The following is a 57,671-nucleotide window of genomic DNA, read 5'->3' on the forward strand; positions in this document are numbered from 1 at the left end:
AAAAAACGGGGTAAAACCCATTTTTACCCCCGTGGATCGGCTACAACAAGAACATCTATAAATTTAGTACCTTTCATTATTCTTCTAACAATAGAACCCCTTATTATTTCATCAATTCTTCTTCTCACAGACTGTCCTACTACAATTTGAGTAATTGCATTTTCTTCAGCAAATTTTATTATAGCCTTAGCAGGGTCATTTGATTTGACCATGTAAAACTTTGCTTCTAATTTGTTGCACAGCATTGTGATTTCATCTAATTTTTGAGTTTTTTATGGTCTCTTAAGTCATCATCATTGTAAACATGCAAAACAAAGAGGTCTGCTTTAAGCATTTTAGCTAACCTATAACCTCTTCGTATCAGATACTCTGCATTAAATCTCAAATTTACACAAACCAATATCTTTTCTTGTGCTCCTTTTAATCCTATAACGTTTTTTCTATTTTTATATTCCAAAAGCCTATCGTCAACCTCATTTGCTACTTCCCTCAATGTAAGTTCCCTTAACCGGAAAGATTGCCAATTCTAAAAAAATTGTTAAGAGCAGTTTCAATCTTATCGGGACTATAAATCTTTCCATTTTTAAGCCTCTCTATCAAAGTCTCCGGCGAAACATCAACTACTTCTACTTCATCACATATTTCTAAAAGTTTATCAGGAATAGTTTCCCTCACCTTTACATTAGTCATGCGGTTTATATAATCATTAAGACTTTCAAAATGTTGTATGTTGACAGCAGTCATCACACTTATGCCGTTATCTATAAGCTCCAAAACATCTTGATATCTCTTTTCATTTTTGAACCAGGAGCATTTGTATGGGCTAATTCGTCTACCACCACAACCTGGGGTTTTCTCTTTAAAATAGCCTCCAAATCCATTTCCTTAAGAATTGCACCTTTGTAATTTATTTCCTTTAGCGGAATAATTTCAAGGTCCCCTATCTGCTCCTCAGTGTCTTTTCTCCCATAGGTTTCTACAAAGCCTATTACCACATCTATACCTCTTGCCTTCATTTCATTGGCATCTTGCAACATGTGATAGGTCTTGCCGACACCAGGAGCAGCACCAAGATAAATCTTCAACCTTCCCTTATTAGCTCTTTCTATTTCTCTCAAAAAATAATCAGGGGACTTCTTCGCCATCATAAAGCCTCACTTTTTATTTTTCTTAATTTCTTCTAATAAGCTTAAATTTAATTTAAGCACATTTACCCGTGGTTCTCCAAAAAGGCCTAAAAATCTGCCTTCAATATTTTCATCCACAAGTTTTTTTACAACTTTTTCTGGCAAATTGTTTGCTTTAGCTACTCTTTCAACTTGTAAATATGCGGCTTGCGGAGAAATATGAGGATCTAATCCTGATGCAGAAGAAGTAACTATATCTGCAGGTATGTCACTTCTTTTTACTCCAGGGTTTTTCTTTAAAAACTCCTCAATATTTCTTTCCACTTCTTCTTTAAATTTAGGATTAGATAAAGCGTAATTAGTACCACCTGAAGACTCTGCATTGTAATCCACTGCGGAAGGTCTTCCCATAAACCACTTAGAATCAGTGAATTTTTGTCCAATGAGCTCGGATCCTACTGCCTTACCATCTACTTTAATTATACTACCTTTTGCCTGATAAGGAAATATTAAATTTGCAATTGCTGTCATAATAAATGGATATATAAGCCCTAGCAATATCATCAAGACAAGTGTAAATTTAATTGCTTTCTTAACTTCACTCATAGCAAATCCTCCAAATTAAAAGATAGAAGATATTATTAAGTCAATAAGTTTTATCCCCACAAAAGGAGCAATCAATCCTCCCAGTCCGTAAATCAGTAAATTCCTCGCCAATAACGCATTAGCACTCATTGGCCTATATTTTACTCCTCTCATAGCAATAGGAATCAAAATAGGTATTATAATGGCGTTAAATATTAAAGCTGATAATATTGCATTAGTCGGTGAGGAGAGTTTCATTATATCCAGTACCTTTATTGATGGCAAAGTATCAGACATAATGGCAGGAAGTATCGCAAAGTATTTAGCAACGTCATTGGCAATACTAAAAGTAGTCAACGCTCCTCTCGTCATGAGAAGCTGCTTACCAATTGCTACTACTTCAATAATCTTTGTAGGGTCAGAATCAAGGTCCACCATGTTTGCAGCTTCTTTAGCAGCCATTGTACCGCTATTCATTGCAAGTCCTACATCTGCTTGGGCAAGTGCTGGTGCATCATTTGTTCCATCTCCTGTCATGGCAACAAGCCTTCCTGCCGCCTGTTCTCTTTTAATCACATTTATCTTATCCTCTGGTTTACTTTCTGCAATGAATTCGTCAACACCAGCCTCTTCTGCTATTGTTTTTGCAGTTAAAGGATTATCCCCCGTTACCATGATAGTTTTAATTCCCATCGCTCTAAGCTGTTTAAAACGCTCTTTCATACCAGGTTTTATAGTATCCTTTAAATATATTACTCCTAATACTTCTTTGTCTTTCACTACTACAAGAGGAGTCCCACCTAATAAAGATATCTTCTCAACTTCTTTATCTAAATCTTCCGGAATTTCTCCTCCTTGTTCTTTTATATATTCTTTCACCTTATCATAAGACCCTTTTCGCACAATAGTCCCATCTTTTAAATTTAGTCCGCTCATCCTTGTTTCTGCAGTAAATTCTATAACTACCGCTCCATCTAAAATATCTTCCGGTACCTTTACGCCCATTTTCTTAGCTAAGTCTACTATTGACCTTCCTTCGGGAGTTAAATCTTTTAAAGAGGATACAAGGGCATAATATGTAACTTCTTCTTTTTTATGGCCGCCAACTGGTATAAAATCAGCTGCTAATCTATTTCCAAAAGTGATTGTGCCTGTTTTATCTAAAAGCATTGTGTCGATATCTCCTGCAGCTTCTACTGCTTTTCCAGACATAGCAATTACATTAAAGCGTGTAACTCTATCCATACCTGCAATGCCTATCGCAGAAAGAAGGCCTCCAATTGTAGTTGGTATTAAGCAAACTAACAAAGCAATCAATGTAGTAGCACTTATTCTTACATGGACAAATTTAGCCATTGGGTATAGGGTCATAACAACAATTATAAAAATTATTGTCAAACTCACTAAAACAGTAGTCAAAGCAATTTCATTAGGAGATTTCTGCCTTTTGGCTCCTTCTACCATTTTTATCATTCTGTCTAAAAAAGATTCCCCTTCGTCAACAGTAACTTGGACTTTAATGCTATCGCTTATTACCTTTGTCCCACCAGTAACCGAGCTAAAATCACCACCAGCTTCTTTTATAACTGGTGCAGATTCACCTGTTATTGCAGACTCATCAATTGCAGCAAGTCCTTCTATTATTTCTCCATCAGCCGGAATTATATCTCCTGCCTCACAAAGCACTATATCCCCTTTTTTAAGCTCAGAGGACTTAACCATTTTTATGCTTCCATCACTTTTAATGAGTTTTGCCATAGTCTCTTTTTTTGTCTTTTTAAGGGTATCTGCTTGAGCTTTCCCTCTTCCTTCTGCCAGTGCTTCTGCAAAATTAGCAAAAAGCACTGTTACAAACAATATAAAAGTGATTAAAGCGTTATATCCCACTTCGTCGTAAGTACTTCCAAAATAAGTAGGAAATATTGTAGCCAACAATGTAATAAACATACCTACTTCTACCACAAACATCACAGGGTTTTTATACATTTTAAGAGGATTAAGTTTCACAAAAGAGTTTTTGATTGCGCCTACTACAATCTCTTTACTCATCGTTTTTATTTCTCTTTTTCTCTTCATAAGGCGTTACCTCCATTACGTCATGCTCAAAAACTCAGAAATAGGTCCTAATATTATCGCTGGGAAGAAAGTAAGAGCTCCTACAATTACAACAATCGCTATAAAAATTGCTCCAAACAAAGCATTGTCTGTTCTAAAAGTACCTGGTGATGGCGGTGCAGGAATTTTCTCCGCCATAGAACCTGCAACAGCTAACATAAGAATAATGGTTATATATCTTCCAAAGAACATAACTAAACCTGTCATTATATTCATAAACACAGTGTTTCCTATAAATCCTGCAAATTCAGAACCATTATTTGCCGCCGCAGAAGAAAACTCATACAAAACTTGTGTAAGTCCATGGTACAGTGGATTCGTTACAGAAGAAGCTCCCACTTTTAGCATCACTGTCAAAGCAGATGAAAAAAGTATCAAAAAGGGTGAACCAATATTGCAAGGGCTATAAGTTTTATCTCTTTAGTTTCAATTTTTCTTCCTAAATATTCTGGAGTTCTTCCTACCATAAGCCCTGTCAAAAATACCGTCAATATTGTATACATTATTATATTCTGAAGTCCTGCTCCATCTCCTCCAAAAATGGTATTTAACATCATGAGGATAAGCGGCACTGCTCCTCCTAAAGGTGTATAAGAATCGTGCATGCTGTCAACAGAACCTGTTGTAAAAGCAGTAGTCACAGTCGCAAATAGTGGAGATTGTGAGACTCCAAAGCGAACTTCTTTTCCTTCATAATTTCCATAAGGCGTACCATCAATATGTAATTTCGAATAAGCCACTCCTTGATGACTTTCCGCATAAACTGCTCCAACAGCCAAAAGAATAAAAATCACAAACAAGGAAATGTATAATACCAAAGCGTGTTTTTTATTGTTTGTCATTAACCCATAAGTGTAAATTAAAGATGCAGGTAAAAGCATCATAAGAAGCATTTCAATCATATTGGTAAGCCAAGTAGGATTTTCTAAGGGGTGAGAAGAATTCGCCTCAAAAAATCCACCGCCATTTGTTCCTAAGTGTTTAATTGACTCTAATACAGCTACGGGACCTGTTATAATAGTTTGCTTACCACCTTCTAATGTATCCACAACTACTTTCCCAGCAAAAGTTTGAGGAACTCCTTGCCATACTAATATAAGAGTGACAATTGCAGAGATAGGAAGCAGAAGCCTTACTACTACTCTTACAAAATCTGCATAAAAATTTCCCAATCCATCTGTTTTTCTGCTAAGTCCTCTCATTATAGCTGCTGCAGTCGCTAACCCTGAAGCCGCAGAAGTAAACATCAAAAATACTATTACGATCATTTGGCTTAAAAAAGTTACGCCATTTTCCCCAGCATAGTGTTGAAGGTTTGTATTTGTCGTAAAGCTTATTGCCGTGTTAAAAGCAAGAGAAGACTCCATGTTTTTAACTCCAGTAGGATTTAAAGGCAAAAATCCTTGTATTCGCAATATAATATACCCAATTATCATCATTACCGTATTAACAAGCAAAAAGGACAATGCATATTTTTTCCAGCTCATTTCTTCTTCTGCATTGATCCCTGAAAGTTTATATATAAAATTTTCTACAGGTAAAAAAACTTTGTCCAATTTCATCGGTTTATACTCAAATATTTTGTACATATAAGTCCCAACTGGTTTAGTTAAAAGAACTATAACCAATATCATAGTAAAAAGTTCTATATTCGAATACATGCACTTTCCTCCCTTAGAATTCTTCCGGATGTATTAAAGCATAAAACAAATAAAGGAGTAAAAGAAAAAAAACCACATACAATAAGGCCACCTTTAATACACCCCTACTTCATAAGAATTAGCTTCTACCAAATCACAACACCATTTAACTATTCCTTTTACAACATAGTACAATGTTACAAATCCTAATAGAATTATAAAATCCATATTCTCCTTCACCTCTAATTATTATTATCGATTTTTTATAAAAATATTAAATTTAAACATAAAAAGCCCGCACTCTTTCTTTATGAGGCGGACTACATGACAACACTTTTACATATTGCCATGTCTTCCATCATTTTTGTTAATTTATTTACTATTCATTGTACCATATATATTATATTATTCAACTCAATAAACATCAAAAAGGCTTTTATGCCTTTAAATCCTTTTTTGCGCAAAAAAATAGGATGTAAAGCGTTACAACTATTGTATACTATGTAATCTATCACTTTACATCACTTTCCAATTGTTTTTATAAAAGCGTATTTTATTTTTGTATAATACTTTTAATTTCTTTTTCATACATTGAAAATAACTCTTCAGCTCTCTCTTTTGTAGGAGCTTCTATATAAATATTACAAGCAGGTAATTCATAATCCGGTACTACTAACACCCATGAATCTTCTTTATTAAACTTTAAACCATCTAAAAATTCTGCTCCTTCATCAGCCTTTTCAAAAAGCATTCTTATTATTTTCCCTTTATCTCTCCAATCGCATTTTATACTTTTGGATATTCTATATCTTAAAGGAAAACTATCTTTTATAGAGGAAAGTTTTTGAGAGGTATGTTGTAAGTATTCTAAAAGGTCTAGTAAAAAACTAAAGCCGTCAAAATCTAAATTAATCTGTAGGTCTTTTTCCATACCTTCCTTCGACACTATTGTTTTCATTCTATCTTTATGAGAAATTTTGCTGCTTACAGTCTCAATTGCAAATTCCTTCGCAAATTCTGTCAAATATTTGGAACTATCAAAAGGAAGTACAAATTTTTTAACCCCTTGCTCTTTAGCAATTAACATTCTTATAAACTCAAGTTCATCTTCATCAAATTCTCTTCCCTTTTCGTCGTAGAGTTTAACTTTTTCTCCATTTTTATAAAAAAGTATCCCTACATCATAACACTCCTCTGCTATAAAAAACTCATTTTTACCTATGGCTTCTAATAGCAGTTTTGTTTTTTCATTGTAAGGTTTAATTTTAAAACTTTTATATGCAGTCCTTTTTTAAAAAGAAAGTTAAGATAATCGTTGTTTATATCAATTTCTCTTATAGGTTTTAAATTTTTCCCATCAACTCGTTCAATATCATATACTCTCAATTTGTTCTCTATTTTCTTTTCTAAGTTTCTATCGATATCACACCCTTCTTTATCGAGAAACAAAATCCTTAAATTTCCTTCTTCTTCCTCTACATAGATTCCTCCTCCACACTTATTTTTCTTAATTCCATATCTTAAAGTGGGTAAAAGAGTATTATTGACTTTTAAGACCTCACAACCACCAGATACAAGCCCAAAACTTATTAAATCGCTTATAAATTGAGATACAATATCCCCATCGTGTCCTACCAACACACTGCTATTCACTATATTTCCAAAAACTTCTCCAATTTCAACTGCAATTTGAGGAGTAATATCCTCATTAAAAACTCCTTTAATCCCCCTATACCCAAAAGTCAAAGGCTTCCTTCCATTCCCCCACACTACATCTTTTGTGATCACAGAGCCCTCATCTATTATTTTATAGGGCCATATTTTTACCTCTGGCTTTATTTCAGCAAAGGATTTTATTTTACAACTCTCCCCTATAACACTGTTTTCAAAAATTCGGACATTATTGCCGATTCTCACTCTATTGCAAACTACACAACCCCTTAATTCACAATTTTTATCTACAATTATTTCATCCCACAATACAGCATTTTTTAAACTGCTCCCTTTCTTTATATAGTTATTTTTACCAATTATTACGTTAGGTCCTACAACAGCGTTAGCTTCAATTATTGCATTGTCTCCTATAATCACAGGAGGGATGATTTTAGCTTCAGGAGAAATTGTAACATTTTTACCTATTACCTTTCCCTTTTTAAGTAACTTATCCTTATATCCTAAATCTACTCTTCCTTCTAAAATATCAAAATGACTAGTGATGTATTGATTGGTATTTCCTATATCACACCAATATCCTCCTGTAATATAACCGTACATTGGAATATCATTTTTCAACAACATAGGAAATAAATCTTTACTAAAATCAAAAGGCTTATCTTGAGGTATAAACTCCAATATTTCTGGTTCTATTATGTATATACCCGTATTTACTGTATCGCTAAACACTTCTCCCCAAGAAGGTTTCTCTAAAAATTTTTTTATTTTGCCTTCCTCATCCACAATCACAACACCATATTCCAACGGCACATCTACTCTTGTCAAAATAAGAGTAACTTTTGCCCCTTTCTTTCTGTGAAACTCATAAGCTTCTTTTATATTAACATCAGTAATTACATCTCCGCTCATAACAATAAAAGTATCATTTAGAAAGTCTCTAGCATTTTTGACACTGCCTGCCGTCCCTAACGGCTTATCCTCTATATAAAACTTTATTTCATCCCCATATTCTTCTTCTAAATATTTTTTAATCTTTTGAGGCAAGTAAAAAAGCGTAACAGCTAAATCTTTGATTCCATATTTGTGTAAGTGTTCCACTATGTGCTTTATCGCAGGTTTATTTGCAACAGGTACCATAGGCTTAGGTATATCGGCTGTTAAAGGTCTTAGTCTACTTCCTTCTCCACCCGCCATGATTATCCCTTTCATCCAACCACCTCTAAAAAATATTATTAACCTCTAATTCTTAGTGTTTTTTATTTAATGAAAAATTATTCATTTTAAGACATTGGCAACATAAAATTGAAATAGGAAAGGACTTTGCGGGGGAGTAAAAATGATAATCTCTTTAATATATTTCGCGGCAGGAATAGGAGTATTTATTTGGGGAATTTTTACTTTAACAAGGGGATTAAAGGTCTTCTCACAACAAAAAATTTCTCAAATTATTAACAATTTTGCAAGCAATTTATTAAAATCAATAATAATAGGTTTTTTTATAACCTTAATTATTCAAAGCAGTAGCATGGTAACTGTAATCGCAGTAACAATGGCAGGAGCAGAGCTTTTAACTCTTAAAAGCGCAGCAGGTATAATTATAGGTTCTAATATTGGAACTACTATTGCCGTGCAGCTTTACGCATTTAATCTGTTTAAAATAGCCCCTTATTTAGTTTTTATAGGTTCTGTACTACATTTCCAAAATTGCAATACTAAATTAAAATTTGTAGGAAATGTATTTTTAGGATTTGGATTAGTATTTTATGGTCTTAAGATAATGGAACTGGCTACAATGCCTCTTAAAAAAATTCTAACTTCGAGCTTATTAGTGCTAATCTTTCAAATCCTTTCTGGGGAATTCTTGCTGGAATAATCACAGCATTAATCCTTCAATCAAGTAATGTAGGTATAGCAACACTACAAGTTTTGGTCTCCTCTCAACTAATAACCTTGCCTCAAGCATTGCCAATAATATATGGTTTAAATATTGGAACTTGCTCAGAGGCTATCATACTGAGCTTTGCCTCTAACAAAGAAGGGAAAAAAATAGCTCTCTTTAACATTTTTCTTAATATAGGGGGCACTATACTCTTTTTGCCTTTTACAAATTTTTTTGCAGAGTTTTTGAAACTCATCTCCCCCCACAATCCTTTAAGACAGGTGGCAAACGCCCACACATTTTTTAATCTTTTTTCTGCACTTTTGATAATTCCTTTTCTTAAGCAACTTTTTGTTTTAATAGATAAATTAGTAAATAAATAAAAAATTCAATTAATAGGAATCCTAATATTAAAGTTTATTTTCAAGGTGGTAACAATGAACAAAAGATTAGAAGTTAGCGATTTATTGTTTTTAATGATAACTTTTGAGATTGGAACATCAGTACTCTTTTGTTTGGGAATTAAAGCAAAACAAGATTGTTGGCTTTCTATTTTAATTGCAATGCTTATTTCTCTGCCAATTACACTTATGTACGTCTCCTCTTTTGAAAAATCGCAAAAAAATCTTCCACAGTTACTTGAGTTTGTTTATGGGAAATATATAGGTAAAACTTTATCTCTAATTTATGCTCTGTACTTTTTATACATTGCTTCAAGAAACGTAAGAGACTATGTAGAACTCAGTGTAAATACAATATATTCTCGAACACCTACATATATTTTTTCTTCTTTTATGCTTATATTAGTAATGTATTACCTCCTATTTGATATATGTGTACTTGCCCGCGTTGCTAAAATTTTGCTCCCTCTTATTTTAGCTATTATGGCTTTTCAAACAACTATGATAATGATGGGAGATAATTTTAGTTTTTCAAGGCTTTTACCAATTTTAGAAAATGGAATTGTTCCCGTAATCAAAGCAGCAATTCCTCTAATTGTGACTTTTCCATTTGGTGAACTTATTGCTTTTACTACAGTTTTTGATAAAGTAAAACAAAAGGAAAAGATAAAAAAGATAATGCTGATAACCACTGTTTTTACTGGTCTACTATTGTCCTTTAACAATATCATTATAATTTCTTCTTTAGGAGCAGATGAAGCTTCAAGAGAAAATTTCCCATTGTATCAAGTTATAAGATTAATAAATTTAGGAAATTTAAAAAACCTAGACACTTTGTATGTATTTATAATGATTATAGGGGTATTTTTTAAGATTAGCGTATTTACTTATGCGGGACTTACCATGATAAAAAATGCGTTGGAATTAAAAAGTTATAAATACCTGCTTTTCCCTGTTTTGTCGATGATTTTTGCTGCTTCTTTTATAATTGCCGACAGTTATCAAACCCACATACTTATAGGTCTTAAATTTACTCCTTTTTACATACATGTACCTCTACAAATAATTTTACCTATGATTACTTTTCTATTTCTAAACATAAAAGAAAAGAGAAAACCTTAAAAGCCTTCTCTTTTACTCACCTATTTTATACATATTCCAAGGTATTTTATCTATAAGACGATTCCTATAAATAGAATCCGCTCCCATAAATATATATCTTAAATTATTCACCTGTGGTATTTTTACTTCAACCCACATTTTATTTCCATTGATTATAGGTTTTGCTGCTATGACATCTGTCAAAGAATTTTCTGCCCTTTTATACTGATATAATTTTCCATTTACAATTCCTAAATCAATACGTTTTATATCATTTTGATCTTTATAAAATAGCCTCATTTCAACATGGTAAATTACTTTTTTAGATATTGGTCTTGCCGATTCTAAGCCGATGTACAATTTATTGTCGTAATAAAAAGCTCCTAATCGCGTTAAAGCTGCACTTCTGTATATTTCCTCATTTAACATGCCACCAGTATACACTTTTAAAAGAGTATGAGGCAAAGCTCTACTTTGTAAATCTGGTTTTGAATCAACTACAGGAATAGTGATGACAGGTTTTGTAGCAAATAATTCGGTTTTTCTTACAAAAGCCATTAAAAATGGTTCCATAACATCTATTTGGGTCCTATATTGTTTTATAGCCACTTGTTTCAAATCTATTTCTTTTGGAGTTAAGTCAAAAGATTGCCATTCTGTGTTACTATCTTTCATATCTACAGGAGGTAACATGGGCCTATTTTTCTCCGCCATCCATGGCACTGGCCATTGTGGATGATGGACTAAAAACATATGCTCACGGACATTTATATTCACAGCGGTAATAGTATATCTCACAAAATTGCTTACTGCCCAATGGTCGGGATGCATATCATCTGCTAAAGGATAATATATATCAGTAGGTTTAAAATCTTTAATTATTTCCGTAAGTTCATTAACTAAATTTTGTCCTGTATATGGAATACCCGGCTTATAAACTGTATCATAAGGAGCATATGCCACATGAATTCCGCCACTCACTCTTGGACGGCCATTATCCCAATATTGGCTCCACAAAAATCTGATGCTTCCATCAGCAAACCCTAAAAAAATTAAATCTTGTCGCGGTAATCCCAAAACTCTCATGGCAACAATACTTTCTTGCTGTCTTGCAAGTCCAAAACGATAAAAATCTTGAGGAGTAGGATTTGTTTTACCACAAAATGACATTGCAGCTTTCTTGTAACTCTCTCCACTTGTGACTATTACTACTTTAATAGGCCTTTTAAGTTCTACAGCTCTTTGAATAATTCCTGCCATTCCTAAAGTCTCATCATCAGGATGAGGAACTATAATGAGGATTCTTTGCCCAGGGTCATCAAAAGTTGGCAGTGTACCTTTTTCTGCGAAGTTTGCAATAGCCATTTCCCAATTCATTATATAGGATATTCCTATTAATAAAGCAATAAACAAAGAAAAGTAAATAGTCCGTTTATTTATCATGCTACTCTGCCTCCATTCATGCTATTATTGTACTATACATTTATGAACAAATTATTACATGATAATTAATTTTTAATTAATAATCTCAAATTTTGAAAAATATTTTGTTGTGATACAATCATACTACGAAGAAAAAATAAAAAGGGGGAAGGATGAATATGTTTGTAGATTTTCACTGTGATACTCTTTATCATTTAGTGGACAAAAAAATAGATTTCACTGAAAGGTCAAAAGAAGGTCATGTGGATTTACAAAGGATGAAAGAAGGTAAAGTTCACTTACAGGTTTTTGCTGTATTTGTAGACCCAACACAGATGAGAAAAAATGCTGCTACAATGGCTTTAAAGATGATTGACAAAATGCATGAAGTAATCGAAGAAACAAAAGAATTTAGATTAATATTAAAAGGAGAAGATATAGATAAAGCAAAAGAAAAAGGAAAAATTGGAGCATTGCTTTCTATAGAAGGCGGCGAAGTTTTAGAAGGTGAAATTTCTCTTCTTAGGATGTTTTACAAATTAGGAGTAAGAGCTCTCACTTTAACATGGAGTTTGAGAAACGATTTAGGGGACGGAGTAGACGGTGTTAAAGAATCGGGGCTTACCTCCTTTGGCAAAGAAGTTGTAAAAGAGATGAATCGCCTAGGAATGATTGTAGATGTATCTCATCTTAATGAAAAAGGATTTTGGGATGTAGTAGAACTTAGTGAGAAACCTATTATAGCTTCTCATTCTAATGCTAAAACCCTATGCTCCCACAGAAGAAATTTGACAGATGAGCAAATAAAAGCGATAGCTCAAAAAGGCGGTGTAATTGGAATAAATTTTGCTCCACAATTTTTAAGAGATGAAGGTCAAGCTACATTAGAAGATGTTTTAAATCATATAAATTATATATGCGAATTAGTAGGAGAAGATTATGTAGGTTTTGGTTCTGACTTTGATGGGATTAGCAGTACACCAGAAGGTTTAGAAGATATATCACACTTTCCTAAAATTGTAGAATGCCTAATAAAAAGAGGATATACTGAAGAACAAATTGCTAAAATTACTCACAAAAATTTTGAAAATCTCATAAAGAAAATTTTGATATAAAAACAAAAGGAGCCCTGGAATATTCCAAGGGCTTGCATATGTTAAAGGGGGAGTCATTGTTTTGACCAAGTATACATTATACAGTCCTTTTTCAAAAAAATCAAGACCTCAATAAAATTTTTTTGAGGGATAGGGGGTATCTTTAAGGGAGCTCATCTTATATTATAACCAAATTTGTGAGTTTTAAAATTAAAATCTCGTTAATTTTGTTAAATTTATATTAACTTTTTGTTAATTGTGACACTGCGATGAGAGATTTGTTATTGAATATAGTATACAAAAAATTTATAATAGAAATATAAATGAAACATAGGGGGTAAAGTCATGGATATTGAAATAATAAGAAAAACTGATCCAGAAATTGCAGACGCAATTGAAAAAGAGCTTATAAGGCAGAGAAATAAAATAGAGCTTATAGCTTCTGAAAATTTTGTAAGTAGAGCTGTAATGGAAGCAATGGGGTCCCCTCTTACTAATAAATACGCAGAAGGGTATCCAAATAAAAGGTATTACGGCGGTTGCGAATATGTGGATATAGCTGAAGAGTTAGCAAGAGAAAGGCTCAAAAAACTTTTTGGTGCTGAACACGCAAATGTACAACCTCATTCAGGAGCACAGGCAAACATGGCTGCTTATTTTGCTCTTATAAAGCCAGGAGATACTGTGCTGGGAATGGATTTAGCCCATGGAGGGCACCTCACTCATGGAAGCAAAGTCAATTTTTCAGGCCAAATCTATAATTTCGTATCTTACGGAGTAAGAGAAGATACAGGATATATAGATTACGATGAAGTAGAAAGAGTCGCAAAAAAGCACAAACCCAAATTGATTGTCGCAGGTGCTAGCGCTTACCCAAGGATAATCGATTTTAAGAGATTTAGAGAAATTGCAGACAAGGTTGGAGCTTACCTAATGGTAGACATGGCTCATATAGCTGGTCTTGTAGCAGCAGGTCTTCATCCTAATCCTGTTCCTTATGCAGATGTCGTTACGACTACCACCCATAAGACTTTAAGAGGCCCAAGAGGAGGAGCTATTCTTTGCAAAGAAGAATACGCAAAAGCAATAGACAAAGCACTCTTCCCGGGCACACAAGGTGGCCCTTTAATGCATATAATAGCAGCAAAAGCCGTTTGTTTTAAAGAAGCTCTCACCGATGAATTCAAAGAATATCAAAAAAGAATTGTCGAAAATGCAAAAGCTTTAGCAAATGCATTAATGGAAAGAGGAATAAATTTAGTGTCAGGTGGAACTGATAACCACTTGATGTTGTTGGATTTAAGAAACACAGGAATAACAGGCAAAGAGTTAGAAACAAGATTAGATGAAGTAAACATAACTTGCAACAAAAATGCTATACCTTTTGACCCATTAGGGCCAAATGTCACTTCTGGTGTGAGACTGGGAACTCCAGCTGTTACAACAAGAGGAATGAAACCTGAAGATATGGTAGAAATAGCGGACATTATAGTCAATGTAATAAGGGATGAAAACTATAAAGAAAAAGCAAAAGAAAGAGTAGCAAATCTTCTCAAAAAATACCCTCTTTATGAGGACCTCATATAAAGAAGATATGGAAAGTCTTTTACTGACTTTCCCTATTTCTTTCTCTCTTTATGTTCTTCTTTAAATTCCTTTGGCTTATAATACCTTCTGCCAAGCTCACCGTATACATCCTCGAGCTTTATACCTTTGTCAACTAACAAAACTATTAAATGATAAAGTAAATCTGAAACCTCATACACTATCTCTTCTTTGGAGTCATTTTTGGAAGCTATCACTACCTCCGTAGTTTCTTCGCCAATTTTCTTTAAAATCTTATCTATGCCTTTTTCAAACAAATAATTAGTATAAGACCCTTCTGCCGGGTTTGTCTTTCTATCTTTTACCCGTTCATATAGCATTTTAAGTATTTCCATGTCATAATTTTCAACTTCACCTAAAAAGCTCCTATAAAAACAGCTTACATTCCCTGTATGGCATGCCGGCCCTTTTGGCTCCACCTCAATTAGCAAAGCATCCCCATCGCAGTCATAAAATATGTTTTTTATCTTTTGGGTATTACCTGAAGTTTCCCCTTTATGCCAAATTTCCTTTCTACTTCTGCTAAAAAAATAAGTTTCTCCCTTTTCCAAGCTTAATTTTAAACTTTCCTCATTCATATAAGCCAACATTAATACTTGTTTTGTATTGTAGTCTTGCACAATCGCAGGAATAAGTCCTTTTTCATCAAACTTTAATTCCTCTATATCAATCATTCTCTACATCCTTTCGATAAATTTAAATTCTCACTGGTATACCTTCTTCTTTTAAATATCTTTTAACTTCTTTTATTTCCAACTCCCTGTAATGAAACACAGAAGCCGCTAACGCAGCATCAGCTTTGCCTTCAGTAAAAACCTCTTTAAAATGCTCTTTATTTCCTGCACCTCCAGAAGCTATAACGGGGATATTGACAGCTTCACTTACCATTCTTGTAAGCTCTATATCATACCCATCTTTAGTACCGTCTTTATCCATACTTGTAAGAAGTATTTCTCCTGCTCCTAAAGACTCTACTTTTTTAGCCCACTCAATCACATCAAGCCCTGTGTTTACCCTTCCGCCGTTTATATACACATCAAAGCCCGAGCCATCACTTCGCCTCTTGGCATCAATTGCTACAACCACACATTGGCTTCCAAAACGTACAGCGGCCTGACGAATAAGAGTTGGTTGTTTCACAGCTTGGGTATTTATTGAAACCTTATCAGCCCCTGCTCTTAGAATATCTTTTATATCGTCAAGGTCTGAAATTCCACCGCCAACAGTTAAAGGAATAAATACTTTTTCAGAAGTCCTTTTTACAACTTCTATCATTATTTTTCGTTTTTCATAAGAAGCAGTAATGTCCAAGAATACAAGCTCATCTGCTCCTAATTCATTGTACTCTGATGCTATCTGGACAGGGTCTCCCGCATCTTTTAAATTTAAAAAGTTAACTCCTTTTACTACCCTGCCGTCTTTCACATCTAAACAAGGAATTATTCTTTTTGCAAGCATTTATATTACCTCCAAAGCACTTTTAAAGTTTATTTTTCCAATATATAAGGCTTTTCCAATTATCGCACCATATGCTCCCATCTCTTTAAGCTTTTTTAAATCCTCAATTGAGGATATTCCTCCTGATGCTATCACTTGAACACCTGTTTTTAAAATATTTTCTAAAGCTTTAAAATTTGGTCCATTAAGAGTTCCATCTTTAGAAATATCAGTGAAAATTATCGTTTTTACTCCTATTTCTTTCATTTTTTTAGCTAACTCCATATCTTTTATTTTAGTCTTTTCAAGCCATCCACTTACGGCAACTTCTCCATTCTTTGAATCTATACCCACTATCGTCCTTTCTCCGTAATTGGAAAGGGAATAAAGAAGAAGATCTTTGTCATATATTGCCGCCGAACCTAAAATTACATACTTAACACCTACAGAAAAAAGATAATCGATAGTTTCTCTATTCCTTATTCCTCCACCTACTTCTATCTCGGCTTTACAGTTTTTTGTAATCTGTTCAATGACATTACCATTTACCAAATGACCTTGTTTTGCACCATCTAAATCTACCACATGAATTCTCTTTGCTCCTAATTCCTCCCACATTTTAGCTACGTCAACGGGATTTTCATAATAAACCTCTTTGGTATTAAAATCTCCTTTTGTAAGCCTTACACATTTTTCTTCCATAATATCAATTGCAGGTATTAAAACCATTTTGCCATCTCTCCAAAATTCTTTAAAATTTTAAGCCCCACTTTTCCGCTCTTCTCAGGATGGAATTGACAAGAAAAAACATTGTCTTTAATTATAACTGCAGGAATCTGAACACCATAATCAGTCACTGCATACACATATTTCTCTTCATTGTTGGCTACATAATAAGAATGAACAAAATACGCATAATCTCCATTCTCCACTCCTTTAAGAAGTGGAGTTTCCTTTTTATTTCAAGACTATTCCATCCCATGTGAGGAATTTTATTATGCTTTGGAAGTTCTATTACTTGCCCTTTAAAGATCTTAAAACCCTCAGTTTCCTTTATTTCAAAGCCTTTTTCAAATAAAAGCTGCATCCCCAAACATATCCCAAGAAACAACTTACCTTTGTCGATTTGTCTTTTTATCTCTTCTAACATGCCTGTTTTAATGAGAGTATCCATCGCATCAGGAAAAGCTCCCACTCCAGGAAGAACTAATGCATGAGCCTCTTTTACCGAAGCTACATCTTTTATAATTTTTGCCTCATAGCCTACGTATTTAAATGCTTTTTCTACACTTCTTAAATTTCCCATTCCATAGTCAATAATCCCTATCAATTTTTCACCGCCTCACTTAAGTTACGTATAAAGTATATGCAATCTCGCTTAAACTGTATCTTTATAAAATCCCTTTAGTAGAAGGTATCCCTTCTACCCTTTCATCTATTCTCAATGCCTCATCAAGAGCCCTCCCCAGTGCTTTAAAAGTTGCCTCTATAATGTGATGACTGTTACTGCCGTGCAAAAGTTCTACATGCAGTGTAATGCCAAAGTTGTAAGCAAAGGCTCTTAAAAATTCTTCCACATTTTCCGTTTCAAAATTTCCAACTCTTTCAGCTTTTAAAGGCAAATCACAGTATAAAAAAGGCCTTCCACTTATGTCTACAGAAACTCTCACTAAGGCTTCGTCCATGGGTACATAAAATGTACTAAACCTCTTAATAGATTTTTTATCGCCGGCAGCCTTTAAAAAAGCATTGCCCAATACAATACCTACGTCTTCAACAGTGTGATGAGTGTCTACCTCTAAATCTCCCTTTGCCACTACTTTTAAATCAAAAAGTCCATGCTTGGCAAATAAAGAAAGCATGTGGTCAAAAAACCTATTCCTGTAGCTATGTCATAATTTCCTTTTCCGTCAATATTAAGTTCAACGTATATATCCGTCTCTTTAGTTTTTCTTTTAACTTCCGCCTTCCTCATAGCAGTAACTCCTTTAACCCATTTATTAAATAATCATTAGCTTCTCGGCTACTTACTGTTATCCTTAAAGCTCCTTCAAGCCCTTCTACCTTTGAAAAATCCCTCACCAAAATTCCTCGTTCTAAAAGTCCTTTGTACACATAATCTGCATCTTTAAATTTTACCAATATAAAATTCGTTTTTGAGGGATAAACTTTAATGCCAGGAATTTTGCCTAGCTCTTTTATAAGACGCTCTCTTTCTTCTAAAATGTAGTTAATTCTTTCTTTTAAAACATCTGTCCTTAAAACCTTCAAAGCTATTACCTGAGATAAAGAGTTAATGTTATAAGGTGATTTCACAAGGTTTAAATACTTTAAAATATTCTCGTTAGCTACAGCATATCCTACTCTCAAACCGGCAAGTCCAAAAGCCTTAGATAAGGTCCTTAAAACAATCAAGTTTTCAAATTCATTTATAGCATCTACAATTGTATTACCATAAAACTCAAAATAAGCTTCGTCAACAACTACAATTCCATTGCTCTTTTGTATTATTTTAATTATATCTTCTCTTTCTATAACACTTCCTGTTGGATTATTAGGGTTGCACAAAAACACTAATTTAGGCTGATATTTTTCTATAACTTTAATAAAACTATCAACATCGTAATTATAATCTTCTCTCAACCTTACAGGTATTTCGACTGCTCCTGCAATTTTGCTATATACACTGTACATAGCAAAAGAAGGATGAGGATATGCTACCACATCACCTTTGTTTATGAAAGCCAGCATAATAAGGTGGATTATCTCATCCGAGCCATTTCCCACAAATATGTTTGTAGGCACTACTCCACAATATCGTGCCAATTCTTCTTTTAACTTTTCTGCAGTAGGGTCTGGATATACATTTACTTGAGAAGATTTTACAATCTCTTGAATATTTTTTATCACTTCTTCAGGAAGTTCAAAAGGCGTTTCATTTGCATCCATCTTATATCTGTAGGGAATACTGTGCACTTCATAATTTTTAAATCCCTTAATTTCTTCTCTCACCAAATTCTCAATCATTTTAAAACCTCACTTTTATAGAATTAGCATGAGCGGTAAGCCCTTCTGAATTTGCTAAAGTTATTACATCCTCTTTTACCTCTCTCAAAGAATCCTTAGAATAATAGAGAATATTCATCTTTTTGATAAAGTCCGTCACAGAAAGAGGCGAGAAAAACCTTGCTGTTCCACTAGTAGGAAGCACATGGTTAGGGCCAGCAAGATAGTCCCCTAAGGGTTCTGGAGAATATTCTCCCACAAAGACTGCTCCTGCATTCTTGATTTCACCAATTATTTCAAAGGCATTGGAAATGTTAAGCTCTAAATGCTCCGGAGCTATGTCATTTGCAATACCAATTGCTTCTTTTAAATTATTTACAACAATTATCGCACCAAAATTTTTTAAAGACTTTTCAATTATTTCTTTCCTTTCAAGATATTCCATTTGCCTTTCAATTTCTATTTTTACTTGTTGCGCAACCTCCAAAGATGTTGTGACAAGTATTGAAGATGCCATTACATCATGTTCCGCCTGTGACAACAGGTCCGCCGCCACATATTTAGGATTAGCAGTTTCGTCAGCTATAACTAAAACTTCACTGGGGCCTGCCACCATATCAATATCCACATGTCCGTAAAGAGCTCTTTTAGCCAGTGCGACAAAAATATTTCCCGGGCCAACTATTTTATCAACCTTAGGTATTGACTCTGTCCCAAATGCCAAGGCTGCAACAGCCTGTGCGCCTCCAACTTTATATATATCCTCTATTCCTATCTTGTCTGCAGCCACTAACACATAAGGGTTTACTCCCTTCTTACCAGCCGGAGAAACCATCACTATTTTCTCTACACCAGCCACCTTTGCAGGTATTCCATTCATCAAAACTGAAGAAGGATATGCAGCAGTTCTCCCCGGCACATAAATCCCAACTTGAGAAAGAGGTCTTACTATCTGCCCATAAACTATACCTTCTTTAAAATCCAACCATGTAGACTGTTTTTGCTTTTCATGAAATTCTGTTATGTTTTTGATAGCTTTGTCAATCGCTTTTAAAAATTCTCCTTCCACTTCTTTATAAGCATTTTTTATTTCCTCTTTCGTAACTTTTACAGTACTTTTGTCAAGATTTATTCCGTCAAACATGTAAGTATACTCAAACAAAGCCTTGTCTTTTCTCTCTCTTACGTTTGAAATTATTTCTTCCACTTTTTTTGCTATTTCTTTATTCTCTAATTTACTTCTGTTGTGAAGCTTTTGTAAAATACCATTGTCAATTCCCTTTCGAAAATCAAATATCTCAATCATTTTAAACCTCCTTAAAAGTTTCCACAACCTCTTTTAATTTTATAATTATCTCTTTTATTCTCTGGCTTTTAGTTTTAAGACTGGCTTTATTCACTATCAATCTCGCACTGGAAGGAAAAATTTCTTCAATGACTATAAGACCATTTTCTCTTAAAGTATTGCCTGTCTCTACAATGTCTACAATTACCTCTGACAGCCCCACAATAGGAGCAAGCTCCACAGAACCATTCAGCTTAATTATTTCTACATTTTCTCCCTTTTGCCTGAAAAATTCTTCTGCAATATTGGGAAACTTTGTTGCAACTCTTTTATTAGTAAGAAAACTGTCCTTTGCCTCTTTAGGCCCCGCAACCACCATTTTACAAAAACCAAATTTTAAATCTAAAACTTCATAGCAATCTTTTTTTTGCTCTAAGAGAATATCTTTTCCACAAATCCCCAAATCAGCTGCCCCGTGTTCTACATATGTGGGCACATCCATTGGCTTCACCAACATAAACTTCATTAAATTTTTATGGTCATTAACAACAAGTTTTCGAGAAATATCTTTTAAAATATTCTCAGCAATTCCTGCCTTTTCAAACAAAGTTATAGCACTATCTGCCATTCTACCTTTTGGCAGTGCAATAGAAATATTTTCCATATTATTCCTCCATATCTATAATTTCGTCAAAGCTATTTTCATCAACATGCTTCGCTTTTTCATAGCTATACATCTCTACAATTTTTCCCTCACCTCTTAACAAAGTGGCTTTCTTGTAAGCATTACTTCTTAAGTTTTCCTTGTATTTTATTAAAACTCTCCAGGATTTATCAATAATATCTTTTTTCTGTTTTTGAAGTGCTAACATTGACCTTTCCACACTTATAGCAAAACCTGTCGCCGGAATGTGCTCTCCAAAAATCCCTAAAAGACCATCATACCTTCCTCCGGTACATATAGCATAACCAATCCCTTTAACAAAACACCTGAATATGATACCAGTATAATAATTAAGATTTTGCACCATTCCTAAGTCAAAACTTATATACTCTTCCATACCAAAATCTTTTAATATTCTATATACTCTTTCAAGGTAATCTATCGTTTCACCTAGTTTAGGAGTATCATAAAGCTCTTTTGCTCTTTTAAGCACTTCTTCGCCACCAAATAAAAGAGGAAGTTCACTTAAAAACTTTGCTTTTTTGCCCCTAATTCCTTTATCATTTATGAATTCTTCTATCGCAGATTGATTTTTCTGTTGCAAAAACTCTCTTAAAAGGTTTATTTCTTCATTTTGTAACTCTAAATCTTCCACTACTCTTTTAAAAAATTCCACCTGTCCCACGTCCACTTTAAAGTCCTCTATTCCAATACTCTTTAAAGCCTCTATCGCAACTGCTATTATCTCTGCATCAGATTCTTCATGATTTGTACCTATAAGTTCAATCCCTGCCTGAGTAAACTCTCTCATTTTTCCTACCTGTGGGTCATCATAGCGATAGACATTAGCGACATAGCATAACTTAAGTGGGAAACTACCTTTTAACTTCGTAGAGACAATTCTCGCTATTTGAGTAGTCACATCTGGCCTTAAAGCTAATATATTTCCCTTTTTATCGAAAAACCTGTACAAATTGTTTTCATCAAACAAAACAGAAAAATTATCGCTATATTCAAAAGTAGGAGGCATTATCTCTTGATAGCCAAATTTTATAAAAACCTCTCTAAACTTTTCTTCTATTTTGCGCTTAACTCTATATTCTTCCGGCAAAAAATCTTGTACACCATCAGGCAAATATATCATTAAAACACCCCACAATTTACTCTGTCTTTGTAACGTGATAAAGTAATAAACTGTACTTCTTTTATTGTATCCTAATTTTCAATGTATGTCAAGCATAGACAAATAGGCAGAAACGTACTGAATATTATCCTGCTTGCATTGTAAATCCACGCAAAATCAAAAAGTGAAATTTTACATTATTTGAAGAAAACTTAAGGTTGTTGTGGTATAATTAAATGTAAAAGGAGTTAAATGGTTAAATGTGAGTAATGTATTTGCTGTTAGATGAAAAAGGTGTGGATGTTTTGGCAATTTACATAAGAGGAATAAAAGCTTTTAATCTAATTTGAAAGAAGGTGTTAAATATGCCGTTGCCAAAAGAAAATAAAATATATACTTATGCAGATTATATAGCGTGGCCAGAAAATGAAAGAATAGAACTGATTGATGGCCAAATTTACTTGATGACTTCCCCTTCAAGAACTCATCAAAGGATCTTGGGACAGCTTTTTTACCAATTTTTTGATTATCTCAAAGATAAATCGTGTGAAGTATATATGGCACCTTTTGATGTAAGGTTTCCTGACGGAAATGAGAAGGACGAGGAAAATATAAAGACTGTAGTTCAGCCTGATATAGTTGTTGTGTGTGATGAATCCAAGCTTGATGAGAAGGGATGTACGGGAGCTCCTGATTTGATAATCGAAATTATTTCGCCTTCAACAGCACAGAAAGATAAACTCCACAAGTTTAACTTGTATGAAAAGTATGGTGTGAAAGAATATTGGATAGTAGAACCCGAAAACAAAATCCTAAGTGTGTTTATTTTACAGGATAATGAAAGATATGGACGACCCGACATATATACACAAGATGATAAAGTTAAAGTTTCTATTTTTGAAGATCTTGTGATTGATTTAAAAACAGTACTAATATGAATAGAAACTGATACTGTAGAAAATTTTGTGTAGACTGAATTCCTTTTTTCTTTAACATTTCTTCCGGAACTAAAAATGTTACAGTCGCTACTCCTGTCAAACGTTGATGGATAAAAGGGAGAGTCTAATAAAGAGGTGTTTTTTATGATAGAAGCCACTGAATTATTAAAGTATTCCTTAGAAGATGAGCTAAAGAGGATAACGAATATTATTATTGAAAAGTGCAATCCAGAGAGGATAATACTTTTCGGGTCAATGGCTAATGGTACTGCTAAGGAATGGAGCGATATTGACTTAGTCGTGATAATGGATACAGATTTAAGATTTGCTGATAGAACTTTATATTTAATGAGGCTTACCCATCCTAGAGTAGGAGTTGATTTTTTAGTATATACACCAGAAGAAGAGTTGTTTAAGAAGAATAGAGACCTATTTTATACCGAAGAGGTACTCAAGAAGGGGGTCATATTGTATGACAGAAGTTCATAAATATAGTCAGTGGTTAGATTATGCTAATGACGATTTGAAGGCAGCAAAAGAACTGTTAAAAACTTATTGTTTGTGTCCATTCGCAGCAAGCTGTAGAAAAAGCTTTAAAAGCCTATTTGGTTTTTAATAATATAAATCCTCCTAAAGTACACAATTTGATCACTTTGTTAGAATTGTGTATAAACTTGGACAAAGAATTTGAAATTTTGAGAGATGATATGGAATTTTTAGACTCCTATTATATTCCAACAAGATATCCAAGTGCTCCTATTGGCTATTTACCTGGTGGCAAACCTAATAAAGATAATGCTACCAAGGCATTTGAAAAAGCTGAAAATTCTGTGAAATATATAATTAAACTTATAGAAGATAAGAAAAAGTGATCGTCTTCCTCAGCTTAGTGTATTAAATGGAATGAACCCATAAAAAGCAAACAAAGTTTTACTAAAGTTACACAAAGCTCTTGACATTACTAATAATTGGAGTATCATCATTATCCAGTCGTAATGGCAGTTGGCTCCAAACCTAAAAATGATTTATTGAAGTCCATTGAAGAAGAAAATATACCTGTTTATGCTATTGACAAAATTAAAAAATATTCAAAGGAGATATTTTGCATCGTCGCTCCGATGTTCCAAAGCGACAAAACTAAAGCTCGACCTTCAGGTTCCGGCAGGGTACCTACGTCAGGTGGCATCCATGCCTTAAGGTGCCCGCCTTCGCCATCCATGGCTTCGGCCCTGCCTCCACCCTCGGTCTTGCTAAGTTTCCCGGCACTCAAGCAAGTAAGCTTGTTTTTTCTATTTTACTTTATAAACTTTCTTACTTGAGTGCCGAGCCGCTTTGTAACAAGTCGCTCCTTATGCAAAATATCTCCTTTACGAAAGTTTGTCTACAGTCTAAGGCAGAAACTGTAAGTTTCTGCCTTTCTATATGTGCGCCCGGCATGGGCGATAACTAGGCGGTGAAAGTCCGCTGTGGGCTTGGTAGTGGGAACCACTAGCCAAGAGCAAGGGTGTCCATCGTGAGGTGGAATCTGAAGGAAGCTTAAGGCAAAATCTCGGTCTGATGAACAAGAACCAGATAAGAGGCTGAATTGGGATGGATGAGTTTGCGTAACAAAACGAAGTCCAACACTACCCGAATCCCATACAGTAAATCTGGCAGATATATGAGATGAAAGTTATCGTTCTTACCCGGGGAGGTCTCAAGGATAAGTCATGGGAGTAAAATCTGAAGTGACAACCCATGCAGTGATGTATGGCTGAACCTTGAGAAGTCAGCAGAGGTCATAGTACTTATCTAGACATGAATAGATAAGGAAGGACCGAACGTTAGGAGGTTTTGGAAATCTTATGGACTCGAAAGATATGCAGAGACTGCAGACAACTCAACAAAGAGGCTATCCGTTGAATAGAGAAATGGAATTTCAAAAGACAACGGAAGTGCATAGTATATCATCGGCGTCGGAAGAGGGAAGAAACGAGGTACAAAGATATACCGGCAAGATGCTTGAAATGATAGTAGAACGAGGGAACATGGAAGCAGCATACAAGCGCGTTGTTGCAAATAAAGGAAGCCATGGAGTCGATGGGATGGGAGTAGATGAACTTCTACCGTATCTCAAAGAAAACTGGGCAACCATAAAACAACAACTGCTGGAGGGGAAATACAAACCACAACCAGTGCGAAGAGTAGAAATTCCCAAACCTGATGGAGGGAAAAGACTACTAGGAATACCTACAGTACTAGACAGACTAATACAACAAGCAATAGCCCAAATACTAAATAAAGTCTACAACCATACATTTTCTGATAGCAGTTATGGATTCAGACCAGGACGCAGTGCAAAAGACGCAATAAAAGCCGCAGAAGCATACATAAATGAAGGATACACATGGGTTGTAGATATGGACTTAGAAAAGTTCTTTGACAGAGTAAACCACGACATAATAATGTCCAAACTAGAAAAGCGGATAGGGGACAAAAGGGTACTAAAGTTAATACGAAGATACCTAGAATCAGGAGTAATGATAAACGGAATCAAAGTATCAACAGAAGAAGGGACACCCCAAGGAGGGCCATTAAGTCCCCTATTAGCAAACATAATGTTGGACGAACTAGACAAAGAACTTGAGAAACGAGGGCATAAATTCTGCCGATATGCAGATGACTGCAACATATATGTAAAAAGCAGGTCTGCAGGAGACAGAGTAATGAAGAGCATAAAGAAATTCATAGAAAGCAAATTAAAACTAAAAGTCAATGAAGCAAAAAGTGCTGTAGATAGACCATGGAGAAGAAAATTTCTTGGATTTTCATTCTACACAAAAGAAAACGAAGTAAGAATAAGAATCCATGAAAAATCCATCAAAAGGTTTAAGGGAAAAGTAAGAGAAATAACCAATCGGAACAAGGGAATAAGCATGGAAAACAGAATAAAAAGACTAAATCAAATAACAACAGGATGGGTCAACTATTTTGGATTAGCAGACGCGAAAAGCATAATGAAAACCCTTGACGAATGGATAAGGCGAAGACTAAGGGCATGTATATGGAAACAATGGAAGAAGATAAAAACGAAGCATGATAACTTAGTAAAACTAGGAGTAGAAGAACAAAAAGCCTGGGAATACGCCAATACAAGGAAAGGCTACTGGAGAATATCCAATAGCCCAATCCTAAATAAGACTCTTACAAATAAATACTTTGAAAGCATAGGTTATAAGAGTTTATCCCAAAGATATCTAATTGTACACAATTCCTAATGAACCGCCGTATACCGAACGGTACGTACGGTGGTGTGAGAGGACGCTGAATAAAATAATTATTCAGCTCCTACTCGATTTTACTTAATAAGTTTATCAAAAGTATCTTGCAGATTTTTTATGTCTTTCAAAGTTACATATTGTCCTATGCAATGTCCATTAATAAGCACATATTTATTTTCTGCATCTCTTTTAGCAAAGCTTATTTTTTCTACTTTGTCCTTGCCATACACATCAAAAGCAAAAGGTGTTTCTCCCTGTGAAATATTTTTTCCTTCATCTAATCCACTAATTTGAAGTAACACTATTCCGTCTAAGAGATTGTCCACATCATCAGCTTTAATAGCTTTCCCATCAATTTGCCAGTTATCTTTTTCACCTTTTTGTATTTGATACTCTTTTCTATCTTGATAGAAAACTAATTTAGTTATTTCATTCTTTGGAATAGACACTACAAATTTTTCCATATATTTATATACGTAATCATCTGTCAGAAAGAAATTCTCTAAAGAAGAAGCATTGACTCTGTAAATTTTATCTCCATCAGTTTTTGCATAATAACCCTCTTGGTAATTTTCTTTTACAGGAGATTTATTACCTATAAAAAGTGAATAGCTTTTTCCATTTTTCAAAGATACTTTTATCGCATAAGAAGGTTTGTCAAGACCATAAGTGGATAAATCACCTTCTAACGTTCTATCAAAAGTGAGAGATGTCAAGCTGTCTAATAATTCATCAACATAAATGCTATCTGCTTTGTAGTCAATAGGTTCTTTTATAAACCATGTATCGCCTTCTTTTTTAAAATCAATTAAAGTTTTCCCTTCTTTTTCTATTTTTATAGAATTTACATCGTTATTTTTGAAGGTAAAAATTTTGTTGTCTTCTTTAACAGGTTTATTGGTCTTACTTTCATAAAAATAGTAGCCAAAAAGAACAGCGAATATTACCAGCAAAACAATAGTGGTTTTAAAAATCTTCATAATGTCTTCCTCCTATACCACATGTATCCTCCAATTATCCACATTACCAGTGGAATAGTTACAACTGTGGTATAAAAGAGTATAGCAGCTTGTTTGCCAGTTAGGAAAATCTGATTAAACTCAAGGGATTTAGGACGTATAGAAATCTGTGTTGTCTTATCCGCTAACCAGTTAGCACTGTTCATTAAAAAGTCTCTATTAGCTTCCAATGTAATTATTTTATCAGTAAACATCATGCTACTTCCAATAGCTACAATCTTCATTCCTGTCTTTGAATCGGATATAGCTAAGCCTAAGCTTAAAGGACCTTTGATATCACCTTTTTGAAAATTAGCATCTTTTGAGTTAAAATCGGTTTTACCCCAAGCTTTATCACTGGTTGAAAGCAATTGCTCTATAGTTATATTTTCTGTTGGTTTATCAGGATAAGAAATACTTCTTGACATTGGCATTACAACGTACAAGTTTGATAAATCCAATTTATTAGTTATAGTATGAAATTTGTACTGAGGAACTGGAGAAAGCGGGTCCATAAAATAATTCCTTCCTGGATCTACTACAACGTCATTGTCAAATTTTACACCCCAAGTAGACAAAAGCTCATTTACAGATTTTTGAGTCAAAGGCCCATATTCTGCCCCCATTGCAATGATTGCTTTTCCGCCTTTGTCAAAGTATTCTTTTAAAGCAGCCATTTCCTTGTCAGTAAAGTCTCTTCTTGGGTTAACAATAACTAATAAGTCTGTATTTTTTGGTATTCCTCCTGCCTGTCCTATATTTAAATCTTCTACATTATATCCTTCTCCTCTCAAAGCGTTTTTAAAAGTCACCAAATAGTCAATACTGTTTAATTCATCATGTCCTTGAAGAATATACGCATTTAATTTTTTAGGCTGTGTAACATCAATTATAGCCTGTGTAAACTGTTCTTCTCCATTAAAAGTAGCAGTATTAGGCTGACTACCCATGCCAAAAATATCATAAGAATTTACTATCTGTCTTTTTTCATTAGCACCACTTCCTGCAATAAAAAGCACTGTGTCATAATCCGTAATTCCATATCTTTGAGCAGTTGCCGGCTCCTTATCTGGGTCTACAAAATGGACAATTATTCTCTTTGAAACATTTCTGTATTGATCTAACAAACTTTTTACCATGTCTCTTGAAGTAGTACCCTCTTTGAAAAAGGCATAGACAGTTACATCTGTTTTTAGACTTTTCAAAACTTGTTTTGTTTGGTCAGAAAGGGTATATTGCTTGTTTTTAGTCAAATCCCACTTGACAGGCTTTTGCGTGACTATAACATTTGCCAATATTAAAATAGCCAGTAAAAGAGCTGTCATTATAAAAGCATTAGTCCCGTACTTTAGCCTTATATTATTCATCTTTTCTCCTCCTAACTCCAACGTCTTTTGTCTACAACACGAATTGTCAAGAAAATAAAGAATATAATTACACTTATGAAAAAGACTACATCACTTAAATTCACTAATCCATTTAGAAAATTATTTAGCCTGTCAAAGAAAGACAGATTCTGAAAAATAGTTTTTGCTTTTCCACTAAACACGTCTCCTAGCCAACTAATCAACCAAAGCACAAGAATTAAAGCAAATCCAATTACTCCAGCTATCATTTGATTTTCTGTAAGTGAAGAAGCAAAAAGCCCTATTGATATAAAAGTCACTCCTATTAGAAACACTCCAATATAACCTGCTATGATAGAACCCATATCTGGTGAAGAATACAATTTAAGATAAATGGGGTATAAAAAAGTTATTACAAGTGCTACTAAATACACAAACACTGTAGAAAAAAACTTGCCAATCACTATATCAGTAACTGTAACGGGTGACGTGAGTAAAAGTTGATCTGTTCCCGTCTTCATATCCTCTGAAATAAGTCTCATTGTCAAAATAGGACTTATAAACATAAAAACAGTGACCATACTACCTAAGATTGGAGTTAATATAGCATAATGAGTAGATAACACATAGGTTGTAAAAAAGTATCCAGATATCAAAAGATAAAATCCTAGCAGCACATAGGCAAGTGGGGAAAAGAAATAGCTTTTAAGCTCCCTCTTTAGTATTTCCCACATTTTCATCGTAACTTTCCTCCTCTGTTGTAAGTTCTAAAAATACTTCTTCAAGACTATAATTTAGCATTTTAAGTTCTAATATTGGAAAGCCTTTTTTGGCAAAAGCAAAAAACATATCTTTTCGAACATCTTTATCAGCAGAAGATTCCACTGTCAACTTTATCGTATTATCTGAATCAACTTCTGCTTCTACATTAGTTACTCCTTCAATCTCTTTTACACTGTTTACTACTTCTTCATAAGGCCCTTCCACTTTTATAAAATATCTCCTTGAATTTTGCAATGCAGTTGATAAATTCTCTGTCTTATCTATTGCAACAATTTTCCCTTTATTTATTATAATAACTCTGTCACATACCATACTAACTTCTGGCAATATATGAGTGCTTAAAATTATTGTATGCTTTTTCCCTAACTCTTTTATAATATCTCTTATTTCTTTAATTTGCTTAGGGTCAAGACCTACTGTCGGCTCATCTAATACCAAAACATCAGGGTCTCCTATGATTGCTTGTGCTAGTCCAACCCTTTGTTTATAACCTTTAGACAAGTTTTTTATAAGCCTTTTTCTCACATCAGTCAAACCAACTTCATGTATAATTCGTTCAACATCTTCTCTTCTCTTTTTTGGAGGAACACCTTTTATACCTCCTACAAAATGGAGATATGCCTCTACGGTCATATCTAAATACAAAGGAGGTACCTCTGGTAAATAACCAATATGTTTCTTTGCCTCTATCGGTTGTTCAACAATATCATATCCTGCAATTTTTATAGTACCGCTGGTAGGAGGCATATATCCTGTTATCATTTTCATAGTGGTAGTTTTACCAGCACCATTGGGCCCCAAAAAACCAACTATTTCTCCTTTATCGACAGAAAAGCTTATGTTATCTACTGCTTTACGAGTACCATAAACTTTTGTGACGTTTTTTAGCTCTATCATCATAGCAGTCTCAACCCTCCATTTTACATAGTGTGGAAATTATATCACAAAATTATTAAAAATTTGTGTACAAATTGTTAAGCATTAGTTAAGATTGTAACTTAAAGCAAAATGATAATAAGAAACTATGACAAAAGTCGTCATAGCTTCTTATTATCCCATTACCACTAAAACCTGATGACTATTTCCCTTCTTTGTTAAATCAATAGTCTTATCTGTAACAAGCTCCCCATCTATATATACTTCTTTTACACCTTTGTTAACAGCATTGGGATTTCTTACATCTATTAGATATTTCGTATTCTTATAGTTATATTCTATCACATATTTATCCCAATTTTTTGGTATACAAGGGTCTATTATAAGTTTTTCTCCGTATTTTTTCAAACCCAAGAGGTTCTCAATTGCTATTCTGTACATCCAACCTGCTGCGCCAGTATACCACGTCCAACCTCCTCTTCCTACATGAGGTTCTACCGCATACACATCTGCAGCCATGACATAGGGCTCTACTTTATACTTCATACACTCAATAGGGGTCCTGGTGTGATTTATAGGATTTATCATATTGTAAAGTTGCCATGCTCTATCTCCTTCTCCTAGCTCTGCAAAGGCGAGTATTACCCATGCTGCCGCATGAGTGTATTGACCCCCATTTTCTCTAACTCCTGGAACATATCCTTTTATATACCCCGGATTTAAATCCCCGTTGTCAAAGGGAGGGGTTAAAAGCTTTATTATCCCTTCTTCCTCATTGACCAAATAATTTACAACAGCCTTCATTGCCTCTTTTACTCTTACTTCTTTTCCCGCTTTAGATATAACAGACCAAGATTGAGATATGGAATCAATTTTACATTCTGAATTGTCTACAGATCCTAAAGGTGTCCCATCGTCAAAGTAAGCCCTTCTGTACCAACTTCCGTCCCATGCATTTTCTTCTATAGCTTTTATTAATTTATTAGCTATTTCTTGATACTTTTTTGCATGTTCTTCATCCTTTTTAGTTTGACATATGGGCGAAAACTTCTGAAGAATAGTGTACAAAAACCAGCCAAGCCATACACTTTCCCCTTTTCCTTTGTTTCCTACCTTATTCATTCCGTCATTCCAGTCGCCAGCCCCCATCAAAGGCAAACCATGTTCTCCAAATTTTAACGAATAGTCTATAGCCCTTATGCAATGCTCATATACTGTACCTTTTGTTTCAGATATACGAGGTGTTGAATATCTTTCTTCCTCTTCTTCTTTTAAACGCAAATCTTCTAAGTAATTTACTTCTATGTCCAGTATAGGCCAATCTCCTGTCTTTTCTATATAGTCAGCTGTGACGTAAGGAAGCCACAACAAGTCATCGGCAAATTTTGTCCTTATACCTTTATTTAATACAGGATGCCACCAATGTTGCACATCTCCTTCAACAAACTGATGCTGGCAAGCGTTGACTATTTGATTTTTTGTAAATTCTGGCTCTAGATATACCATATTCATAGCATCCTGCAATTGGTCTCTAAAGCCATAAGCTCCTCCTGATTGATAAAAAGCTGACCTTGCCCACAATCTACACGCAATTGTTTGATAAGGCAGCCATCCATTTACAAGTAAATCCATTGACTTGTCAGGAGTTTTAATCTGTATCCTTCTTAGAAGCTCTTGCCAAAATTCTTGGACTCTTTGCAATTCATTCTGACAATTTTCAACATTTGTATACTTTAAAATCAACCTTTTTACTTCTTCTTCGTTTTTACCATGTCCTAACAAGATTGTAAATTGCTTTTCTTCTTTAGCTTTTACTTCTACATGAAATTGTATTGCAGCACAGGGGTCTAATGATATTCCTGTAGAATTTGAGAGAGTCTCATATTCCAATGCTTGGGGTAAAGTTAAACTTGAAGCAACTCCTATAAACTCTGCTCTGTCGCCTGTAAATGAATTTATCTTTTCTGAAGCTGACAAAAATGCTAATCTATTAGCAAAATCTTCATTGTACACATTTTTAATCATTAATGCTCCTATTTTTTCATCGTACTTTGTAAATAGATACGGAAAAGTAATCTCATCAGTTACTCCTAAAACTGGCCTTATGTAATAAGATACTGTAAGTTTCCTGTTTTCATTCCCTAAATTTTTGATGGTAACTAAATTTATCTTTATAGAATCTTCCTTTGCTACAAACATCTTTAAGTGTTGGCTTAAACCACAGCATATTGTTTCAAATGAAGTATACCCAAAACCATGTTTTATATAATGAACTTTTGCTTTACCAGCAGGTAAAGGAGTAATTGACCATCTGTCCCCTGTTTCCTCATCTGTTAAATAAATTACCTCTCCATGGGGGTCTAAAACAGGGTCATTGTACCATGGAGTCAATTTGTATTCCCGGCTGTTTTCTGCCCAAGTATACCCTGCTCCTGTTTCTGACACCTGAAAGCCAAAAGAAGGGTTGGAAATCACATTTATCCAAGGAGCAGGAGTACTTTTGCCTTCCCACTTTATGATATACTCTTTGCCATCATAGCTAAATCCTCCAAAACCATTGTAATAATCTAATGGTAATTCCTCTAATTTGATTTCTTCAAAATTTTGTACTTTTTTGACCCAATTTTTAAGTTTTGGAGCGTTTTTTGTCTCTTTAATCATTATCTGGTCGTAAATAGATTCATTTCCTCCTTCAAACTTAAGGGCAACAACAGTATTTAAAAGATATACATCTTCCTCTTTTAAATTATTTTGCTGTAACAAATATACGCCTCCATATTTGCCAAAAATGTCATAAGAAAAGGTAGTATTAATTAATTCTTTTATCTTATCATGTAAGGGCTGTAGATAACCGCTTTTATCTTTGTTTAATATCACAAGGTCAATATTTATCCCTTTCATTTTCCAATATTCATAAGCTTTTAAAAACCACTTTACCATTTCTATTTCTTCCATCTTTTCTATCTCTACTAACACAATTGGCAAATCTCCTGAAATCCCATATGCCCACAGACCAGATTGACCTTTTACATTTTTCAAAATCATCTCTTCTCTATACCTGCGTTGAGGACTCACAAATAAAATGTGAGCCAACATTCTTTGCAAAAGGCCTAATTCTCTGGGTTTTAAATTAAGATAATCTAATTCTACCCTACTTCTTGTCCACGACATTTCAAAAGCTCTTTCTACTACATTTTCCTCTTTGTATTTTGCAGCAATTTTTATGGCTTTTTCTTTAGTTTCAGTTATTGCAGAAATATATACTACTTTTGCTACTTCCCCTGGCATTACTTTTACTCTTTTTCTTAAACTTACAATAGGATCAAGAACTGCTCCTTCTGTATTGGAAAGGGGCTGATCAGCTTCTAAAGCAATTGGATTTTTTAGACTTCTTCCTCTTCCTATAAATTTTGCTCTATCAGTTTCAAACTGAGTATCTCCCACAATTTCTCCACTTAAAACTGCTACCTTGTGCACAGCCCATAGTTTATTTTTTCCTTGTTCCCTTGGCTTTCTGCAGACTAAAATTGCATCTTCTTCCTTTAAAAATTCTGTTTTTACAAAAAGTTTATTAAAAGCAGGATGTGCCACATCTGTTGGCAAATCTATTAAGCTTATTTCTCCAAAACTTGTAATTTCTAATATTCTCGGATGTTTACTATGATTTTTTAAAGTCAACCGCCTTATCTCCACATCATCCTCTGGTGAAACGACTATCTCTAAGTGAGTATCTATATTTCCAACTCTTTTAAAGTATTCTGCTTTATCTGCAGAGAAAACAACCCTGTAATTCTGACCTTTTTCGTAAAAGGGAGCGTAAGTGGCTGACCATACAGTATTAGAGTTTATATTTTGAACAAATATAAAGGTACCAAAATCTTGCGCCAAGTCTTTCCTCCATCTTGTCAAGAAAATACCTTTGTTATTTTTACTGTATCCTGTCCCTTTTTCTGTAAGCATTACAAAATATCTTCCGCTCGATAAAATATGAACCTCTGGCAGCCAAGTTTTTGATTCTCCTAAAACCCTTACAAAGTCTCCATCTTCTTTGCGAACTTTTTGAATTTTTCTTGCTTCTTCTCTTTCTTCCCTCGTTATATCTAAATACATTGGCATTTTTTCTTGTAATAATATTTGAATAGCTTTTATACTTGGGTCTTTATGAAATCTTTTTTGCATTATATTGTTATTTATAAAATTGTCTAAAGCCACAAAAGCCATACCTTGGTGATGAGCCATAAAGCTTTTGACTATCGCACTTTTCTTGCCAAAAGGAAATCTTTCTGGTGTATAATCTATCGCTTCATAAAAACCGTATTTCCCTTCAACTCCTTCTTTTTTAAGGAACCTTATGTTTTGTAGTACCCCTTCTACATCTACTCCAATAGCCAGCAAAGACCCATAAGGAGCTACTACTTTGTCGTGGGATAATCCCCTTTTAAGACCTAGACTTGGGACTCCAAAAGCTTTGTACTGATAATTCAAATTTATGTCAAAAGCGTAAAATCCGGACTCCGATATACCCCATGGAATTCCTAATTCTTTAGCATAATTTTTTTGCACTCTTACAGCAAAGGCATAAGTTTCATCCAATAAAGTATTTTGGTAATTTTTCATTATTAAAAGGGGCATAAAGTACTCAAACATCGTTCCAGACCAAGATACCAAGCCTTTATAACGATTTTCAATGGCAAGCATCCGGCCCAATTTAAACCAATGTTTTTTATCAATTTCTCTTTTTGCAATAGCAATAAAACTTGCTTGCCTTGCTTCCGAAGCCAACAAGTCATAATAAGACTTTGTAAGTTTTTCCTCCTCAACATTGTATCCTATTGAGAATAACTGTCTTTTTTCATCATACAAATGTCTGAACTCTGTTTTTTCTACCAAATTTTCAATTATACTCTTTATATTTTCAATCTCTGCCTCCAAGTTTTTGATTTTCTCCAAAGCCCGGGCAACTTTATCTTTTTGACTTTTTAACAAAGCTTTCTCCTCTTCTGTAGCTTTTTCAAAAACTTCTTCTATTTCTAATAAATAGTTTTTATAGACTTTTTCCAATTCTTTTGGAGATGAATGTTCTTCAAAAACCTCCTTATATCTTTTAAAAATTTCTTGCTCTTTCTGTCTTTCATCAAATTCTGTCCATGCTAAAAATTCTTTCATCTCCCTTTTTAAAGCCCCAATTATATTCTTTAACCTTTCAATATTTCCTACCTCATCTTCTGTACTTGAAAGTTTCTCACTAATTTTACTTAAGAATACCTCCCAATCAGATGGCATTAAAGTTTTTTTATTTAAAATGTTTCTAAAAATATCTTCAGTAATTCCTTCTATATTCAACATTTTGATAGTATCTTTTAAGCCTTTTGCCAATTCAATATCTATAAGAGGTTTATTTAAAAATTCACCTATTGCTTCCTTTACTGTAATCAAATAACCTACTAAATTTCCGCTATCGACAGTAGACACATAATAGGGCCTTAAAGGCTCTAAAGTCCTCGTATTGTACCAATTGTACAAATGGCCGTTCCATTTTTCCATTTTTCCAATTGTAGTGAGGGTTTTTTTGATTCTTTCTACCATCTCAGTTGTGGTTATATAGCCTAAATCTCTTGCTCCAACTACTGAAACCAAGTAAAGTCCTATGTTTGTAGGTGACGTTCTCTCCGCAATCCCATTAGGCGGGTCTTCTTGAAAATTATCTGGTGGTAGATAATTCTGGCTTTCTGTCACAAAGTCTTCAAAAAATCTCCAGGTTTTTCTCGCAATTAGTCGCAATTCCTCCATTTCCTCTTGTGACACAGTTTTTTCTTTTGAAATTATTGGCTGGCTTATATAAAAAGCAATGTAGGGAGAAATTGCCCAAAGGAAAAAAAGCACTATTGCCCCAATTAAATCTTGGGGTTTAAAATACATAACTAATGCAACTAATGCTAATCCCTCTACTAAAACTATCCACATTCTTTTAAAAAAACTTGCAAAGTCATTTCTAAGTCGCTTCTCCATGTCAGCAGCCGTAACCCATTCTAATAAATTCTTTCGAGTTATATACAGTCTCGTCAGTGTTCTAACTATTGCATCTGCCATCATATAAGCTTGATAGGGTAAAAACGCAAAATTAAGTAATGATTGATAAAAAGCGGCTTCTATGCTTGTTATCACGGCTTTATGTCTTTTTTCCCAATAGTGTCTGAACTGGCCTTTAAAAATAGTGTCAACTAAAGCAGGTAGAATTGGGAAGAATACAGTTAAAATCGCAACCCCTAACCATAAAAAACTGCTTCCCGGCAAAAGGCTAAATCCTAAAAATAGCATTAACATCAAGGCAACTGAAACAACACTTCTTCTTAGGTTGTCTATAATTTTCCATTTAGTTATTAAAGAAAGGGGTTTTTTACCATTTCTCCTTTTCTATTTTTTATTTTAGATTTCAAATAAGGCAATAACTGCCAATCCCCTCTTACCCATCTGTGCAGTCTCATGATATAGGAATTGTATTTAGCAGGATAGCCATCAATCAATTCTATATCACTGACAAGACCGGTTCGCACAAAGGACCCTTCTAAAAGGTCATGACTTAAAATAGAATTATCCGGTATAGTATCTCTTAAAAGTTCTCTAAATACATCTACATCGTATATTCCTTTACCTGTATATATGCCTTCTCCGAACAAATCCTGATAAACATCTGATACTGCTGTAGTATATGGATCTATACCGCCTTCTCCAGCATAGATTTTAGAAAACAGTGTAGCATTTGCGCTTTCTATATCAATGCCTATTCTAGGTTGCAATAGTCCATATCCCTCTACTACTACACCATAATCTCTGTCAATCACTGCTTTGTTTAAGGGATGCAACATAGTACCTACTAATTTTTTAGCAGTATCAATAGGCAAATTTGTATCTGCATCCAAAGTTATTACATATTTTATATTTAGTTTGGCAACATCTCCACTAACTACATAAAAACTCGTATCTTCCTTCCCTCTTAAAAGTTCATTAAATTCGACAAGAGCTCCTCTTTTTCTTTCCCAGCCCATCCAGCTTTTTTGCATTTGATTGTATTTTCTTTTTCTGTGGAAATAGTAAAATATCTTTTCGCCGTTTTTAGAATATTTCTCGTTTAACTTTTCAATTTGTTCCAAAGCACACTTTACAATCTTCTCATCCTCCGACATAACCTCAAAAGGAGCGTCTTTAAAATCCCCTAATAAGCCAAAATACAAATTCTTTTCTCTGTTGGCGTGATAATACACCTCAAGATTTTCAATCAGCTCTTTTGTCCTTTTTTCATCTGGCAAAAGAGAAGAAATAACTACCATTGTCTTAGCATCTTCAGGAATACCTTCTTTTAACTCAATTTTTGGCAATACTACTGGCTTAAAAATATGCACTAAAATCCAATTTACTAATTGAACTGACATTTCACTAAAAGGTATTAGAAGAATTACACCAGAGATAAATAATAGCCCCCATTTATTAGAAAAATTTGCTATATATTTTAATGCAAAAAACTCCTCCACCAATAGGAAGATTAAAATTAAACCTACATACAAAGTCTCTGGAGATTTTTTGGCAATTTTTCTCCAGCTTATTGTCCTTTTTGATTTGTTACTCAGCTTATTTTCAAGAATACTTCTTCCTTTGCCTACAAGGTAAAATCCTACATGGTTTATATATCCTAGTTTTCCCTCTTGTTCTGTCACTTCTTTTGCACATTCAATTGCCTTTTTAGCAACATAAGTTTCTGAAGTATTATAATATTTAGCTATTTTTTCTATTTCATGTCTGTAATAATCTCTTGATTCAAAATCCATCTTAGGATATGTACCGTCCGGGTCTTGCCTCAAAACTTGCTCTACGGAACTCAAACTTTCAAAAATTTGTGCCCAATCGAGAGAGGAAAAAGTTTTTAAACTGGTAATAGCATTGCCTATAGAAATTTGCCTTTTTGCCTGTATTTGATGAGCCTTTTCTGCTACATCGTTAATGCTAGTATCATACTCCATTAAAATTTTTTCTATAGACTGTATGACATTAACAGAATTACTCCCTTCTTTTCTAAGTCTACTTACCAAATGTTCAATAAATTGTAGAGGGAATCTGTCTGCAACATTGATATTGTTCCTTATAAGCTTTTTCACTTCTTCATATTTCATTTCTTTTTCCAAAAGCAATGTGAGTATCTTTTCTGCTTTTTCCCTTTGGTGGCGAGTTTCTACAATTTTCTCGCAAATCTTTTTTATTTTCTCCACCAAAGCAATACGTATCATAAGGCTTAAAGCCCACAGCTCAGAGCTGGAAAGCAAAGCCTTTGTCTGATAAGCCTTTATAAAATTAATTATGGCTTTTTCATCAATTTTCCCATCAGTGTGAAGAACTAGCTCAAAGGCTATAGCATATATTCTTGGGTAACCTTTGAATAAACCATTTTTAAGCCCTGGAAGCCCCGAATAATAACTTTTTGACAAACTTTTCCTTATTTCCTTAACTTGCTCTTCGATTATATAAAAGTTATCTAACAACCACTCCTCTTCTTGAGAAATATAGACATCCTCTTCTTTTAAAATGCTGTTCAAATTTCTGTAAACATTCTTTATGTAGTTGTAGTCTTTATTCATCCGCGGAATTAGCAAATAGGATAATTTAGTTCTCTTCATTATGTTGTGATTCTGCGCTATTTCTGCTGCATGCTTTTCCATTTCCTCCGAACTTAAAATAATATCGTCAAAATCTCCTATAGAATCTTCCTTACCCCATGTAGGCTTTTTTGAAATATGTACAACAAACGCGGCTATTAAAAGCAAGATAGCTCCTATCAACACATACTCCATAGTATGTCAACTCCCTCACTGCAATTTAGTGCTAAAAATATTATTCCCTCAAGTTTGAAATTTTAAAGCATAAAAAAATAAAAGCCCCTAATATTTAGGCTTTTATTACCACCATCCCTTTCTTTTAAAATACAAAATTTCTGCAAAAGCTATAATTCCCATAACCGCCAGAGTAACAAAATAACCATATTCTGTATTAAGTTCAGGCATATTTTTAAAGTTCATCCCATAGATACCAGTAATAAGGGTTAGAGGCATAATTATAGTCGCTATAATTGTAAGAGTCTTCATAACCCCATTCATTCTATTTGATATGTAAGACATATAAAGGTCTAAAGTACCAGTGAGAAGGTCATAGTAAGTATCAATAAAGTCAAACAAGCGCATTATATGGTCATAAACGTCCATAAAGTACAATTTGTTTTCTTCTTTTATTATAACGAAGTCATGCCTTAAAAGCGTATTTAAAACCTCTCTTTGCGCTGTTATGATTTTTCTCAATTTCAACATGTTCTTTTTTAGAAGAAATATCTTACTTTGAATTTCTTTACTCTCTTTTTCAAAAATTTCTGCTTCAATTTCATCAATTTTATTTCCCACTTCATCTACAATAGGAAAATAATCATCTATAATTTCATCTGCAAGATTATAAAGCAAAAAATCAATTCCTCTCTCAAAAATATTCGCTGCGCTCTTTGCTTTTTCATAAACAGTATTCACAACTTCCATATTACCCCAATGAACTGTAACAATATAATTTTGAGAAACAAAAAGAAAAATTTCTGAAATTCTAAATTCCTCTTCCAATTTTCTCCCTTTAAAAACATTCATTACTATAAAGTAATAATCTTTGTAGTTTTCTACTTTAGACCGCTGCTTCCTATGGAGACAATCTTCTATAGTAAGAGGATGAAACTTAAAAACATCGCTTAATATTTTGATTTCAGAATCAGTTGGGTTTTCTAAATCAACCCATAAAAGATTTTTATTGTTAATTTTTTCTGTAATAGTATTAGGGGAAATACTGACAATTTCCCCTTGTGAATATGATAAACACCTAATCATTTCATTCCTCCCATACTTCTATATCTCTAAGCCACTTAGGATAATAATTTTTAACTACCCCTTTTGCAATTCTGCCCCATCCCGCAGGAAACCCTTCTATAGTAAAAAAATCCAGCCGTCTTCTAAGTCCAATTCAAAAGTTTCTCCTTTTAAATATTTTTCCTTTTGTTCTCTTTCAAGTTCCAAAAGTCTTTTAGCTTGTAAAGTTTTAATTCCCATTGCCAACCAGTGAGAAGGCTCAAACCTGTTTTTCTTAAGCTCCCCTAACTGCCAACCGTATCTGTATACCTTTATATTACTCAAATCCGGTAAACCCTCTGATACATGGTAAACAAAATCATTATGCACTTCAATATTTAGATTATCTAAGTCTAAATTAAGATATTTATCAGCAAAATCGTAAAATAGTTGTAATTCTTTTTGCTTTTTTCTGCCTTTTGCTTTTTTAAATCTAGAGTCTGGTTCTTCTTCCTCTTTTTTTCTCAGTTTCGCAATAAAATGTCCTTCTCCTCTCACCTTATGTGGCCATAATCTCATGCATTTTTTTAAATCTTCAGGACCTTCAACCCATTCGGGATGCCCTCTGTCAAAGAATTTGCTAATCTCACTTTCTTCAATTTCAAATTCAGGATGTTCTTCTAAAAATTTTTTTATAACTCCTTCATCCTCCTCAGGAGCAAAAGTACAGGTAGAATAAACCAAAATGCCTCCCTTTTTTAATAAAGGAGCTACACTTCGCAAAATATTTCTCTGTGTAATAGAACAACTCATGACATTATTTAAAGACCAAATTTTCCTTGCTGTAGGGTCTTTTCTAAACATTCCCTCTCCTGAACAAGGAGCATCTACCAAAATTTTATCAAAATATCCTTCAAATGCGGTAGCCAACTTTTCAGGAGTTTCATTTGTTATGACAATATTTCTTATTCCCATTCTCTCTACATTTTCCACCAGTGCTTTTATTCTTTTTTTATCTATTTCATTAGCAACAATTATTCCTTCATCGCCAATTTTCGTAGCTATGTGTGTAGTCTTACCACCGGGCGCTGCACTTACATCGAGAATCTTTTCCCCTGGTTTAGGGTCTAACACCTCCACAACTGCCATCGCTGTCGGCTCTTGAATATAGTAAAGTCCTAAAATATGGTACAAATGGTTGCCCGCCTTTTCTTCTTTATCATAATAAAACCCAGTTGGGCACCAAGGAATTGGGGTTATCTCAAAAGGAACAATTTTTTTAAACTCTTCTACACCGATTTTTAATGTATTCACTCTTAAGCCTTTTTGAGGCTTTTTGTCGTATTCCTTTAAAAAATCTTCATACTCTTCTTTAAGTAATTGCTCCATTCTCTTCAAAAACTCTTTTTTTACTGTAATTTTCATCTTATTACTACCCCTATCTTATTGATTGAATAATATACTGACAACTAATCTTTTAGATTACTAATAACTTTCCCATTATTTTCAGCTGATAATAATATTTTATCCAAAATAACCTGGTCTTTGTAGGCTTCCTCAAAAGTGGGTGTCTCACTAAATACAATTTTATCCTCTACTATATTTGTAAAAAAATTTATAAGGCTTGCCATGTGTAAATCTACCATCCATCCAAGAGAATACTTTTCTGTAGGATATATTGACTCCACATACTCGCTAAATTTGCTTTTTTTATCGTAATCGCCAATTATTTGGATATTATCTTGCTTTTTATATAATACAGCATAACGAGGATGTTTTGTAGATATTTTTATTGAGCCCTTTGTACCGTATATTTCAAATCGAGTCTCCTCCTCAAGGTCGGCAGATATCCTTGAGGCTTCGATACTTCCCCATCCTCCATTTTTCATTTCTATTTCTACATTTGTCCAGTCATCTACATCCACTTCTTCATAAATTTCAGAGCCTTTGGATACAGGCCTTTTTTTAAAATATGTCTTCGAATTTGATCTTAAAGACTTTATTTCTCCCATCATAAATCTTACTGCATCCACAAGGTGTATCCCCATGTCAACTATTGCTCCACCACCAGAAGTAGCTTTTTTCATTTTCCAGGACATAGGCCTTTTAGGGTCCATATAGCCCGAATGAAGCATCAACGCCTTAAAATTTAAAATTTCACCTATCTCTCCATTTTTTATCATGTCTCTTGCCTGGTTTACAGCGGGCATAAACCTATACATTAAAGCTGTTTGATGTATTATCCTTTTTCTTTTGCCTTTTCCATTATTTCATAGGCTTCTTTGCCGTTAACTCCTATTGGCTTCTCAAGATATAATGGAATGCCTTTTTCTATCACTTTCATCGCCTGTTCATAATGAAGGTAATTAGGGGTACATATGTCGACAGCATCAAGGCCGCCCTCTTCCAACATTTCTTCAATACTTTTTACACCTTTTTCAAAAAAATGTGGTATATCTTCTATGTTATTCTTGTACACAGGTCCAAGTTTCACTTCAAAAGGAAGGTTTTTAAATATTAAAGGCATTGAAAAACAAGCTATAGAATGGATTGTCCCAATAAAGCCAAGCCCTATAAAGCCAAGTTTTATTTCTTTTTTTGACATTAAAATCACCTCTTTATAAAATTACGATATATTTTAATTATAACATTAATAAAGCATAAAAAAGAACAACCCCTTTTAAAAGGGACTGTTCTTTTACAATTATACACAAACCATTTCTTTATTGTATGTTTCTTCTATAAAATCCGAAATAATAGGTCCAATCTTATCTATATCCACCAAAAAAGAGTCATGACCTTGCATTGAAGATATTTCTTCAAATTTGCCACACCCTCCTGAAGCATTAAGTTTTTTAATGAAATCCCTCATGTACTTAGAAGGAAAAATCATATCTGTATCTATCCCTATCATGAGTATTTCCGCTTTAATCCTTTTAAGTGCCATCTTCAAAGAACCATAAGGCTTCGTAATGTCATGTTCATTCATAGCCCATAAAATATATAAATATGAATTTGCATCAAACCTGTTTATAAAAGACAAACCATGATAGTTGAGGTAATTTTCCACTTCAAAATTGTTTTCATCTCTTAACCTATCAAATCTATAGTCAAATAAATCACCACTTTTGTAGGTTATCATTCCCAGCATTCTGGCAGTGCTCAATCCTTTATCAGGTTTATGGGGCTTATCATAGTAATCACCGCCGTAAAAATGTGGGTCATTTAGTATGCATTGTATTCCTACATGATTATACGCAATATTAAGAGGAGTAAGCTTATAATCAGCAGCTATGACAATAGATTTATCCACTAAATCCGGGTATGTCACTGCCAACTCTAAAGCCTGCATTCCTCCCATAGACCCTCCAATAGCGACTTTTATCCGGTCTATGCCAAGATAATCTAGAAGAAGTTTCTGCACTCTCACCATGTCTCTTATATTAATTTTTGGAAACCTTAAACCGTAAGGTTTTCCTGTTTTAGGGTCTATAGAAGAAGGGCCTGTCGTTCCATAACAACTGCCAAGAAAGTTAGAGCATATGACAAAATACTTATCTGTATCAATATACTTGCCCGGACCAATTAAAGGGTCCCACCAGCCCACGTTATTTTTCCCAGGATGCATACCTGCTGCATGGGCACTGCCACTTAAAGCGTGTTCCACAAGTATCACGTTATTTTTTTCTTTATTTAATTTTCCATAAGTTTCATAAACAATAGTAAGTTCATCAAAGCTATATCCACTTTCTGTAGTGAATATATTTTTCCCTTTTAGTGTAACCTTTTTTTCCTCAACTATCATTTACATCAACCTTTCCTTATCTATTCTTGCGATGCATAAAGGGCATTATCAAGGTCTTCTAATATATCTTCTATGTCTTCCAGCCCTACAGAAAGTCTTATCATATCCTCCGTAACACCAGAAGCTAACTGTTCTTCTTTTGATAACTGCTGATGGGTCGTGCTGGCTGGATGTATAACCAAAGACTTTGCATCCCCTATATTAGCAAGATGAGTAAATAATTTTAAACTCTCTATAAACTTAATGCCTGCTTTTAATCCGCCTTTTATGCCAAAAGTCAAAACTCCTCCTTGCCCTCTTGGCAAATACTTTTGTGCCAAAGCATAATAGGGACTTGATTTAAGTCCTGGATAATTCACCCACGAAACGTAGGGATGAGAAGCTAAAAACTCTGCAACTTTTAAAGCATTTTGACTGTGCCTTTCCATCCTAAGAGATAGAGTCTCTAATCCTTGTGCGAATAAAAATGCATTAAATGGACTCAAAGCAGTACCCAAATCCCTTAAAAGCTGCACCCTCGCTTTTACAATATAAGCTGCTTCGCCTACATCTTTTACATACCTTATACCATGATAACTTGGATCTGGTTCTGTAAGTTCTGGAAACTTTCCATTGTCCCAATTAAATTTTCCAGAATCTACTATAACTCCACCTATAGAAGTCCCATGTCCACCTATAAATTTAGTCGCCGAATGTACCACTATATCAGCCCCAAACTCGATAGGCCGTGCAAGGTAAGGAGTTGCAAAAGTATTATCTACAATGAGAGGAATTCCTGCAGTGTGGGCAATTTCTGCTATTTTTTCAATGTCAGCCACGTCAATCTTTGGATTGCCAATAGTCTCAACGTACAAAGCTTTTGTGTTATCTGTTATTTGACTTTTAAAGTTTTCAGGATTGCTGGGGTCCACAAACTTAAAATTTATACCAAACTTTTTCAAAGTAGTCGCAAAAAGATTATAAGTCCCTCCATAAAGATTGGTAGAAGATACAATCTCGTCTCCTACTCCTGCGATATTAGTAACTGCCAGCGTTATAGCTGCTTGACCTGAAGATACAGCAAGGGCACCTACCCCACCTTCTAATGCAGCTATTCTCTTTTCAAAAACGTCAACTGTGGGGTTCATCATTCGAGTATATATATACCCTTCTTCTTTTAAGGCAAAGAGGTCTGCAGCATGTTGTGTACTTTTAAAAGCAAAGGAAGAAGTTTGATATATAGGAAGGGCTACAGCTCCCGTAGTTGGGTCAGGCTCCCACCCTTCATGAATTGCCAAAGTTGAAAAACCATATTTTTTAGACATACTTTTAACTCCTTTCACAAAATTTTTTAAATCACTTCTACAAAATCCTCAAATTTACTTACTTCTTCTGTTATATCCTCTTGCAAAACTTTAAAAATAGTTTTTATCTCGGTTATTTTTTCTAATTTTTCTGTAAATGTCTCAACACTTTTCTTCATTTTAACAATAGCTGTAAATGTGCCGTTTTCATAGGAAGATTCCACAATTGATACTTTTTGTTCTTTTAAAAACTTTAAAACTTTTTTCAAACCTAAAATATTTTCTTTATGAGTTTCAAGCCTTATATAAAAAGTATCTGTAAAACTTCCCTGACGAATTGGAAGAAAGTTTATCCTCTTATTATCTTTGATATCATAGTTTAACAATATATCAATTAAATCTGCCACTACAGCATCCCCTGTAGGAAGTTCTCCAGCACCTTTTCCTACAAAAACATATTCACCAAAACTATCCCCTCTAAGTATGATAGCATTATTTACGTCGTTTATCCTTGACAAAATATTATTTTCTTCGACTAAAACTGGTTCCACTCCTGCAAAGATGCCATCTTTGACTTTTTTGCCCCAGGCAAATAATTTTATTTTATATCCCCACTTATTGATGTAATTTAAATCTTGAGTCGTGATTTCGTCTATTCCTTTTCTGGTTATAGAATTTACTGGCACGTTTATATTGAACACTTTCCTCATTAATATAGCAAGCTTATAAAGGGCATCAAAGCCTTTTACGTCATAATCGGGATTTGCTTCTGCATATCCTAATTGCTGGGCTTCTTTAAGTGCTTCTTTATAACTTCTACCTTCAGTAGTCATTTTGGTGAGAATATAATTAGTAGTGCCATTTATTATACCGCCTACAAAATCTATTTCATCTGTAATTTTTAATCTATCAATTTGATGCAGTATAGGTATAGCCCCACCTACACTTGCCTCACATTTTAGAAATACTCTATTCTTTTCTGCTATTTCATTTAATTCTTCTCCATGCTTAGCTATCAATTCTTTATTTGCAGTGATTACATGCTTCCCTGAAGCCAAAGCCTCCTTCACATATTCGTAAGCTGGAGAAATACCTCCTATTGCTTCAATAACTATTTTTATCTCTTTATCTTTCAAAATTTCTTCAGCATTTTGGGTAAGTAGTCCTTCTACCTTCACTTTCCTTGGCTTATTGAGATTTTTCACGAGTATCTTCTTTATCTCAGGATAAACCCCTGTACTCTCCCTTATATGACCTCCTCTTGAAGTTATCAATTTATATACTCCTGTTCCTACTGTTCCAAGTCCTAATAATCCGATTTTTATTTTCATGTCACACCTCCAAATAAATTTTTAGGCCCTCTTCTCAATGAGAAGAGGGCCTAATAATCCGCCACTCCTCTCATCTCTCAGGTTAGACACCCTAACCTGCAGGATTTGGCACCAGACGCATATAAATGCCGGTTGCCGGGTTTCATCGGGCCAGTCCCTCCACCACTCTTGATAAGAGGTTTGTGTGTAATATTATATTCAATTTTGCATGTTGTAATCTATGTTATCACTTTGAAACTGTAAAGTCAAGAACTTTTTTTGTACTCTTTCTTAAATTTTTTGGTTAGTTGTATAATTAAATGCAACAGATAAAAAAATAGAAACCATAGTGAAAATCGTGTATGATATAGGTGTCAACTCAACATCATACAAGGAGGATTTTCACTATGGTTCATAATAATGATACCACAAAAAATCGTTCTTTTAAACACTTAAGTAGCTATGAACGAGGAGAGATCTATGCATTACTCAAAGAAGGAAGAAGTATTCGGTATATTGCTAAAAAACTTAATCGATCTCCAAGCACTATAAGCCGTGAAATTAAACGTGGAACTACTACACAACTTAGAAGTGATTTATCTTCTTATACAAGCTATTTTCCTGAAACCGGTCAAGCTATCTACGAAAAAAATCGTTCAAATTGCGGAGCTAAATTTAAAGTAGCTAAAGCAGAAGATTTCTTGAAATATGCTGAAAATAAAATATTAAATGAAAAATGGTCACCAGATGCAGTTGTAGGCTATTGTAAAAAAGACCCAAGCTGGAATAATAAAACCATTGTTTGTACTAAAACACTGTACAACTATATAGATAGAGGATTATTAAAAGTTAAAAACATTGATTTACCTTTAAAACTACGTTTAAAACCAAGGAAGAAACAAAACCGTAAAAATAAACGTATTATGGGTAAAAGTATTGATTTTAGGCCTAAAGAAGTTGAAAGCCGTGAAGTTTTTGGGCATTGGGAAATAGATACGTTAATTGGCAAGAAGTCTAATGACAAGGTGCTTTTAACATTAATAGAGCGTAAGACTCGCCATGAAATAATATTACTATTGGATACAAAAGACAGTAAATCTGTTAAAGATGCACTATCAAAATTAAAAGATATGTTTGGTGACAATTTAAGCAAGGTCTTTAAAACAATAACATCTGATAATGGTACAGAGTTTAGTGATTTAGAAAGTGCTCTTTTAGAATATGGCGTAGAAGTATATTATACACATCCATATTCATCTTGGGAAAGAGGTACAAATGAACGACATAACGGTCTTATACGACGTTTCATCCCTAAAGGTAAAAGTATTAAACATTTATCTATAGATACGATAAAGAGAGTAGAAAACTGGCTTAATAACCTTCCTCGAAAATTGTTAAATTATAAAACACCTAAAGAATGCTTTTATGAAGAGCTGGCAAAAATCTGTTAAGCCCATCCCTTATAAAGTATAGAGCTCGCTCGTGATTTGTCAAGGGGCAGGCTTCGCCTGACTTAAACCCTTGACAAATCACGACCTCCGCTCAATTTGTTAACTAAGATGGGCTTAAGGTTATATATGATTTGTTCCAAATCCTATATCTACATGATTTTCATTAGGTGTTGCATTTAATATTGCAATTTATATCTTAAATTTTTTCTAAATTATAATATACGCCGATTTTTTTTAGTGGTATAATAATATTGTATAATATTTATACCCTATCGATTATAAAAATTTAATATTTGCCACATGGGGTGCCGGCGTAACCGGCTGAGAAAAAGGTGTTGCCTTTTAACCCATCGAACCTGTTAGGTTAGTACCTGCGTAGGGATGTGGTCATCTGCCATGGCTATAATCCCCATGGTTTATTTATTTTTTAAGGAGGTTTTTATTATGACACAATTGGAATACGCCCTTTCAGGCATTGTCACAAAAGAGATGAAAATAGTCGCAGAGTATGAAGGAGTAGACGAAGAATTTATTTTAGAAGGAGTTAAAAAAGGAGAAATAGTAATACCATCAAACATCAACCACAAAAACCTCATTCCCAAAGGCATAGGAAGGGGTTTATCGACAAAAGTAAATGCCAATATAGGAACCTCTGATGCATACCCTGAAATTGAAAAAGAAATTGAAAAATTAAATGTTGCTGTAAAAGCTGGAGCAGATGCGGTAATGGATTTAAGCACAGGGGGCGACATTAACCAATCTCGTAGAAAAATACTTGAAAATTCCCCTGTCCCTGTAGGAACTGTCCCTATGTATCAAGCAGCTGTAGAATCTATATCCAAATACGGTAGCATTGTAGCTATGCCTGAAGAATTTATTTTTGAAGTTATAGAAGAACAAGCAAAAGACGGGGTTGATTTTATTACAGTCCACTGTGGTCTAACATTTGAATCATTGAAAAAGCTTAAAGACAACGGCCGAGTGATGGATATAGTAAGCCGCGGTGGCTCCTTTACAATTGCTTGGATGCTCCATAACAACAAAGAAAATCCTTTGTATAAACATTTTGATAGACTCCTTGATATTGCTAAAAAATATGACATAACTCTAAGCTTAGGAGATGGACTGCGTCCAGGTTGTCTTGAAGATGCTACAGACGCAGCACAAATTCAAGAACTTATAATCCTTGGCGAATTGGTAAAGAAATCTCGAGAGGCAGGAGTTCAAGTTATGGTAGAAGGACCCGGGCATGTGCCAATTGACCAAATTGAAGCAAATGTAAAACTTCAAAAACAACTTTGTCACAACGCTCCTTTTTATGTGCTTGGCCCTATTGTGACTGATATAGCTCCTGGTTATGACCACATAACTTCAGCAATCGGAGGAGCAATTGCAGCAGCTTCTGGTGCTGATTTCCTTTGCTATGTTACACCCGCTGAACATCTCGGACTTCCAGACAAAGAAGATGTCAAAGAAGGCGTTATTGCAGCAAAAATAGCTGCCCATGCTGCAGATATCGCAAAAGGCGTAAAAGGTGCTAAAGAAAAAGATTTAACTATGGCTAGAGCTAGAAAAGCCTTAAACTGGGATGAGCAAATAAAGCTTTCTATAGACCCTGATAAAGCTTTTAAATATCGCGTCAATAAAAACATATCTACAGCCAAAACTTGCAGTATGTGCGGAAAATTCTGCGCTATGAAAATTGTCAGTGAGTACCTTGGAACTTCAACTATGACTTGCTAATACCTTTGCCTTATTTACATCATAGTGTAAAATTATCGTAGGATTTTTTGAGTAAAAAAAACAAGAGACAACCCCTGTGATAAAATAGATTATGGAAAACAAAACAACACAGAAAGGGGTGTCTCTTGTGAACAAACATATCTTTGAAGATATTATACTACAAAATGCTCTAAATTTCACTAGAGAAGTGATAGAAATTTTTAGTGATTTATTAAACAAAGGAATGAATATTACAGAGCTTGCAGCAAGGATAAAAGAACTCACGGACAAACTAGGTAGAGAGGCAATAGAAGCAATTATTGAAGAGTTAGATAGGATAATAAAAGAAGATAAGAGAAGGAAAGAAAAATGGGTAGTAGAGAGGAAAGATAAAAAGAGATTAACCACAATCCTTGGGGATATAGAATATGAGAGGACATATTACAAATCCAGAGAGGATGGAAGATATACATATTTGGTGGATGATGCATTAGAGATAGGACGGCACGATAGGATAGAAAAAGGTGTAAAAATAAAGTTAGTAGAGAACGCAATAGAAGAATCATATGAAAGAAGCAGTAAAAAAGCATGTCCAGAGGAGTTAAGTAAACAGACGGTATTAAACGCAATAAGGGAAATAGGAGAAGTAGAGGTAAAGAGAGAAATAAAAGAGAAGAAAGAAGTAAGGGTATTATACATAGAAGCAGATGAAGACCATGTGCCTTTGCAAGATGGCAGCAATGAAACACCGCGATTGATATACATACATGAAGGTAAAGAAGAGAAAAATGGTAGAAATGTACTGAGAAATGTGCATTACAAGGCATACGTAGGAGAGAAAGCTGAAGACATATGGATAGATGTAGCAAATTACATAGAAGAAAATTACAAGGAAGAGAAGATAGAGAAGATATACATAGCAGGAGATGGAGCACCGTGGATAAAAGAGGGATTAAAATGGATAGTAAAATCAAGGTTTGTGTTAGACAGATATCATTTAAACAAATACGTATTGAAAGCGACATCAAAAGAGCCAAAGTATAGGGATAAGATATGGAGAGCAATAAATGAAGGAGATAAAGAAGAACTAAAGAAGGTATTTAATGAACTAATAAAGGTAACAAAGGAAGAGAGAGAAAAAGAGAAGGTAAAAGAGGCCAAGAGGTACATACTAAATAATTGGGAAGGAGTAGAGATATACAGTAAAGACAAAGATGTAATAGGATGCAGTGCAGAAGGGCATATAAGTCATGTATTTTCTTCTAGATTAAGTAGGAATCCATTAGGATGGAGTAGAGAAGGATTAAAGTTAATGGCGAAATTAAGAGTATTCAGCAAGAATGGAGGAGATTTGAGAGAAATAGAATGGGGTAAGAGAAAGAATATAAATGAAGGGAGCTACAAATTAACGAAGAAGCAAATAAAAGAGGCAGTAAGGAGAGTTAAAACGTCTACAAATGAAAAAATAAACAATATTACGGTTTTGAATATAGGGAAAGTAACGCCAATATATAGGGTTTTAAGAGCATTAAAATATGCACAAGTTATATAAAAAGCATGATAAGTTGGAGGCTGAAATTAACTAAGTTTCAGGGGTTGTCTTAAAAAAATCCTACAGTATCTTGACACTATCTATTTACATTCCCCCTTGATTTTCTTTGCTAATTTCTGCTATAATAGAGGAAAACATCAAGGGGGTATTTTTTATGGAAAAGTGGCAGTGCACAGTATGCGGGTACATCTATGATCCAGAAGAAGGAGACCCATCACAAGGAATTGAACCAGGAACTCCTTTTGAAGAATTGCCTGATGATTGGGTCTGCCCGGACTGTGGAGTAGGAAAAGATATGTTTGAAAAAATGTGAGGGAGCAATTGCTCTCTCTTTTTATTGATTTTTAATAAGATTCATATTATTATAGTTGTATGAAATCATTATGCTCAAACAAAGATATAATCAAACTGTGGAGGGCGTGTAAATTTAATGAGTGAAGGTTTTAGGAGGTTAACTCCTGAAGAAGCTTTAGAAATTATAAAAAAGCAACAGCGAGGAAAATTAAAAATATTCTTAGGATATGCTCCTGGTGTTGGAAAAACTTATGCAATGCTCAATGAAGGCAACAGGCGTCTTAAAAGAGGTCAAGATGTAGTAATAGGTTATGTGGAAACTCATGGAAGAAAAGAGACAGAAGCACAAATAGGAAATTTAGAAATAATCCCGCGAAAAAAATTGAATACCACGGCATGATATTAGAAGAAATGGATACCGACGCCATAATTGCTCGTAAACCAGAAGTAGTTTTGATAGATGAATTGGCACATACGAATGCGCCTGGCTCTAAGCACAAAAAAAGATATGAAGATGTGGAAGAAATTTTGCGCCATGGAATAAATGTAATTACAACACTTAACATCCAACATTTAGAAAGTTTAAATGACGTTATTCAACAAATCACAGGTGTTGCTGTAAGAGAAACAATCCCTGACAGCATAGTCGATAACGCAGATGAAATTGTTGCTGTAGATTTGACTCCTGATGCTTTGCTTAATCGATTAAAAAGAGGAGATATTTATCCAGTAAGCAAAGTCGATGAGTGTCTATCTAACTTTTTTAGAAAGGGAAATTTAAATGCTTTAAGAGAGTTAATGCTAAGACTTACCGCCGAAGAAGTAGATATAGAATTAGAAGAATATATGAAAGAGCATGGAATAACTGATACATGGGAAACAAATGAAAAAATAATGGTGTGTATAACACCAAATCCACTATCTAAAAAGCTTATAAGAAGGGGTGCAAGGAGAGCAAGAAGATTCAAATGTGATTGGGTAGTAGTGTATGTAAACTGTACACATTTTCTTGCACCTAAACTTACTGAAAAAGATAAAGAAGTTTTAGAAAGCCATTTTATGTTAGCAAAACAATTAGGAGCAGAAGTCTACACATTGACAGGAAAAAGCGTGTCTGATGAGCTTTTAAAATTTGCAAAGCAAATGCACATTACACAAATAATAATAGGGCATTCTCAAAGGTCAAGACTGCAAACCTTTTTTAGAGGTTCTACTGTTATAAAGTTAATTAAAAAAGCAAAAAATATAGAAATTCACGTAATACCTTATAAATAACTTCTTCATTACTAAAAGGAGCAGTGAAAAATGGAAAACAAATTTAGAATCTCACTTATAACTTTTTTGTTAATTTTAGCCATAACCATGACAATGGTATTAGTTTTTCACCAACCTCCCTATATACCGCTTTTTATAAGCTATATAATAACCTTTGCTATTGTTTTGATAAACGGTTTTTCGCCTCAAGAACTTATCAATATGTCAATTAAAGGAATTAAAAAAGGTATAAATGTGATGATTATACTCCTTTTGATAGGAGCCCTCGTTGCCTTGTGGAAACAGAATGGAACCCTTCCTGCTCTTATTTACTACGCCTCCCACTTTTTAAAACCACAAGCTTTTTTGTTGGTGTCTTTTATCACAACCTCTATTATCTCAATGATTTTAGGTACAGCTGTAGGAACCGCTAGTACTATTGGAATAGTAATAATGGGACTAGCCCATGGCTTTGGCTATTCTCTTCCAATAGTTGCTGGTGCAGTAATATCCGGTTCTTTTATAGGAGATAGGACTTCTCCCCTTGCAGGAAATGTTATTCTTCTGTCAGATATGGGAGAAATTGAACAATACAATGTACTTAAATCTCTTTTTAAAACCGCGATTCCTACTTTTGTATTAACTGGTTTATTGTACTATCTTTTAAGTCTTCACATTAATATTTCTTCGCCGCACACCTTTGACAATCTTGCAGCTATAATTTTGAAAAATTATAAAATAAACTTTTTCTTGTTTTTAGCTCCTATAATGATTATAACGTTGGCTTTTTTCAGGATTTCTACAAAGATAAATCTTTCAATTGCTGTCCTTCTCTCCTACTTTGTCTCTTTACTAAATGGTTATAACCCTATAGATTCTTTAAAAGTCATTATGTTGGGAAATATATCTAATATTCCAGAATTTAAATCTATCTTTTCAGGAGGAGGTATGATTTCAATCTTCCCAATGATAGGAGTAGTAACCTTTGCTACCGCTCTCTCTGGAATATTAGAAGGGACAGGAATTATAAAAGCAGTTTTTAGAAAAGCCCAAAAAATTAAAAACCCTAAAATTGCCTATTTGGTCACAATGTTATTAAGCACTTTAATGGCAGTAATAACTTGCAATCAAGCCCTTTCTGTAATTTTACCTTCCCGCATAATGTTAGACGTATTTAGAAATCTTAACGTAAAAAGTGATATGATGGTAAGAGCAATAGCAGATTCAGGCATGATACTTGCCGGTATAATACCTTGGAATTTAGCAGCAATGCTTCCTTCTGCAGTTTTAGGAGTAAAAGTCATTGACTATCTTCCCTATGCTTATTTAAATCTATTATTCCCTATATTATCAATACTTATCGTGTTTATAGAAAGTAATAAACAATATAGCAATGCTACAATAGAAGAATTTTAAAAAAGCAGGATTTTATTCCTGCTTTTATATCGCATATTTTAAGTTTGTATAATAAGGTAGCCCTTCTACCATAGGGACCTTCACTTCTCCTTGTATAAGGGGTCTTGCATAATCAAAAAATTCTTCAGTGACATAATTACCTTCTTCATTTATCCAATTTAAAGGCACTTTTTTCTCCTTGTTACACACTTTATCAACATCTACAATATCCGTTTTAACAGTGTATTGGTAATTTCTTTCTCTTACAAGGCTTATCATTTTCCCGGTTTCACCACATAACGCATACTTTACTGCTTCCCTCCCCAACATTTCAGCTTCTTCAAAATCCACTTTAGATGCCAAGTGCATTGCACATCTTTGCGTTACACCAAGTCTGGTCATTTTGACACGTTTATATATTTTCTCTTTTACAAGCTTTTCTATATAGTCTCCTACTCCTCCCAGTTGAGGATGACCAAAAGCATCTTTATGATAAGCATTTTCTTTTCTTCCAATGTAATTCCCTTTTTCATCCATAAGTCCTTCTGATACAGTTATAAAGACATTGCCATATTCCTTATAAGCTTTATTTACATCCTCTAAAAATCTTTCCTCATTAAAAGGTATCTCAGGAAGATAAATAAGTTGTTTCAAATGGGGCAATCTTTCTTTAACCAAAGCAGAAGAAGCGGTAAGCCAACCTGCATTTCTGCCCATCACTTCGAGTACGTTAATTGTCTTAGTCTCATACACTTCCGCATCTAAAGCAAGTTCTAAAGTAGTTGTGGCTATATATTTTGCCGCACTTCCAAAACCAGGAGAATGATCTGTAAACATCAAATCGTTATCAATAGTCTTAGGAATTCCAATTACATTTATTTCAAAACCTATTTCTCTTGCATATTTACTGACTTTGTCAACGGCATCCATAGAATCATTGCCACCTATGTAGAAAAAATATTTAATGTTGTATTTCTTAAAAATTTCTATTAACTTTTTGTATTCCTCTTCATCCTCTAAATAGTCTTTTAACCTATATCGGCACGACCCTAATGCAGCCGCAGGGCTAAATCTCATTTGTTTTATTCTTTCATAGGGAATATCAAATATGTCAATAATATTGCCTTTTATTATACCTTCTATGCCGTTTATCCCACCATAAACTTTACCAATTTTCTCCGAGCGTGAAGCTTCCATTATAGCTCCATACAGACTGGAATTAATAACAGCTGTAGGACCACCCGATTGTGCTATAAGACAATTGCTTTTAGTATACATAATATACCCCCATTGTGATATTCTATTATAAATTATAAAGTAATTCAGATATATTATATCACAAAAAGAAATATAATAATAATTTTTGATAAAATTTTATCAACCCTTCTTGCAAAAAGCAAAAAAATATAGCAAAATTATAATAAATAACGCATTCATCTTAAAAATACGGAGGGAGACATTATGGATGTAATTGAATTAGCTGCTCATTTGATGGCATTATCAGCGAGAACAGCACCTAAAGCAACTGGAAAAGACTTTATAGAAACAAAAGTAATTACAGGTGAAGACCTCGTAAGGTTAAAAGAGGATATGATGAAATATGGCGAAGAATCCGGAAAGAAAAATTTTGACAGGGATGCAAAAAACGTCGCTAACTCCAGTGCAGTACTTTTAATTTCATTAAATAAACCAGAAAAAGTTGGACTAAATTGCGGCGCCTGCGGTTATAATCTTTGCACTAGTCTAAGGGATTTTAGAGAAGGTACAGAATTCGCAGGTCCCATATGTGCCTGGAGGCTCATCGACTTAGGAATAGCAGTAGGGTCTGCAGTTAAAACCGCCAGTCTCTTGAATGTGGATAATCGAGTTATGTATAGAATAGGTGTAAGTGCAAGAAGGTTAAAATTAATTGAAGGAGAAATTGTTATAGGCATTCCTCTTTCTGCTACAGGCAAAAACATATACTTTGATAGATAAAAAATGCCAGGTTAAATCCTGGCATTTTTTAAAATGACTTAGCTGCTTTTACAATATCCTCCGCTGTCAAACCATAATGTTTTAAAAGCTCTTTAGGTGAACCGGATTGTCCAAACTCATCTCTTATTCCAATTCTCTTTATCTTCACTGGATATTCCTCTGAAAGAACCTCTGCTACCGCCGAACCAAGCCCACCTATTATGCTGTGCTCTTCTGCTGTTATAACTTTGCCCGTCTTTTTAGCTACTTCTACTATTAAATCTTTGTCTATCGGCTTTATTGTGTGGATGTTCACCACTGTCGCTTCTATTCCCTCTTCTTTTAGTTTATCTGCTGCTTCAATCGCTATGGCTACCATTATCCCTGTCGCTATTATCGCTACGTCTTTCCCTTCTCTTATTACTTCACCTTTTCCTAATTCAAATTTGTAGTTTTGATCGTGTATATCTGGTACTGCCATCCTCCCCAACCTTATGTATACTGGTCCATAGTGCTCTGCCGCCGCAAATATGGCTTGTCTCGTCTCTTCTGCATCGGCTGGGTTTATTACCACCATCCCAGGTATTCCTCTCATAAGGGATATATCCTCTATTGATTGGTGTGTCGCCCCGTCTTCTCCTACTGTTATGCCAGCATGGGTAGCTGCTATTTTTACGTTTAAGTGTGGATAACCTATGGAGTTTCTCACTTGCTCATAAGCTCTTCCTGTTGCAAATATGGCAAAAGTGCTGGCAAAAGGAATTTTCCCACAGGTAGCGAGTCCTGCTGCTGTTACCATCATATCTTGCTCTGATATTCCCATGTTAAAAAATCTATCTGGATATACTTTTTGAAAATCTGCCGTCTTTGTGGATTTTGATAGGTCAGCGTCTAATACCACTACATCTTTGTTTTTTGCGCCTAATTCTACTAAGGCTTTCCCATAGGCTTCTCTTGTCGCCATAGCCATTTATACTCCACTCCCTTCAAGTTCTTGTATAGCTTTTTGTCTTTGTTCTTCATTAGGCGCACTGCCATGCCATCCTACTTGATTTTCCATAAAGGATACGCCTTTCCCTTTTATTGTATGAGCTATTATCAATGTAGGTTTTCCTTTTGTAGCTTTTGCTTCTTCTATGGCTTTGTCTATTTGGTCAAAGTCGTGGCCGTCTATTTCTATTACGTGCCATCCAAAAGCTTTGAATTTTTCATTTACTGGTTCTATGTTTTTTACTTCTCTGTTTGGGCCATCTATTTGTAAGCCGTTAAAGTCAAGTATTGCAGTCAAGTTGTCGAGTTTGTAATGGGCTGCTGTCATAGCTGCTTCCCATATTTGCCCTTCTTGTAATTCTCCATCTCCTAATATTACATAGACTCTATAGCCCTTTTTATCTAATTTACCTGCTAATGCCATTCCATTTGCAGCG

The 57,671-nt window shown here is 34.3% G+C and carries 40 protein-coding genes, 9 pseudogenes and 2 riboswitches (1 of these 51 running past the window's edge); of the genes and pseudogenes, 18 read left to right on the top strand and 31 right to left on the bottom strand.

Annotated elements, in window-relative coordinates; translation table 11 throughout:
• Positions 1-23 precede the first annotated feature (23 nt).
• From kdpDN to OEI98_RS11590, 6 genes and pseudogenes are all read right to left on the bottom strand, one after another.
• Positions 24-1,148 (bottom strand): annotated as a pseudogene (gene kdpDN, locus OEI98_RS11565) (KdpD-like non-kinase potassium sensor).
• Between the two features lie 6 nt (positions 1,149-1,154).
• Positions 1,155-1,733: a potassium-transporting ATPase subunit KdpC gene (gene kdpC / locus OEI98_RS11570; RefSeq protein WP_004400565.1), complete on the bottom strand. Its 579-nt coding sequence runs from the start codon at positions 1,731-1,733 to the stop codon at positions 1,155-1,157.
• Between the two features lie 15 nt (positions 1,734-1,748).
• Entirely contained in the window at positions 1,749-3,788 is a 2,040-nt protein-coding gene (gene kdpB / locus OEI98_RS11575) for a potassium-transporting ATPase subunit KdpB (RefSeq protein WP_004400566.1), read from the bottom strand.
• 15 nt (positions 3,789-3,803) lie between these two features.
• Positions 3,804-5,488, bottom strand: a pseudogene (gene kdpA, locus OEI98_RS11580) (potassium-transporting ATPase subunit KdpA).
• Between the two features lie 13 nt (positions 5,489-5,501).
• Positions 5,502-5,579: a potassium-transporting ATPase subunit F gene (locus OEI98_RS15385; protein WP_082413696.1), complete on the bottom strand. Its 78-nt coding sequence runs from the start codon at positions 5,577-5,579 to the stop codon at positions 5,502-5,504.
• Between the two features lie 441 nt (positions 5,580-6,020).
• Positions 6,021-8,350, bottom strand: a pseudogene (locus OEI98_RS11590) (sugar phosphate nucleotidyltransferase).
• Between the two features lie 127 nt (positions 8,351-8,477).
• On the opposite strand from OEI98_RS11590, the gene OEI98_RS11595 reads away from it, so the two are divergent.
• The 3 genes from OEI98_RS11595 to OEI98_RS11605 are packed head-to-tail and all read left to right on the top strand — an operon-like array spanning position 8,478 to position 10,543.
• Positions 8,478-9,014, top strand: a complete 537-nt coding sequence (locus tag OEI98_RS11595; protein WP_266038021.1) for a Na/Pi symporter — start codon at positions 8,478-8,480, stop codon at positions 9,012-9,014.
• Entirely contained in the window at positions 9,014-9,403 is a 390-nt protein-coding gene (locus tag OEI98_RS11600; RefSeq protein WP_266040684.1) for a Na/Pi symporter, read from the top strand. The genes OEI98_RS11595 and OEI98_RS11600 overlap by 1 nt, the downstream gene beginning before the upstream one ends.
• A gap of 54 nt (positions 9,404-9,457) precedes the next feature.
• Entirely contained in the window at positions 9,458-10,543 is a 1,086-nt protein-coding gene (locus tag OEI98_RS11605; protein WP_004400576.1) for a GerAB/ArcD/ProY family transporter, read from the top strand.
• A 12-nt stretch (positions 10,544-10,555) separates the two neighbouring features.
• Here the strand turns inward: OEI98_RS11605 and OEI98_RS11610 are convergent, their stop codons facing one another.
• Positions 10,556-11,965, bottom strand: coding sequence for a PIG-L deacetylase family protein (locus tag OEI98_RS11610; protein WP_266038024.1), 1,410 nt, complete (start codon positions 11,963-11,965; stop codon positions 10,556-10,558).
• A 158-nt stretch (positions 11,966-12,123) separates the two neighbouring features.
• Between OEI98_RS11610 and OEI98_RS11615 the strand changes: the two genes are divergently transcribed.
• Complete coding sequence (locus OEI98_RS11615) at positions 12,124-13,059, top strand: dipeptidase (RefSeq protein ID WP_019907940.1); 936 nt, start codon at positions 12,124-12,126, stop codon at positions 13,057-13,059.
• A 324-nt stretch (positions 13,060-13,383) separates the two neighbouring features.
• A complete protein-coding gene (glyA, locus tag OEI98_RS11620; RefSeq protein ID WP_003866547.1) occupies positions 13,384-14,625 on the top strand; it encodes a serine hydroxymethyltransferase in 1,242 nt (413 codons plus the stop codon).
• Between the two features lie 32 nt (positions 14,626-14,657).
• Here glyA and hisIE read toward each other — a convergent pair whose 3' ends face one another.
• The 9 genes and pseudogenes from hisIE to hisZ form a co-directional block, all read right to left on the bottom strand.
• Positions 14,658-15,317 (bottom strand): bifunctional phosphoribosyl-AMP cyclohydrolase/phosphoribosyl-ATP diphosphatase HisIE, encoded by a 660-nt coding sequence (hisIE, locus tag OEI98_RS11625; protein ID WP_004400582.1) that lies wholly within the window; start codon positions 15,315-15,317, stop codon positions 14,658-14,660.
• A 22-nt stretch (positions 15,318-15,339) separates the two neighbouring features.
• Entirely contained in the window at positions 15,340-16,101 is a 762-nt protein-coding gene (hisF, locus tag OEI98_RS11630) for an imidazole glycerol phosphate synthase subunit HisF (protein WP_003866545.1), read from the bottom strand.
• Positions 16,102-16,809 (bottom strand): 1-(5-phosphoribosyl)-5-[(5-phosphoribosylamino)methylideneamino]imidazole-4-carboxamide isomerase, encoded by a 708-nt coding sequence (gene hisA, locus OEI98_RS11635; protein ID WP_003866544.1) that lies wholly within the window; start codon positions 16,807-16,809, stop codon positions 16,102-16,104.
• A pseudogene (gene hisH / locus OEI98_RS11640) lies at positions 16,800-17,410 on the bottom strand (imidazole glycerol phosphate synthase subunit HisH). The gene hisA and the pseudogene hisH overlap by 10 nt, the downstream one beginning before the upstream one ends.
• Positions 17,411-17,471: 61 nt before the next feature.
• Positions 17,472-18,055: pseudogene (hisB, locus tag OEI98_RS11645) on the bottom strand (imidazoleglycerol-phosphate dehydratase HisB).
• Positions 18,052-19,107, bottom strand: a complete 1,056-nt coding sequence (hisC, locus tag OEI98_RS11650; RefSeq protein ID WP_266038030.1) for a histidinol-phosphate transaminase — start codon at positions 19,105-19,107, stop codon at positions 18,052-18,054. Before hisC ends, hisB begins: the two are co-directional and overlap by 4 nt.
• A 1-nt stretch (position 19,108) precedes the next feature.
• Positions 19,109-20,392, bottom strand: a complete 1,284-nt coding sequence (gene hisD / locus OEI98_RS11655; protein ID WP_019907941.1) for a histidinol dehydrogenase — start codon at positions 20,390-20,392, stop codon at positions 19,109-19,111.
• A 1-nt stretch (position 20,393) separates the two neighbouring features.
• The gene (hisG, locus tag OEI98_RS11660; RefSeq protein WP_003870626.1) at positions 20,394-21,035 is read right to left on the bottom strand and encodes an ATP phosphoribosyltransferase; all 642 of its coding nucleotides are present in this window, start codon (positions 21,033-21,035) and stop codon (positions 20,394-20,396) included.
• Position 21,036: 1 nt separating this feature from the next.
• Complete coding sequence (gene hisZ / locus OEI98_RS11665; protein ID WP_029687512.1) at positions 21,037-22,179, bottom strand: ATP phosphoribosyltransferase regulatory subunit; 1,143 nt, start codon at positions 22,177-22,179, stop codon at positions 21,037-21,039.
• Positions 22,180-22,523: 344 nt separating this feature from the next.
• Here hisZ and OEI98_RS11670 point away from each other — a divergent pair, with 344 nt between their 5' ends.
• The 4 genes from OEI98_RS11670 to OEI98_RS11685 all read left to right on the top strand — a co-directional run bounded on the left by OEI98_RS11670 (position 22,524) and on the right by OEI98_RS11685 (position 23,968).
• On the top strand, positions 22,524-23,096 hold the full coding sequence (locus OEI98_RS11670; protein WP_003870624.1) for a Uma2 family endonuclease: 573 nt from the start codon (positions 22,524-22,526) through the stop codon (positions 23,094-23,096).
• 144 nt (positions 23,097-23,240) lie between these two features.
• Positions 23,241-23,585 carry a nucleotidyltransferase domain-containing protein gene (locus tag OEI98_RS11675; protein WP_019907943.1) on the top strand — a complete coding sequence of 115 codons (345 nt, stop codon included), beginning with the start codon at positions 23,241-23,243 and terminating at the stop codon, positions 23,583-23,585.
• A complete protein-coding gene (locus OEI98_RS11680; protein ID WP_003867495.1) occupies positions 23,569-23,712 on the top strand; it encodes a hypothetical protein in 144 nt (47 codons plus the stop codon). Before OEI98_RS11675 ends, OEI98_RS11680 begins: the two co-directional genes overlap by 17 nt.
• Positions 23,702-23,968, top strand: a complete 267-nt coding sequence (locus OEI98_RS11685; RefSeq protein ID WP_019907944.1) for a HEPN domain-containing protein — start codon at positions 23,702-23,704, stop codon at positions 23,966-23,968. Before OEI98_RS11680 ends, OEI98_RS11685 begins: the two co-directional genes overlap by 11 nt.
• A 188-nt stretch (positions 23,969-24,156) precedes the next feature.
• Here OEI98_RS11685 and OEI98_RS11690 read toward each other — a convergent pair whose 3' ends face one another.
• Complete coding sequence (locus OEI98_RS11690; protein ID WP_019907945.1) at positions 24,157-24,315, bottom strand: hypothetical protein; 159 nt, start codon at positions 24,313-24,315, stop codon at positions 24,157-24,159.
• Between the two features lie 625 nt (positions 24,316-24,940).
• Between OEI98_RS11690 and ltrA the strand changes: the two genes are divergently transcribed.
• Complete coding sequence (gene ltrA / locus OEI98_RS11695) at positions 24,941-26,353, top strand: group II intron reverse transcriptase/maturase (RefSeq protein WP_266038037.1); 1,413 nt, start codon at positions 24,941-24,943, stop codon at positions 26,351-26,353.
• An 80-nt stretch (positions 26,354-26,433) separates the two neighbouring features.
• On the opposite strand, the gene OEI98_RS11700 is transcribed toward ltrA, so the two are convergent.
• The 11 genes and pseudogenes from OEI98_RS11700 to OEI98_RS11755 form a co-directional block, all read right to left on the bottom strand.
• The gene (locus OEI98_RS11700; protein WP_004404421.1) at positions 26,434-27,336 is read right to left on the bottom strand and encodes a DUF4340 domain-containing protein; all 903 of its coding nucleotides are present in this window, start codon (positions 27,334-27,336) and stop codon (positions 26,434-26,436) included.
• Complete coding sequence (locus OEI98_RS11705; protein WP_003870610.1) at positions 27,333-28,721, bottom strand: GldG family protein; 1,389 nt, start codon at positions 28,719-28,721, stop codon at positions 27,333-27,335. Before OEI98_RS11705 ends, OEI98_RS11700 begins: the two co-directional genes overlap by 4 nt.
• Positions 28,722-28,732: 11 nt before the next feature.
• Positions 28,733-29,440, bottom strand: coding sequence for an ABC transporter permease (locus tag OEI98_RS11710; RefSeq protein WP_003870609.1), 708 nt, complete (start codon positions 29,438-29,440; stop codon positions 28,733-28,735).
• Positions 29,406-30,383 carry an ABC transporter ATP-binding protein gene (locus OEI98_RS11715; protein ID WP_003867490.1) on the bottom strand — a complete coding sequence of 326 codons (978 nt, stop codon included), beginning with the start codon at positions 30,381-30,383 and terminating at the stop codon, positions 29,406-29,408. Before OEI98_RS11715 ends, OEI98_RS11710 begins: the two co-directional genes overlap by 35 nt.
• A 150-nt stretch (positions 30,384-30,533) precedes the next feature.
• Positions 30,534-39,199 (bottom strand): annotated as a pseudogene (locus OEI98_RS11720) (GH36-type glycosyl hydrolase domain-containing protein).
• A 105-nt stretch (positions 39,200-39,304) separates the two neighbouring features.
• Positions 39,305-40,264 carry a magnesium/cobalt transporter CorA gene (gene corA / locus OEI98_RS11730; protein WP_004404430.1) on the bottom strand — a complete coding sequence of 320 codons (960 nt, stop codon included), beginning with the start codon at positions 40,262-40,264 and terminating at the stop codon, positions 39,305-39,307.
• Between the two features lies 1 nt (position 40,265).
• A pseudogene (locus tag OEI98_RS11735) lies at positions 40,266-41,647 on the bottom strand (RsmB/NOP family class I SAM-dependent RNA methyltransferase).
• A gap of 44 nt (positions 41,648-41,691) precedes the next feature.
• A pseudogene (locus tag OEI98_RS11740) lies at positions 41,692-42,827 on the bottom strand (Gfo/Idh/MocA family protein).
• 99 nt (positions 42,828-42,926) lie between these two features.
• Positions 42,927-44,027: a homoserine O-acetyltransferase MetX gene (gene metX / locus OEI98_RS11745; protein WP_003871217.1), complete on the bottom strand. Its 1,101-nt coding sequence runs from the start codon at positions 44,025-44,027 to the stop codon at positions 42,927-42,929.
• 20 nt (positions 44,028-44,047) lie between these two features.
• On the bottom strand, positions 44,048-45,331 hold the full coding sequence (locus OEI98_RS11750; RefSeq protein ID WP_019907951.1) for a homocysteine synthase: 1,284 nt from the start codon (positions 45,329-45,331) through the stop codon (positions 44,048-44,050).
• Between the two features lie 26 nt (positions 45,332-45,357).
• Positions 45,358-46,641 (bottom strand): homoserine dehydrogenase, encoded by a 1,284-nt coding sequence (locus OEI98_RS11755; protein WP_003871219.1) that lies wholly within the window; start codon positions 46,639-46,641, stop codon positions 45,358-45,360.
• 67 nt (positions 46,642-46,708) lie between these two features.
• Positions 46,709-46,819, bottom strand: a riboswitch (SAM riboswitch).
• A 208-nt stretch (positions 46,820-47,027) separates the two neighbouring features.
• Here OEI98_RS11755 and OEI98_RS11760 point away from each other — a divergent pair.
• The 7 genes and pseudogenes from OEI98_RS11760 to OEI98_RS11790 all read left to right on the top strand — a co-directional run bounded on the left by OEI98_RS11760 (position 47,028) and on the right by OEI98_RS11790 (position 54,309).
• A complete protein-coding gene (locus OEI98_RS11760) occupies positions 47,028-48,071 on the top strand; it encodes an IS30 family transposase (RefSeq protein ID WP_266037134.1) in 1,044 nt (347 codons plus the stop codon).
• A 291-nt stretch (positions 48,072-48,362) separates the two neighbouring features.
• Positions 48,363-48,470, top strand: a riboswitch (TPP riboswitch).
• A 45-nt stretch (positions 48,471-48,515) separates the two neighbouring features.
• Positions 48,516-49,814, top strand: coding sequence for a phosphomethylpyrimidine synthase ThiC (gene thiC, locus OEI98_RS11765; RefSeq protein ID WP_019907952.1), 1,299 nt, complete (start codon positions 48,516-48,518; stop codon positions 49,812-49,814).
• 127 nt (positions 49,815-49,941) lie between these two features.
• Positions 49,942-51,345, top strand: coding sequence for an ISLre2 family transposase (locus OEI98_RS11770; protein WP_266038050.1), 1,404 nt, complete (start codon positions 49,942-49,944; stop codon positions 51,343-51,345).
• A gap of 154 nt (positions 51,346-51,499) precedes the next feature.
• Positions 51,500-51,658: a rubredoxin gene (rd, locus tag OEI98_RS11775; RefSeq protein WP_003871221.1), complete on the top strand. Its 159-nt coding sequence runs from the start codon at positions 51,500-51,502 to the stop codon at positions 51,656-51,658.
• 237 nt (positions 51,659-51,895) lie between these two features.
• Positions 51,896-52,404: pseudogene (locus OEI98_RS11780) on the top strand (sensor histidine kinase KdpD); the annotation flags it as partial.
• Between the two features lie 129 nt (positions 52,405-52,533).
• On the top strand, positions 52,534-52,914 hold the full coding sequence (locus OEI98_RS11785) for a universal stress protein (protein ID WP_266040688.1): 381 nt from the start codon (positions 52,534-52,536) through the stop codon (positions 52,912-52,914).
• A gap of 30 nt (positions 52,915-52,944) precedes the next feature.
• Positions 52,945-54,309: a Na+/H+ antiporter NhaC family protein gene (locus OEI98_RS11790; protein WP_006569539.1), complete on the top strand. Its 1,365-nt coding sequence runs from the start codon at positions 52,945-52,947 to the stop codon at positions 54,307-54,309.
• Between the two features lie 24 nt (positions 54,310-54,333).
• On the opposite strand, the gene OEI98_RS11795 is transcribed toward OEI98_RS11790, so the two are convergent.
• The gene (locus OEI98_RS11795; RefSeq protein WP_003871224.1) at positions 54,334-55,566 is read right to left on the bottom strand and encodes a 6-phosphofructokinase; all 1,233 of its coding nucleotides are present in this window, start codon (positions 55,564-55,566) and stop codon (positions 54,334-54,336) included.
• 183 nt (positions 55,567-55,749) lie between these two features.
• Here OEI98_RS11795 and OEI98_RS11800 point away from each other — a divergent pair, with 183 nt between their 5' ends.
• The gene (locus OEI98_RS11800) at positions 55,750-56,265 is read left to right on the top strand and encodes a ferredoxin domain-containing protein (protein WP_004404453.1); all 516 of its coding nucleotides are present in this window, start codon (positions 55,750-55,752) and stop codon (positions 56,263-56,265) included.
• 28 nt (positions 56,266-56,293) lie between these two features.
• On the opposite strand, the gene OEI98_RS11805 is transcribed toward OEI98_RS11800, so the two are convergent.
• Both OEI98_RS11805 and OEI98_RS11810 read right to left on the bottom strand, forming a co-directional pair.
• Positions 56,294-57,214: a transketolase family protein gene (locus OEI98_RS11805; protein ID WP_003870015.1), complete on the bottom strand. Its 921-nt coding sequence runs from the start codon at positions 57,212-57,214 to the stop codon at positions 56,294-56,296.
• Positions 57,215-57,671 carry the 3' portion of a transketolase gene (locus OEI98_RS11810; RefSeq protein ID WP_003870016.1) on the bottom strand. The gene runs 365 nt beyond the window's last position, so 457 of the gene's 822 nt are visible here — the last part of the coding sequence; its start codon lies beyond the right edge, outside the window; its stop codon occupies positions 57,215-57,217. It lies immediately after the preceding gene.

The sequence above is a fragment of the Thermoanaerobacter sp. RKWS2 genome, assembly GCF_026240795.1.
Lineage (GTDB): Bacteria > Bacillota > Thermoanaerobacteria > Thermoanaerobacterales > Thermoanaerobacteraceae > Thermoanaerobacter > Thermoanaerobacter ethanolicus.

Coding starts and splice junctions, on each gene's coding strand:
- kdpC (WP_004400565.1), bottom strand. CDS start 1,733: ATGAGTGAAGTTAAGAAAGCAATTAAATTTACACTTGTCTTGATGATA.
- kdpB (WP_004400566.1), bottom strand. CDS start 3,788: ATGAAGAGAAAAAGAGAAATAAAAACGATGAGTAAAGAGATTGTAGTA.
- OEI98_RS11595 (WP_266038021.1), top strand. CDS start 8,478: ATGATAATCTCTTTAATATATTTCGCGGCAGGAATAGGAGTATTTATT.
- OEI98_RS11605 (WP_004400576.1), top strand. CDS start 9,458: ATGAACAAAAGATTAGAAGTTAGCGATTTATTGTTTTTAATGATAACT.
- OEI98_RS11610 (WP_266038024.1), bottom strand. CDS start 11,965: ATGATAAATAAACGGACTATTTACTTTTCTTTGTTTATTGCTTTATTA.
- OEI98_RS11615 (WP_019907940.1), top strand. CDS start 12,124: ATGTTTGTAGATTTTCACTGTGATACTCTTTATCATTTAGTGGACAAA.
- glyA (WP_003866547.1), top strand. CDS start 13,384: ATGGATATTGAAATAATAAGAAAAACTGATCCAGAAATTGCAGACGCA.
- hisIE (WP_004400582.1), bottom strand. CDS start 15,317: ATGATTGATATAGAGGAATTAAAGTTTGATGAAAAAGGACTTATTCCT.
- hisF (WP_003866545.1), bottom strand. CDS start 16,101: ATGCTTGCAAAAAGAATAATTCCTTGTTTAGATGTGAAAGACGGCAGG.
- hisA (WP_003866544.1), bottom strand. CDS start 16,809: ATGGTTTTAATACCTGCAATTGATATTATGGAAGAAAAATGTGTAAGG.
- hisC (WP_266038030.1), bottom strand. CDS start 19,107: ATGATTGAGAATTTGGTGAGAGAAGAAATTAAGGGATTTAAAAATTAT.
- hisD (WP_019907941.1), bottom strand. CDS start 20,392: ATGATTGAGATATTTGATTTTCGAAAGGGAATTGACAATGGTATTTTA.
- hisG (WP_003870626.1), bottom strand. CDS start 21,035: ATGGAAAATATTTCTATTGCACTGCCAAAAGGTAGAATGGCAGATAGT.
- hisZ (WP_029687512.1), bottom strand. CDS start 22,179: ATGATATATTTGCCTGATGGTGTACAAGATTTTTTGCCGGAAGAATAT.
- OEI98_RS11670 (WP_003870624.1), top strand. CDS start 22,524: ATGCCGTTGCCAAAAGAAAATAAAATATATACTTATGCAGATTATATA.
- OEI98_RS11675 (WP_019907943.1), top strand. CDS start 23,241: ATGATAGAAGCCACTGAATTATTAAAGTATTCCTTAGAAGATGAGCTA.
- OEI98_RS11680 (WP_003867495.1), top strand. CDS start 23,569: ATGACAGAAGTTCATAAATATAGTCAGTGGTTAGATTATGCTAATGAC.
- OEI98_RS11690 (WP_019907945.1), bottom strand. CDS start 24,315: ATGGATGGCGAAGGCGGGCACCTTAAGGCATGGATGCCACCTGACGTA.
- ltrA (WP_266038037.1), top strand. CDS start 24,941: ATGGACTCGAAAGATATGCAGAGACTGCAGACAACTCAACAAAGAGGC.
- OEI98_RS11700 (WP_004404421.1), bottom strand. CDS start 27,336: ATGAAGATTTTTAAAACCACTATTGTTTTGCTGGTAATATTCGCTGTT.
- OEI98_RS11705 (WP_003870610.1), bottom strand. CDS start 28,721: ATGAATAATATAAGGCTAAAGTACGGGACTAATGCTTTTATAATGACA.
- OEI98_RS11710 (WP_003870609.1), bottom strand. CDS start 29,440: ATGAAAATGTGGGAAATACTAAAGAGGGAGCTTAAAAGCTATTTCTTT.
- OEI98_RS11715 (WP_003867490.1), bottom strand. CDS start 30,383: ATGATGATAGAGCTAAAAAACGTCACAAAAGTTTATGGTACTCGTAAA.
- corA (WP_004404430.1), bottom strand. CDS start 40,264: ATGATTAGGTGTTTATCATATTCACAAGGGGAAATTGTCAGTATTTCC.
- metX (WP_003871217.1), bottom strand. CDS start 44,027: ATGATAGTTGAGGAAAAAAAGGTTACACTAAAAGGGAAAAATATATTC.
- OEI98_RS11750 (WP_019907951.1), bottom strand. CDS start 45,331: ATGTCTAAAAAATATGGTTTTTCAACTTTGGCAATTCATGAAGGGTGG.
- OEI98_RS11755 (WP_003871219.1), bottom strand. CDS start 46,641: ATGAAAATAAAAATCGGATTATTAGGACTTGGAACAGTAGGAACAGGA.
- OEI98_RS11760 (WP_266037134.1), top strand. CDS start 47,028: ATGGTTCATAATAATGATACCACAAAAAATCGTTCTTTTAAACACTTA.
- thiC (WP_019907952.1), top strand. CDS start 48,516: ATGACACAATTGGAATACGCCCTTTCAGGCATTGTCACAAAAGAGATG.
- rd (WP_003871221.1), top strand. CDS start 51,500: ATGGAAAAGTGGCAGTGCACAGTATGCGGGTACATCTATGATCCAGAA.
- OEI98_RS11785 (WP_266040688.1), top strand. CDS start 52,534: ATGGTGTGTATAACACCAAATCCACTATCTAAAAAGCTTATAAGAAGG.
- OEI98_RS11790 (WP_006569539.1), top strand. CDS start 52,945: ATGGAAAACAAATTTAGAATCTCACTTATAACTTTTTTGTTAATTTTA.
- OEI98_RS11795 (WP_003871224.1), bottom strand. CDS start 55,566: ATGTATACTAAAAGCAATTGTCTTATAGCACAATCGGGTGGTCCTACA.
- OEI98_RS11800 (WP_004404453.1), top strand. CDS start 55,750: ATGGATGTAATTGAATTAGCTGCTCATTTGATGGCATTATCAGCGAGA.
- OEI98_RS11805 (WP_003870015.1), bottom strand. CDS start 57,214: ATGGCTATGGCGACAAGAGAAGCCTATGGGAAAGCCTTAGTAGAATTA.